Below are 57671 nucleotides of genomic sequence, written 5' to 3'. Positions count from 1 at the left end.
CCTGATCGATGCCGATGGCGACGGCCGCGTGCGTCCGCCCGAAGTGGTCGCGGCGTGCGAATGGGTGTGCGCGCGGCTGCGCAACCCCGACGTGCTGCTGCAGGGCAGCGACGTGCTGGCGCTGGACGACCTCGATGCCGGCAATGCCGATGGCGCGCGCCTGATCGATGAGGCACGCCGCCTGCTGCAGATCCAGGGCAAGCCCGATGCGGCCACGCTCACGCTGGCGGACATCGCCGATCGCGGCGAGTTGCTGTCCGCGATGCGCTTCAACGGCGACGGCGTGATCACACCCGAAACGGCGCACGACGATGCCCTGCGCGCGACGGTCTCCGAGATCATGCGCACCCACGGCAGCGTGCCCGACCGGCACAAGGAAACACCGGGCGTCGACCGGGCCCGCATCGAAGCCTTCTTCGCCGAAGTGCAAGCCGCGCGCGACTGGCATGCCAAGGCGGACGCGAACGACACAACGCTGATGCCGCTCGGCGAGCCCACGCTGGCCGCCGCCGATGCCACGCGCAAGGTGCAGGCCAAGCTCGACGACTACTTCGCGCGCTGCCGCGTCGCCGCCTTCGACGCGCAGGCCATGACGGCACTGAACCCCTCGCCCGAAGCCTATGACGCGCTGGGTGCGAACAGGCTCGACCTGAGCGCCGACCCGATTGCCGACCTGCCGCTCGCGCCCGTCACGCCGCGCTGTGTGCTGCCGCTGCACGGCAACCGCATCAACCCCGCGTGGACCGAAGACATCGCCGCGTTCGCCGACCGCGCCGTCACGCCGCTGCTGGGCGCGCGCGACGAGCTCGCGGAAACGGAATGGCAGGCCATCAAGCAACAACTCGCGCCGCTGCAATCGCTGATGGCCGAGCGGCCCGACAACGCCGCGGCCGCGCTTCCGCTCGCGCAACTCGACGCCTTCCTGCAGACCCGGCACGCCCTGCTCGCGCTCCTTCACGACGACGAAGCCGCCGAGACGCACAACAACCTGCTCGTCGACCTGGAAAAGCTGATCCGGCTGCAGCGCGACCTGGTGGTGCTGCTCAACAACTTCGTGTCGTTCAAGGCCTTCTACCGGCGCGAAGGCGCGATCTTCCAGGCCGGCACGCTCTACCTGGACGGCCGCAGCTGCGAGCTCACGGTGCAGGTGCAGGACACGGCCAGGCACGCCGTGCTGGCGGGCCTCGCGAAGACCTGCCTCGCGTACTGCGACTGCACGCGCCAGGGCCAGAAGATGAGCATCGTCGCGGCGTTCACCGCGGGCGACATCGACTTCCTGTTCGTCGGCCGCAACGGCGTCTTCTACGACCGCCAGGGCCGCGACTGGGACGCCACCATCACCAAGCTGATCGAGAACCCGACCAGCGTGGCGCAGGCCTTCTTCGCGCCCTACAAGAAGTTCGTGCGGGTGATCGAGGAGCAGGTCGCCAAGCGCGCGGCCGCCAGCGAGGCGGCGGGCCAGGGCACGCTGACGGGCCTTGCCACCAAGCTCACGACCGCCGACCAGGCTGCGGGCGATGCCAAGACGCCCGCCGCAGCGCCGCGCACCGCTGGTCGCGTGGACGTCGGCACCGTGGCCGCCATCGGCGTCGCGCTCGGGAGCATCAGCGCGGTGCTGGTCGCGATCTTCGGCAAGTTCGTCGACCTCGGGCAGTGGATACCGGTGGCGCTGATCGGCATCGTGGCGGCGATCTCGGGGCCGAGCATGCTGATCGCCTGGCTCAAACTGCGGCAGCGCAGCCTGGGTCCGATCCTCGATGCCAGTGGCTGGGCCATCAACGGACGCATGAAGGTCAATGTGCGGCTGGGCGGCATGCTCTCGCAGACCGCGCATGTGCCTCCGGGCGCGCGGCGGGTGGCGCGCGACCCGTACCGCGAGCGGCACGGAACAACCGGGGTCGCCGCAGCGGTGGTGCTGGCACTGGCGCTCGTTGTGCTGGCCTGGCGCATGGACTGGCTGGACCACCGGCTGCCCGCCGCGCTGCAGCATTCGCCGACCGCTGCTGCTGCGGCGGCGCCTGCGCCCTCCTCGTAGCGCGCGGGTAGCTTGAAAACGCCCAGGGGCGCCGCCATTTCATTCGGACCTGCCGGACTGAAAGAGGCGCCTCATGGGCTCACGCGACGAATTCCTTCTCGACTCCTACTCGGCCACCGTCACCCAGGTGGCCCACACCGCCAGCGCGGCCGTCGCGCACATCAAGGTCCGAAAACCGCCGCAGCGCGGCAATGCCGGCGGCCAGGGCAGCGGCTCCGGCTTTCTCTTCACGCCCGATGGTTTCGCGATCACGAATGCGCATGTGGTCGAGGGCGCGAGCGAATTACGCGCGGCCTTCGTCGACGGCACCGAGAGCGCCGCCCGGCTCGTCGGCATGGACGCATCGACCGACATCGCGGTGCTGCGCTTCGAGTCGCACCCGAGCGCCTTCCTGCCGCTCGGGAGTTCGGCGGGCCTGCAGCCCGGCCAGCTGGCGGTGGCGGTCGGCAACCCGCTGGGCTTCGACTTCACCGTGACCGCCGGCATCGTGAGCGCGCTGGGCCGCAGCCTCCCCTCGCGCGGCGGCCGGATGATCGAGGACGTGATCCAGACCGACGTGGCGCTGAACCCCGGCAACTCGGGCGGCCCGCTGCTGGACAGCAGCTCGCAGGTCATCGGCGTGAACACGGCGGTCATTCCGTCGGCGCAGGGCCTGAGCTTCGCGGTGGCGATCGACACGGCGCGCTGGGTGGCCGGCGAACTGATGCGACACGGCGCGGTGCGGCGCGGCAAGCTGGGCGTGCAGTGCGCGGCTGTCGCGCTGCCGCGGCGCTGGGTGCGCGAGAACGAGTGGCCGGTCGCGACCGGCGTGCGGGTCGTCGAGGTGGTCGCTGGATCGGCCGCGGCGCGCGACGGCCTGCGTAGCGGCGACATCCTGGTCGGCTGCGACGGCACGCCGCTCGCACAGCTGTCAGACCTGCTCAAGCGGCTGGCGGGCGAAGGCTACGGGCGGCCGCTGCTGCTGAAGCTCTTGCGGCCGGTGGCGGGGACGCTCACGCCGCTCTACCTGACGGTGTCGCCTGGCGGCTGATACCGCCGCTCAGAACCGGTCCACGTCGATCACCGCCTGCGCGAAAGCTTCAGGCGCCTCCTGCGGCAGGTTGTGGCCGATGCCGCCCTGCAGCGTGCGGTGCGCGTACTTGCCGGTGAACTTGTTGCGGTACTTCGAGGGATCGAGAAACGGCGCGCCGTTGGCATCGCCTTCGAGCGTGATCGTGGGCACACCGATGGACGGAGCCGTTGCGAGCCGCTGCTCCAGTTCGTCGTATCGCGCCTCGCCTGGGGCAAGGCTCAGGCGCCAGCGGTAGTTGTGCATCACGATGGCGACGTGGTCGGGGTTGTCGAACGACGCGGCGCTGCGCTCGAAGGTGGCGGCATCGAACTTCCACTTCGGCGATGCCGTCTCCCAGATGAGCCTGGCGAACTCGCGCCGGTATTGGGCGTAGCCCGCCTGGCCGCGTTCGGTCGTGAAGTAGTACTGGTACCACCAGTCGAACTCGGCCTTCGGCGGCAGCGGCTTCTTGCCGGCCTCCAGGTTGGTCATGAGGTAGCCGCTCACCGAGACCAGCGACTTGCAGCGCTCCGGCCACAGCACCGCCAGGATGCAGGCGGTGCGCGCGCCCCAGTCGAAGCCGGCGATGCTGGCCTTCTGGATCTTGAGCGCGTCCATCAGGGCGATGATGTCGAGCGCCACGGCCGACTGCTGGGCATTGCGGACGGTGCCATCCGAGAGAAAGCGCGTGGAGCCATGACCGCGCAGGTGCGGAACGATCACGCGATACCCGGCCGCAGCCAGGATCGGTGCGACATCGACGAAGCTGTGGATGTCATAGGGCCAGCCGTGCAGAAGAATGGCGACCGGGCCATCGGCGGGGCCGGCTTCGGCATAGCCGATGTTCAGGAGCCCCGCATCGATCTGCTTGATGGCGGCGAACGAGGTGTTGCCTCCGGTCCTGCCCAGCAGCGGCGCCGGCTTCGAGGCGACGGTTTGCGCGCTGGCGCTTCCCACGACACCAAACTGCGCGGCGGTGATCGTTGCGGCCGCCGCGCCGAAAAAGATGCGGCGGTGGCGGTTGATTTCTTCGGACATCGGTTTCTCCATTGCGTTTGCGATGGAGTCAGTGGACCCGCGCGGTGTATCCGCGATGTGTCCTTGAACCGGGGGATTTGAATGCCCGTGTACGGCGCGGGCGGGTAGATACAGTGGGCTACAAAACTTCCGGGCCGCGTTGCACAGTCCCGGGGATTCGGCGTCAGGCGCTGGGCCTCAACTCCTGCTCGCGGACGAAGTGGCCGATCCGGAGCCTGACGCGCTCCATGGCGGCGTCCAGGGTGAGTTGCGGTGTGATCACCAGCGCCCACCGGGGAATGCCACCGAGGCTCAGGCTGGCCATGCCGACATAGCTGCCGGAGGATGTCTGTGCGAGCCTGAGGGAGCCGGTCCAGTGCTCCGGCAGGTCGATGGCGAAGGGCGTTGAATCCATGAGGGGGTCGAGCGTAGTGGCTCGCCCCTTGCAGCCCCAAGGAACTATTACCAGAGCGGCAATAAATTCCGTCTGGCCTGTTCTTATTTATCCACGGTGATGTTCGCGGTCTTGATGATGCGGGCCCACTTCTCGCGCTCGGCATGCATGAAGTCGCCGAAGCGCTGCGGGCTGCCGCCACCGTCTTCCGCGCCGAACTGGTCGAGCCGTGCGATCACGTCCGGCATCGCGAGCACGGTGTTCACGTCCTGGTTCATGCGTGCGACAAGTGCCGGGTTCATCCGCGCCGGCCCGACCAGCCCGAACCAGATGCTCGCCTCGTAGCCCTCGAAGCCCGACTCGGCGAGCGTGGGCACGGCGGGAAAGCTCTTCGACCGCTTGGTGCGCGTCTGTGCAATGGCCGTCATCTTTCCGCCGGCCAGGTACTGCGTGGCCGTGGTCATGCCCTCGAAGCTGTATTGCACGTGGCCGCCCAGCATGTCGGTGACCAGCGGCGCGGAGCCCTTGTACGGCACGTGCAGCACGTCGATGTTGGCGCGCGCCTTGAAGAGCTCCAGCGCCAGGTGCTGCGCCGATCCGTTGCCCGCCGAGCCGAAGATGATTTCTCCCGGCCGGCTGCGGCACAGCTCGACCAGTCCCTGGAGCGTTTTCACTGGCTGGTTGCTCGCGCAGATCAGCATCTGCGGCGTGGCACCGACCAGTGCGATCGGAGTGAAATCGCGTTCCACTGAATAGCTCAAACCCGGCTGCAGCCCGGGCGCGATGCCGTGGCTGTTGATGTGCGCCATCAGCAAGGTGCTGCCATCGGGCTGCGACTTGGCCACATCGCCGGCCGCGATGATCCCGGCCGCGCCCGCCTTGTTCTCGACGACCACGGGTATGCCCCACATCACGCCGAGCTTTTGCGCGAGCAGTCTCGCGAGCACATCGGTGCCGCCACCGGGCGGGAAGCCGACGACGATGCGCGTCACGCCCTTGGGCAGGGTCTGGGCGAACGCGCCGGTGGCGCTCAGCGCGGCTGCAACGACACCGCCGGTGAAGAGTCTTCGTTTCATTTGTCTTGTCTCCTGTTTTCTTTTTCTCGATGTCAGGCGGCGAGCGCCGACGCATCCGGCATGCGGAAGCCGCAGGCATCCAGATCGGCCGCAAGCATCGTGCGTTGCGCGGCCTCGATCTCCACCAGCGGCGGGCGCACCGTCGCCCAGCCGGCGTCGCCGGTCTGCCGCGCGATGGTCGCTTTCATCGCAGCGATCATCGGCAGCTTCTGGAAGGCGGCGCGCGTTGCGTTGAGGGCTTGCTGCTTGTCGTCCGCGTCGGCTTCGGTCCAGTGCGCGTACAAGTCGACGATGGCCGCGGGGTTCACATTGCCCGTCGCCGTGATACAGCCCGCGCCGCCGCCGCGCAGCGTGGGCAACAGCACCGTCTCGGTGCCGGCGAACACATCGAAGCCCTGCGGCTGGAACTCGCGCAACAAGGCCGCGGTGTTGTTCCAGTCGCCCGAACTGTCCTTGATGCCGGCCACGACGCGGGGATACGCCTTCAACAATCGTTCGATCAACGCAAGGCTGATGCCGACCTGCGACACCGGCGGGATGTGATACAGGTAGATGCGCAGCCGCTCGTCGGCCACCGCATCGATCACACGGGCGAAGCTGCGAAAGAGGCCTTCGTCGGACACGCCCTTGTAGAAGAACGGCGGCAGCATGAGCACTCCCGCGCAACCGGCCGCCACGGCGTGCCGCGTGAGCTCGATGGTGTCGCCCGGCGCACAGGTGCCGGTGCCGGGCATCAGGCGATCGGGCGAGACGCCGTCGTCCAGCAACGCATCGAGCAGGCCGCGCTTCTCCTGAACCGTCAGCGAGTTGGCCTCGGAGTTCGTGCCGAACACCGAGAGGCCCACGCCCTGGTCGAGCAGCCAGCGGCAGTGCCTGACGAAGCGCGGCACCGATGGCGAGAGGTCCGCGTCGAACGGTGTGAGCACCGGCGACAGCACGCCGCGCAGTCGGGGGGCACTCATTGCACCGAGCCCCACTTGCCGTATTTCTGCACCGCCTTCTCGTCGAAGCCGAAGCCCAGCCCCGGCGTCTGATGCAGCACGACACGGCCGTTCTTGTGGTCGAGCTGGCGGTCGATGAGGCGCCGGAAGTTCAGCACCTGGTCGTCCCAGAAGAACTCCACGTAGCGCGCGTTGGGTGTGGCCGCGACGAGCGGCGCGTGCACGTCGTGGAACCAGTGCGGGCACATCACTACGCCGTGGCTCGATGCCGTTGCGGCAATGCGCCGCCACTCGGTGATGCCGCCGCACACGAGCGCATCGGTCTGCAGGATCGAGGCGGCGCCCTTGTCCAGCAGCTCCTTGTGATACCAGCGGCCATAGCCGATTTCGGCGGTCGCCACCGGAATGCGGGTGAGCCGTGCGAGCCTGGCGTGGCTGTCGATGTCGTCGGGGCCGAAGGGCTCCTCGATGAAGTACGGATCGTAGGCCTCGAAGCGGCGGATGTACTGCATCGCTTGCGTGGTGTCGACCCAGCCGTTGTTGCAGTCCATCATCAATTCGACGTCGGGGCCGACGGCATCGCGCGCGGCTTTCAGGCGTTCTTCTTCCTCCTTGGGCGAGAGGCGACCTGTCTTCATCTTCACGGCCTTGAAGCCCTTGTCAACGTAGCTCGCCATCTCCTGGCCCAGCATCGCGGGCGTCTTGCCTTCGAGGTAGTAGCCGCCGCTCGCATAGGCCGGCACCGAGTCGAGTTCGACCGCGCCCAGGTACTTGTGCAGCGGCAGGCCATGCGTTCTCGCGTTGAGGTCCCACAGCGCCGTGTCGAGCGCGCTGAGGGCGCGCATCACCGTGCCCGAACGGCCTTGCAGCAACGACTCCTGGTACATGGCGGACCACAGGCCTTCGACGGCATACGAATCCTTGCCGATCAGCACCGGCGCGAGCAGCTCTTCGACCGCGGCGGCAAAGAGCGCGCCGCCCGCGCTGCCCACATAGCAGAAGCCGATGCCTTCCACGCCTTCGTCGGAGCGGACCTTGACGAGCCCGTAGTGGCGAACGCTCACGGTGCGGTTGGAGAACGACGTCACGCGGTCGAGCGGAACGGCGGCGGCGCAGAAGTGGATCGATTGAATCTTTGGCAAGGAGGTCTCCAGGATGGTTGTGCGATCGGGCCTCGGGGCACGAATCGGAGCGAATTCTGGAATTCTTCAAAGCAAAGAAAAATGGTTGTTCCATATCTTCTGAAGAAGTAAATTATTTCTTCCACTCCGCGCCGCCGCACCATGGATTCACGTTTTCTGCAGAGCTTTGTCTCGGTCGTCGAACTCGGCTCGATCGCCGAGGCCGCGCGCCATCTCGACATGACGCCCGCCACGATCGCGCAGCGCGTGCGCGCGCTGGAGGCGGACATCGGCAGCCAGCTCATCGTGCGCTCGGGGCGCACCGTGCGGCCGACGGTCTCCGGCGCACGCATCCTGGCGCGGGCGCGCAATGTGCTGCGGGAGCTGCGCGACCTGCAGTCCGAAGCCTCGGACACCGAGCTTCCCGCCGGGCCGCTGCGGCTCGGCGCGATTCCCACGGGGCTCATGGGCATCGTGCCGCTGCTGCTGAAAGACTGGGTGCGGCGGCATCCGCACATCCGCATCTACATCGAGCTCGGCACGACCACGGCGCTGTACAGCCGCGTGATGGCGGGCGAGCTCGATGCGGCCATCCTCGTGCACCCCGTGTTCGAGCTGCCCAAGACGAACAACTGGCACACCCTGCGCGAGGAGCCGCTGGTGCTGCTGACGCCGGCACGCATGAAGGTCGTGGATACGCTGGCCACCATCGCCAGGGAGCCGTTCATCCGCTACGACCGCCAGGTGGTCGGCGGCAAGATGGCCGACGACTACCTGCGCCAGCGCGGCATTCGCCCCAACGTGCGCGTCGAGCTCGATGGCATCGAGTACATCGCGAAGCTGGTCGCCGAAGGGCTGGGCGTTTCGGTGCTGCCCGACTGGGCCGTGGTCGGCGCGCTCAACCGGGAGGTGAAGAAATGGCCACTTCCATCGCCCTGCCCCACCCGGACCGTGGGCGTGCTCTGGCAACGCTCGACCGTGCGAGCACCGCTGGTCGATGCGCTGCTGGACATCGCGCGCGCACACTACCCGCGGTAGGAGCCCTCCCGCATGACAAAGCGCCATTGGCCCCGCCGCGTTCGTCACGGACGGCCCACACAATGGCACGCCTCACTGCACGAGCCCTCGCCCGCATGACCCCCAACGACCTGTCGCCTCGCCTCGAACGAAGTTTCTGCACGCTGGGCATCGTCGGCGCACTGCTCACGCTCTCGGCCTGCACGGGCACCACCGAGGCCAAGCGCCAGGCGGACAACAGCACGCCCCCGCCCACCGACTGCACCGCCTGGGTCGGCACCGACCGCAACGCGATGCTGCCCGGCTACCTGCTGCACCAGGGCCCCAAGGGCACGGGCAACACGGTGTGCGTGCCGCTGCTGCTCACGGCCAACCCCACGCCGGCCAGCTACGCGGGCGGCGACTATCACATCAGCGAATTCACCGACGACAAGCTCAAGGCCCGCTGGCGCGCCTGCAAGGAAGATGCGGCCTGCTTCAAACGCATCGACGCGCAAATGCAGCGCTGGCTGCCGCCGAACAAAGAGCGCGCCACGCGTTCCACGGGCGTGGTCGATCCGTCCGGAAAGATCGATCCCGAGGGGCAGGTCGACCTGAAGCAGATCCGCCGGCCCGCCTTCTTCGCGAAGGCGCCCTATCGCGAGGGCATCGCCGAAGCAGAGGGCCGCACGTACACAGTCGAATTCACCGTGCCGCCCGATGCCTTCGAACGCATCGACCTGAAGAAGACTGCCGACATCAAGCTGCGCGGCTGGTACATCGAAGGCGCCGGCGTGGACGACGGCAAGGGCAACAAGGTGCGCGCGCTCGCGATCATGGCGCCGGGCGGCGGCGGGCAGCTCACGGCGATCCAGCATCCGGATGAAGTGTCTTACCGCACCGACGAGAAGACGGGCAAGACCACGCCGGTGCAGTTCCCCAACGCCACCACCGAGACCATGGGCCAACGCTGGTGGCGCGAGAACCTGCATGCGCTGAACCAGGCCGGTTTCGACGTGCTGGCCTACGACCGGCGCGGCGAAGGGCTCTCGGGCGGCTTCAGCGACACCAACACGCTGGAGCAAGGCGAAGACGTGTTCCGCACGCTCGGCCAGCTGGAAGACGGCCGGGGCTTGCGCATGCTCACGCCTTCTGGCGAAGGGCTCGAAGGCACCGCCGCGCGCGGCCGGCTGCTGGCAGGCATGAAGGCCAACGAGATTCCGCTGGTGCTGGGCGGCTACTCGCGCGGCTCGATGTCGACCGCCTGGGCCATGACCACCAACTACGTCGCCTCCTGCAGTTTCGACCTGCCGGAGGTGACCTGCGCCAAGCCCCGGGGGCTGAAGAACATCCGCGGCGCGATCTTGCTGTCGTCGTTCGCGAGCGGCGCGGGCTATGTGGGCGATGCGCCCGATCTCGCGGACCGCAACCTGTTTCTGGGCGGCATGGCGGCGGACCACCACATCAGCTTCTATCCGAACTCGGCCCCGCTCGCGGGCATGGACCGCTGGCCCGCGGCCTTCTTCGGCAAGGGGCTGTGGGACCGCGCGGAAACGCTGGAGGGCACCGTCGCGGCCTACAACCGCATCCGCGGCGTGAAGGAGATCGTGCTGGCGCGTGGGCCGCATTCGATCGAGACCTGGCCTGAGTCCGATCGGCGCTACCTGCGCGAGCGCATGGTGGCGTATGCAAAGGTGGTGGTGATCGGCGGGCGCACCGTGCCGGGTGCGCGGTCGTGGAAGGACTTCAAGGGGCTGGTCGCGACCACGCCCGATTCGTGGGAGCCGTCGTCGAGGCCGAAGACGGCGACACCTACACTGGGCCGATGACCAAGTACCTGCTGCCCCCCTTCTGCGCACTCGTTCTCACGGCCTGCGCGCAATCCCAACCCCAGCCTGAGCCACCCCGGGTCGGCATGGCGAACCCGGCGTCGGTCTACTGCCAGAAGCTCGGCGGCAAGACGCTCATGAAGTCGAACGACAAGGGTCAGTACGGCATCTGCCAGTTGCCCGATGGCAAAGAGATCGAGGAGTGGGAGCTGTACCGGCGGGATCACCCCGCGAAGTAAAACGGCGCCTCTTTAGTTCAACCCCACCACCGGGTAGCGCCGCCACCCGGACTCCGCGTGGCGCTGGCCGTGCGCAAAGATGAAGCCGAGGACTTCCCGCGGATCGGAGAGCTTGTCGGGGTTGTTCTTCTTCCATGCCTCGAAGCCGGCCTTCAGCGCCGGCTCTTCTTCCAGCATCCGGTGCGCCGTGTCTTCGAACACGTAGGCCGAGAAGGCTTCCTTCTTTTCGAGCACGCTGTTGAAGAAACCCCAGCGGAAGAAACTGTCGTGGGCCTCGGGTTCGAGCGTCTCGACGATGTAGCGGGCCTTCGGCTGGTCGAGCGAAATCCACACGTCGCCAGCGCGTGCATGCACGGGCTCGACGTGCGGAACGAGCTGCACCTCGTCGTGGAACATGTGCCCTTCGTAGGGCCCGGGGCGCGAGGCCACGTGCTGGACGCGGTACACGCGGGCACTCTCGAAGACCTGGTCTTCCTCCAGCCGTCGCATCGCCACGCCGTTCCATTCCAGCCGCTCGATCACTTCACGCCAGGCCTGCGGGACGAGATAAGCCTTGGGCGCAGCGACGGCCACCTCTTCCACGAAGCGGTCGAAGTATGGAATGTCTTTTTCCCAAGGCTGGCTGCGGTCATAAGCAAGCCGCTGGTAGTTGCCCAGGCTGCTCGGCGAGTAGACCGCCTCGTACCCCTTGAAGCGAAAGCTGTTCGGCCGGCTCTGGTCCGAACGCCACGAGAGCGGCCAACTCTGCTGCTGCGCGGCGCCGGCTTTGGCCTCGCGACGCAGCGCCTGGATCTCCGCTGCATGCGCGATGGTGAAATCCAGCACCACCTCGACCAGCGTCCGCATTGCCGCGACACGGTCGGCGTAGGGCTTGAGCATGTGCGTCTCGGGCATGAAGCCGATGGTGTGGTGCAGGGCCGCGTAGCCGGTCGAGAAGCGCGGCGAATCGAGGAAGTCGGCGATGCCGTCGTCGGGCGTCTCGGCCACGCAGTTCACGTAGGGGCAGGTGGGCCATCCGCGCGCGTCCATGTCGCCGTAGATCGCCGGCAGCATGCGGCTGCGCAGGAACTGGCCGAGGCCGCCGCCGAGCTTGTCGGGCTGGGTCGGGATCAGCGTCATCGTGTAGGCGTAGTCGGCGCCGTTGGAGGTGTGGGTGTCGACCATCACGTCCGGGTCCCACGCGGTGAAGAAGCGGTTGAACACCTGCGCGGCGAGGCTGTCGCACTTGATGAAGTCGCGGTTCAGGTCCAGGTGCCGCGCGTTGCCGCGGAAGCCGAATGACTCCGGGCCCAGCTGGTTCACGCGAGAGGTGCTTTGTCGGTTGAGGCAACCGTCGACGTTGTAGACCGGGATGAACAGAAAGACCGTGTCGCCCAGCGCAGCAAGCCGCGCGGGCTCGGTGCAGAAATCGCGCACCAGTGCCATGCAGACGTCGATGCCCTCGGGCTCGCCCGGGTGGATGCCGTTGTTGTTGAAGAAGACCGGGCGGCGTTGCCGCTGCAGGGTCTCGCGGTCGAACTGCGCATCGGCGGTGACGATGCCCGCGTGCATCGGAATGCCGTTGTCCGAGATGCCGATCTGCTGCCATCGCAGCACCGAGGGGAAATCTTTCGCCAGCCGTTCGTAGAAGGCGATGCATTCGAGCCAGGTGGTGGTCTGGTTGTGGTTGCCGGTTTCGTACGGCGTGCGGTACTGAGAGTTCTGTTCAGCAGGCATCGGGGAAGGCTCCGTTGATCGAAACCGATTCTGCATCGACGATCGGGCACTCTCGCAAGGAACACCTATGGCTACCTTCACCGTCTTGCGCGCTGCGCTCCTAGCCTGCAGCGCCGTCTTCGCCGCCGCCACGTACGCGGCCGACTACACCGGCCCGATCTTCGATGCCCACCTCCACTACAACGAGGAGGCATGGAACGGCAGCAGCGGTCCGTTTCCGCCGGCCGATGCGCTCGCGCGCATGCAGCGCAACGGCGTGCGCGCCATCGTCGGCAACTCACGGCCCAACGAAGGCACACGCACGCTCGCGGCCCTGCGCGAGACGCGCGAAGCCGGCGTCACGGTCGTGCCCTTCGTGCGCCTCTACCGCAACCGCGCCGACTACACCAACTGGTTCCGCGACGAGACCATCCACGAGATGGTGCAGGTCGAACTCGCGCGCGGCACCGCGAGCGGCCCCTATCGCGGCATCGGCGAATTCCACCTGTACGAGAGCGCCAACGCCAACGGCCCGGTCGCGAAGAAGCTGATGGTGCTGGCCGAAGAGCGCCAGCTCGCCGTGCTCGCGCACGTGGACGACGAGGCGGTCGACCTGCTGATGGCGCACTCGCCCACGCAGGGCCGCGAGCTGCGGCTGATCTGGGCGCACACCGGCATCGGCGGCGCGCCCGTCGCGCGGGTGCGGCAGATGCTGGAGCGCTATCCGCGGCTGATGGGCGAGCTGTCGTACCGCCCCGGGCTCACCTGCGAGGGCGGCAAGCTGTGCGCGCCGTGGCGCGAGCTGATCCTCGCGTTTCCCGACCGGTTCGTCGTCGGCTCGGACACCTGGATCAACCAGCGCTGGAGTTCCTACGACGAGATCATGCAGGGCTACCGCGGCTGGCTCGGCGACCTGCCACCGGCCGTGGCGCAGCGTGTGGCGTGGGGGAATGCGGCGGGGTTGTTCGGGGTGCGATAGCCCGTAGGGTGAATAGGCCCTACACCAAGGGTTTACCCGAACTCGCGGTTACACTGCGCGACACCTTCTTACATGAGCAGTGAGGGTCCTGTCAGGTTCTGCAGAGGCTTTCGAATGCTCGACACCTGTCCAATGCCCTCCCTGAAAACCTCCCTTCACCGCAGAGACGCGATCAAGTACGTTGCCGCCGCAGGCGCCGCGCTCGCGCTTCCCGCCCTCGCCCAACCCGCGCGCATCGTGCTCGGACAATCCGCCGCGTTCAGCGGCCCCGCAGAGCAGTTGGGCCTGCAGATGAACCAGGGCGCCCGCATCTACTTCGATGCGCTCAATGCCACGGGCGGCGTCAACGGCCGCACCATCGAGCTGCGCACGCTCGACGACGGCTACGAACCCGAACGCTGCAAGGCCAACACCGACAAGCTCATCAAGGACGACGTCTTCGCCCTCTTCGGCTACGTCGGCACGCCCACCTGCATGGCGGCGATGCCGCTGGTCGACGCCGCGAAGATTCCGTTCTTCGGCCCGTTCACCGGCGCGGAAGCCCTGCGCGATCCGTTCCGCAAGAACGTGTTCCATGTCCGCGCCTCGTACGACGACGAGACCGCGCTGATCGTCAAGCAGCTCACCTCGCTCGGCATCCAGAAGATCGCGGTGTTCCACCAGAACGACGCGTACGGACAGGCCGGACTCTCGGGCGTCCTCGGTGCGCTGAAGCCCATCGGCCTGGCGCCCGTCGCCATCGGCACCGTCGAGCGCAACTCGGTCAACGTGAGCAAGGCGGTGAAGGACATCATGGCCGCCCAGCCCGCCGCCGTGATCCAGGTCGGCGCCTACAAGGCGTGCGCCGCGTTCATCCGCGAAGCGCGCAAGGCCGGCTACGGCGGCACCTTCTTCAACGTGTCGTTCGTCGGCACGCAGGCACTGGCCGACGAGCTCGGCAAGGAAGCCCGCGGCGTCGTGATCAGCCAGGTCATGCCCTCCCCGTTCTCGACCAGCACGGCGATCTCACGCGAGTACGTCGAGGCCGTGCGCAAGGCCGGCGGCGACGCCAAGCCGAACTACTCGAGCATGGAAGGCTACGTGGCGGCCAAGGTGTTCACCGAAGGCCTGAAGCGCGCCGGCAAGCCGGCCACGCGCGACTCGCTCATCACCGGGCTCGAGTCGATGCAGAACACCGACTTCGGCGGCTTCCATGTCGACTTCAGCGCGCGCGACCACAAGGCGTCGAACTACGTCGAGCTGTCGATGCTCACGGAAGACGGCAAGGTCCGCCGCTGACATCGACGAAGGCCCGCTAGCGCATCGCGCCGGCGGGCTCCCGCGTGTCCACCGCGCGGGTGATTTTCTGGCCCAGGGCCAGCAGCGGCGCGCTCAGTTCCGCGGCCACGTCGCTTGAAGACTCCGTGGAGGAGACGCTCACGTTCAGCACGTAGCCCCACGCAGATTCCAGCTTCAGCGGCGCGGCCAGCGCCACCACTTCCGGCTGCCACGACGCGACGCACCAACCCCGCTGCTCGACGCTCTCGATGGACTTGCCAATGTCCTTGCGCAGCCGGGGCCAGTCGGTTCTTCGCACGGCGAAATCCGCGAACAGCGCCTCGCGCACATCGGCCGGCGCAACGGCCAGCCAGGCGCGTCCCAGCGATGTCAGCTCGATCGGCACACGCTGCCCGCTCACCACATTACGCAGCGACGCCCGGCGGTTGTAGCGGATCGATTCCAGATAGACCATCTCCGACCGGTCGGCCACCGCCAGTCCGACGTTGATGCGCAGCTTTTCGGCCAACGTCCGCATCAGCGGCGCGGCGACCTGCAGCACGACCGAGCCGGTGCGCATGGCATGCGCCAGGCTCAGCACCGGTGCGGCCAATCGGTACGCGCGCGCGCTCCGGTCGTGCGCCAGCATGCCGGCCACTACCAGCGTCTGCGTGAGGCGGCTCACGGTCGCGGGCGAAAGACCGGTGCGCTCGGCGATCTCGCTGTTGCCCAGCAAAGCGGGGCCGGGCCGGAAGGCGCGAAGGATTTCCATGCCCCGTTCGAGCGAACGATTGAGCGTGCTTGCCATGGTGTCTCCTTGAATTCTCATTGGCGCTGACCTTCTTCGATTTCCACTGCGTGGAATTGAGCCGGTGCGCGGCGGGAGTATGCGACCTAAGCTGAAGGCTCGCTTCAAACCCCTACAAAGAGAGACACAGGCATGCCGACATTCACACCGTTTCGTGCGCTCGCGTTATCGCTGATTGCATTTGCGCCACTCGCCACCTGGGCCGCCTTTCCCGACAAGCCGCTGCGCATCGTGGTGCCCTTCGCACCCGGCGGCGGCACCGACGCGATCACGCGCATGCTCGGCATCGGCATGTCGGAGGCGCTGGGCCAGCCCGTCATCGTCGACAACAAACCGGGCGCCGGCACGATCATCGGCAGCGAGTTCGTCGCCAAGAGCGCGCCCGACGGCTACACGCTCGTGATGGCGACGTTCGCCCATGCGGTGAATCCGGGGCTGCAGCCCAAGCTGCCCTACGACACCGACAAGGCCTTCGCGCCTGTGGCGCTGATCGGCGTCTCGCCCAACGTGCTGGTGGTGCGCGCCGACAGCCCGTACAAGACGGTCGCGGACCTCATCGCCGCGGCCAAGGCGAAGCCGGGCAAACTGACCTTCGCGTCGCAGGGCAACGGCACCTCGGCGCACTTGGCGGGCGAACTCTTCAAGAACCTCGCCAAGGTCGAATTAACCCACATTCCCTACCGCGGCGCAGGCCCCGCCATGACCGATCTCCTGGGCGGCCAGGTCGACATGATGTTCGCCACCGCGTCGGCGGTGCGCCCCTTCGTCGACAGCGGCAAGATGCGCGCGCTCGGCGTGACCACCGCGCGCCGCTCTCCCGCCTACGCCAGCGTGCCGACGCTCGCGGAAGCCGGCGTGCCCGGCTATGCGGCCGAGAGCTGGTACGGCCTCTACGTGGCGGCAAAGACGCCCAAGGACGTGATCGACCAACTCAACGCCGCAGTCAAGAAGGCCGTCAAGACGCCCGCCTTCATCAAGCAGACCGAGTCGGAAGGCCTCGCCGTCGACGTCGGCACGCCCGGGCAACTCGACACCTACGTGCGCGCCGAGGAAGTGCGCTGGCGCAAGGTCGTCAAGGACAACCACATCACCACAGACTGAGGAACATTCCCCATGAGCACCACACCAGATACGGCATCGTCGCTGATCGAACTGAAGATCCGCGCCGGCATCGCGACCCTGACGCTGAACCGCCCCGAAAAGCGCAACGCCATCACCGACGGCATGCGCAGCGACTTCATCACCGCGCTCGAAAAGATCGGCGCCGACAACGCCGTGCGCGCGCTGGTGCTGACCGGCGCCGGCAAGGGCTTCTGCGCCGGCGGCGACGTGGCCGGCATGCAGCGGCGCATGGACGCGCCCGCGGGCGAGGTCGGCTTCAACGGCTGGAGCCGGCAGCAGCGCGTGCACCACTCGGTGTCGCTGCTGCACACGATGCCCAAGCCGGTCGTCGCGGCCGTCAACGGCGGCGCCAACGGGCTGGGCGCCGACATGGCGATGGCCTGCGATTTCGTGCTGGCCTCCGACGCGGCCAGCTTCGCGTGGAGCTACATCAAGCGCGGGCTGATTCCGGACGGCGGCGGCATGTACTTCCTGCCGCGGCGCGTGGGCCTCTCGCGCGCCAAGGAACTGATCTTCACCGGCCGCAAGGTCGAGCCCGACGAAGCGTTGCGACTCGGCATCGCCGACCGCGTGACCAGCGCGCAGAACCTGCTCGCCGACGCGCATGCGTGGGCGACCGAGCTGTCGCAAGGCTCGGCGGCCGCGATCGCGCTGAGCAAGTCGATCCTCAACCAGAGCTTCGAATCGCCGGCCGAACAGGTGTTCGCCAAGGGCAGCCAGGCGCAGGGCATCTGCTACACGACGCAGCAGCATCGCGATGCGGTGCTGGCGTTCCTGAATGCGGGCAAGGAGAAGGCGGCATGAGCGCTCCCCTGCCCGACAACGCGATCGCACGGTTGATGAAGCCGCGCAGCGTGGCGGTGATCGGCGCCTCGGCCGACCCGACGAAGACCGCGGGCCGGCCGGTCGCCTACCTCACGAAACACGGCTTCGCCGGCGCGATCTATCCGGTGAACCCGCGCGCCGACGTGATCGGCGGACTCAAGAGCTACCCCGACGTGCAATCGCTGCCCGAGGCGCCCGATGTCGGCATCGTGCTGCTGGGCGCCGAGCGCGCGCACGAGGCGGTGCGCGATCTCGCCGCGCGCGGCACGGCGGCGGCCATCGTGCTGGCCAGCGGCTACACCGAGGTGGGCGCGGAAGGCGCGCGGCGCCAGCAGCAGTTGCTGGAAGCCGCGGGCAGCATGCGCATCCTGGGGCCCAACACCATCGGGCTGGTCAATCTCACGGACCGCATCACGCTGTCGGCCACGGGCGCGCTGGAGATGCAGGACTTCGAGGCCGGCAGCATCGGCGTCGTGTCGCAGAGCGGCGGCATCCTCGGCGCATTGCTGTCGCGCGCGGCGGCGCGCGGCATCGGGTTGTCGAAGCTGATCTCCACGAGCAACGAGGCCGACCTGGACATGGCCGACTTCATCGACCACCTGGCGGACGACGAGGCGACCTCGGTGATCGCGCTCTACATGGAAGGCGTGCGCAACCCGGCGAAGTTCAAGGCCGCGGCGCTCAAGGCCGCGCGCAAGGGCAAGCCGGTCGTGGTGTTCAAGGTCGGGCGCTCCGAATCGGGCGCGGCGGCCGCCGTGTCGCACACCGGCGCGCTCGCGGGTGCGGACCGCATGTACGACGCGCTGTTCCGCGAAGTCGGCGTCGTCCGCGCGCAGACGTTTTCCGACCTGCTCGACCTGCCCGCCGCGCTGGTCACCGGCCGGCGTCTTGCGGGCCGCCGGGTCGCGGTGCTCACATCGACCGGCGGCGCAGGCACGCTGGTGGCCGACAGCCTCGGCACCGCGGGCTTCGAGACACCTGCGCCCGACGAAGCAACGGCCGCTGCGCTGCGGGCGCTGCAGTCCGGCGACCACGCGGTGCTGGACCGCAACCCCATCGACGTCACGCTGGCGGGCCTGCAGCCTGCCCTGCTGCGGGGTGCGATCACCTCGCTGCTGGCGAGCCCCAGTTACGACGCAGTGGTGGTGATCGTCGGCTCCTCAGGATTGGCCATGCCCGACCTGATGGCCAGCGCCATCCACGACAGCCTGCCGGGCAGCGACAAGCCGCTGGTCGTTTTCGTGAGCCCGCATGCGCCCGGCATCGCGAGCCTGTTGAACCAACGCGGTGTGCCCGCCTTCATGGCGCCCGAAAGCTGCACGAGCGCGCTCGCGGCGATGCTGGAAACGGCGCAGTGGAAAGAGCCTGCGGCGCAAGGCGTCGATGCGACCGTCACCGCCCGCATCGACGACCTGCCCGATGGACCGTTGAACGAATCAGAAGCGAAGAACCTGTTCGCGCGCTTCGGCGTGCCTTGCGTGCGTGAGCGCATCGTCGGCAACGCCGAAGAGGCGACAGCAGCGGCTCGCGAACTGGGCGCAGGCAAGGTCGTGCTCAAGATCCTGTCGTCCGAGATCACGCACAAGAGCGACGTCGGCGGCGTGGCGGTCGGCATCGCCGCGGACCGCGTCGGCGAACGGCTCGAGCGCATGGCCACCGAGGTGAGCGAACGCGCCGGCGTGCGGCCTCGGCAGTTCCTGGTGCAGGAGATGGTCGAAGGCGGTGTGGAACTGATCCTCGGCTGCCATCGCGATCCGCTCGGCTCCGCGGTGCTGCTCGGCATGGGCGGCGTCACGGCCGAACTGCTCAAGGACACGGCGTTGCGCATGGTGCCGTCCGGTGGATTGAGCCGCGACGAGGCGCTGTCGCTGGTGCGCGAGCTGCGCACCTGGCCGCTGCTCGACGGCTTCCGGGGGTGCAAGCTGGCCGATGTCGATGCGCTGGTGTCGGCGATCGTCGCGTTCTCGCGAATGATCGACGCGCTCGGCGAGCGGCTCGTCGAGGCGGAGATCAATCCGGTGTTCGTGCTGCCGAAGGGAGAAGGCGTGCGGGCGGCGGATGGGGTGGCGGTGCTCGCACGCGGGTGACCTGAGCGCGCCGCCGGCTCAGGCCCTGCGGCGCGCGGCCTCCAGCGCCTCGGGGTTCACGACATCAGCAAGCCGCCCTTCGGCGAACGCGTTGATGTTGTCGAAGGCGATGCCGAAATAGCGTTCGTAGTTGTCCTTCTCGACATAGCCGATGTGCGGCGTGCACAGCACGTTGGGCAGCGCGAGCAGCGGATGGTCCTGCGCCATGACGGGCTCCTGCTCGTACACGTCGACCGCTGCGAACCCGGGACGGCCCGCACGCAGCGCCTGCTCGAGTGCGCCCTCGGCGACCAGCTCGGCGCGGCTGGTGTTGACCAGCAGTGCGGTGCGCTTCATGCGCGCGAGGTCGTCGGCCGTGACCAGCCCGTGCGTGTCCGCCGTGAGCCGCACATGAAGGCTGACCACATCGCTCTCGGCGAAGAAGGCTTCGCGCGACGGCGCCACCTCGAACCCGTCGGCACGCGCCGCGGCGGTCGATGCCTCGCGGCCCCAGACCCAGACCTTCATGCCGAAGATGCGGCCATAGGCGGCCACCTGCCGGCCGATGCGGCCGTAGCTCCAGACGCCGAGGCGCTGTCCGCCCAGTTGCTGGCCGAGGTGTCCTTGCCAGAGCCCCTGGCGCATGCGGTTGGCCTCGTCGACCAGGTGCCGGCGGCTCGCGAGCGCGAGCGCCCAGCTCAGCTCCGCGGTGGCGGACCCCGCCCCGCTGCCTTCGGCCACGAGCACGCCGCGCGCCGTGCAGGCCGCCAGGTCGACATGGCCCGCGAGCTTGCCTGTCTGGCTGATCAGCCGGAGCCTGGGCAGGCGGTCGAGCAGCGCCGCATCGATGCGCGTGCGCTCGCGCGTCAGCACGATGGCGTCGGCATCGGCGAAGCGCTCGGCCAGTGCGTCGGTGCCCTTGGCCGTGTCGTTGAAGATGCGCGTCTCGTGGGCATCGAGCTTCGAGAAGCAGTCGAGGCCGCGAACGCAGTCCTGGTAGTCGTCGGGGATGGCGATGCGCATGCGCAGGGGCTCCTTTGCTTTCATTGCAGCGTGATGTGAAGTTCTTCGACCGTGCGCTTCCACATCGCCAGGTCGCTGCGCACGAGCGCCGTGAACTGCTCGGGCGGCATGTCGCCGGGGGCGATGCCCTGGGCCTTGAAAAGATCGCGCACTTCCTTCGTGTCGAGGGCGCGCTTGACTTCGGCGTAGAGGCGCTGCGTCACAGCCGCCGGCGTGCCGGCCTTGAGCAGCAAGCCGTACCAGCCATGCACCTCGAAGCCGGGGTAGCCCTGCTCGGCGACGGTACGCACGGCGGGCAGCCCCTCGAAGCGCGTGGCCGTTGCAACGGCCAGTGCGCGCAGCTTGCCGGCCTGGATGAACGGCAGGGCGCTGCTCATGTCGAGGAACATGAACTGGATCTGCCCGCCCAGCAGGTCCTGCACCGCGGGACCGGCACCCCGGTAAGGCACGTGCGTCGCGCGCATGCCGGCGCGCTGCGCGAACAGCGCCGCCCCCAGGTGCGCCGAGGTGCCGTTGCCGGACGATCCGTACGACAGGCCCTCCGGCCTGGCCTTCGCGCTCGCGACGAGCGCCTGCAGATCAGGCGCGGGGAAATCGGTGCGCACCACCACGGCATGGGGCACGAAACCCACCACGGTCAGCGGTGAAAAGTCGCGCAGGGTATCGAACGGATAACCGGGCATCAGCGCCGGATTGGTGACCGCCAGGATCGACGGGAAGACCAGCGTGTAGCCGTCGGCCGGCTGGTGCTTCACCTCGCTCATGCCGATGACGCCGCCACCGCCGGGCTTGTTGTCGATGATCACAGGCTGACCCAGGTGGGTCGACATGATCTTGCCGATCGCGCGCGCCATGAGGTCGGTGGGACCGCCGGGCGAGAACGGCACGACGATGCGGATCTGCTTCGACGGGAAGGTGGTGTCGGCCCAGGCGCGCGGGGCCAATGCCATGAGCGCGAGTGCGCCTCCCATGGCGTTGAAATGGCGCCGGGAAGGGGCGAAGGTTGGGGGCATGCGGGTCTCCTGGAGGATGTATCGCTGCGTGCGACCATCTTTTGGCTCAGTGCGCCAGCTTAGGCCGGAGGTGGTCCGGCCGCATCCCGCCTATTCCACTGCCTGGAATTGAAGGCCGCTTTTCAATCCCGCCCGAACACGGTGCACCACAGTTTTAATTAGTACGTTAGACTTCACTTCGGTAGCCCTCGTCTTCTCCCTCTTCCCCTTCTCGGGGCTACCCTTGCCCGCCTCGTGCGGGCTTTTTCTTGCCCGATCGGTGCTGTCTCTCGCGCGGCGACTGGCCTGTCCTACAGTTCGTAACACCAAGGCCTTACAGAAAAATTCGCGGGTCACCCCGACCATGGCGCTTCCATTTCCACGGGCCAGGTATGAGCTTCAAAGACATCAGGGATCGGTTCGGCGCCTCGTTCCAACGAGGCGACCGCGTCATTTGCGAAGGTCGGTTCGGCACCGTTGCCAGCGCAAACTACTCGCACATACGGGTGAGGTTCGACGGCAGGTCGATCTCCGCGCCCTGCGACCCGCGGGATCTGCATCTTGTGGGCTCCAGCAGTCCGCCCCAATCGCCCGTGCCCCAGTTTTCTTCGGCGCAAGAGACCGTGCCACTTCAGCTTCAGTAGGCCGGGGGCATGCCTGAGCCTGGACAACGGCGGGAAGCTACCCCGCCATGGTCCGCGCTTCATTCACCTCGTGGATGAGATCGATGAAGGCGCGCAATCCGGCAGGGATGTGGCGGCGCCCGGAATAGTAGAGAGACAGCCCGGCAAAGGGCGCCATCCAGTCGTCGAGAACACGCACCAGATGCCCGCTCGCGACATCCTCCCGGAGGTACCACTCGGCAATCTGTGCCAGGCCCAGCCCTTGCCGCGCCGCGTCCAGCATCAGGATCGGCGCATCGAGGATCAAATTGCCCGGCACCTCGACGGCCTGGACCTGGCCTTCTGCCAGGAACTCCCACGGCGAGGGCGCGCCGCTGGGCAGGCGGGCGCGAACGCATTGGTGCGCGGCCAGATCGCCGAGTGAGCGCGGTGGCGGGCGCTTGGCGAAGTAGTCGGGCGATCCGACCACTGCCATGCGCAGATGCGAGCCGATCGGCACACGGACCATGTCGCGCGGCACGAGTTCGCCGGGACGGATGCCCACGTCGAAACCCTCTCCGACGATATCGACCATGCGACCTTCGGTGACGATATCGACCGTCATCGTCGGATAGCGGCGGAGGAACTCAAGCACGATCGGCTGGAAGATCATGCGGGCCGCGCCCAGCGAGCTGTTGATCCGGATGGTGCCGCTGGGCGTGGCGCGGTGATCGGTGATGGCGCTCATCGCGCCCTGAATCCGCGCAATCGCCGGTTCGACCTGGGCCAGGAACTCGTGCCCGGCCTCGGTCAGCGACACGCTGCGGGTCGTCCGGTGGAACAGGCGAACACCCAGCCGCGCTTCCAGTCCGGCCACCGCGCTGCTGAGCGCGGAGGTGGACATGCCCAGCTCCACGGCCGCGGCCCGGAAGCTATGGCGCCGCGCGACGGCCAGCACCGACTCGAATTCGATCAGTCCGGTTTTGTACATTGTCCTGAATTTCGGGATGACTCATTCTTGATTTTCCACCTTATCAAGATGATCGAGCGGCCATAGATTGCTCATGACCCGGGAATTTCCGGGTGAAAACGGAGCAGTCTCCATGCGCCACCTCTCTCAGGCCTACATCGACGGCGCCTTCGTGCCCGTGCAGGGCAGCGAAGTCGTCGACATCATCAATCCGGCCACCGAAGGCCTCATCGGCACCGTCACGCTGGGCAACCGCGACGACGTGCGGCGGGCCATCGATGCGGCCGAGCGCGCCCAACCCGCCTTTGCGCGCACCACGAAGCAGGAGCGCATCGACATGCTCCGGCATCTGCAGGCGGCCGTCCTGGCACGCACGGACGAGATCCGCGAAGCGACCATCGAGGAGTACGGCGGACCGTTGTCGCGCTCCCAATGGGTCAGCGAGTACGCCTCGCAGTGTTTTGCCAATGCGGTGAAGACGCTCGAAGCCTACGACTTCACCCGCCAGGTGGGCGAAGCCACCGTGGTCATGGAACCGGTGGGTGTTGCCGCGCTGATGACGCCCTGGAACAGCACGGCAGGTTCGATCTGCAGCAAGCTCGCGAGCGCCATCGCCGCCGGCTGCGCCTGCGTGGTCAAGCCCAGCGAGCTGAGTCCGATCCAGACGCAGGTGATCGCGCAAGCCATCCATGACGCCGGCTTGCCGCCGGGTGTGGTCAACATCGTCATCGGCCGTGGTGCCGATGTCGGCAACGAGATCAGCATCCATCCCGCGATCGCCAAGATCTCCTTCACCGGTTCCACGCCCACAGGCAAGGCAATCCTGCGTGCGGGTGCCGAAACGATGAAGCGCGTGAGCCTGGCGCTCACGGGGAAGTCCGCCACGATCGTTCTGGAAGATGCGGACCTTGCCAAAGCCATACCGCTCGCGTTGAGCGCGGGCTTTCTCAACAACGGCCAGGCCTGCATCGCCGGCACGCGCATTCTTGTGCCGCGCGCGCGGCTCGCCGAGGTCGTCGAACTCGTCAAGACCACGGTGGGGGGCCTGAAGGTGGGAGACCCTCGCGATCCGGCGACGGTCATCGGGCCCCTGGTCAACCAGGCCCAGTACGACCGCATCCAGCATTTCATCCGCGCCGGTCTGAAAGAAGGCGCCACCCTCGTCGTCGGCAGCGAGGGGCGACCGGAGAAATTGGTGCGGGGATATTTCGTCAAGCCGACCGTCTTCATCAACGTGCGGAATGACATGCAGATCGCCCGCGAAGAAATCTTCGGGCCGGTGCTGTGCCTGATGGCCTACGAGGACGAAGAAGAGGCGGTGCGTATCGCCAACGACTCGGCCTACGGATTGCAGGCCTATGTTTTTTCTTCCGACCTGAAACGAGCGCAGCGCGTGGCGGCAAGGCTGGAAGCGGGCGGCGTCCTGATCAACGCGATCAGGCCCGCACTCACGGCACCGTTCGGCGGATTCAAGCAGTCCGGCCTGGGCCGGGAATACGGCGTCTTTGGCCTGGAAGCTTTTCTCGAAGCAAAAACCATCGTATCGGCGTCAGCTGTTGCCGCCTGAACCTCACTGAAAGGAAACACACATGGAAAATCTGGCGAACAAAGTCGCTGTCGTCACCGGCGCATCGAAAGGCATCGGCGCGGCCATCGCGAAGGGGCTGGCCTCGAACGGCGCGGCCGTCGTGGTCAATTACGGAGGCGATCGCGCGGGCGCCGATCGGGTCGTTGCCGAGATTGCCGCCAGCGGCGGCAAGGCACGCGCGGTCCAGGCCGATGTGTCGAAGAAAGAAGAAGTCCAGCGGCTGTTCAAGGAAGCCAGCGAGGCCTTCGGCGTCGTCAACGTCCTGGTGAACAACGCCGGCGTCTTTGCACCCGGCCCGTTGGAAGCGATGACAGAAGCCGACTTTCATCGGCACTTCGACATCAATGTCCTGGGGACGCTGCTGGCCACGCAGGCCTTTGCCGAACAGAGCGACGGCAATGGCGCAAGCGTCATCAACATCACCTCGTCGAGCGTCGAGAACCCCGGACCGAACAGCGTGCTCCCCGTCGCATCCAAGACCGCGGTCGCGGCGATCACGCGGGTGCTTGCAGCCGAACTGGGGCCACGAAAGATCCGCGTCAACTCCGTCGCCCCGGGTCCCACGGACACCGACGGGCTGCGAAAGCTGGGCGTGGGGTCGGCCATCGTCGACTACGTTGTCTCGACCACGCCCATGGGGCGCATGGGCCAGACCGAGGACGTTGCGCCCGTGGTCGTTTTTCTCGCCTCCGATGAAGGCGGGTGGGTGACGGGCAACCACATCCTTGCGTCGGGCGGGGCGCGCTGATCAGATCAAGGTTGGCCATCGCGAAGTCGAGCAGGCCGACGTTCGAGGCGGAGCGCGCCGCCTGGCCACTTGGGCCCCGTCAGACCGCGAAGCGCTCCACCGCCTCTTCGTTCCACTCGATCCCCACGCCGGGCACGTCAGGTACCAAAGCCGCGCCGTTCTCGTACACCAGCGGCCGGGCAAGGATCGGATCGGCCAGCCCCATCTTCTCGAGCCAGTGCGCGGTCGGCGTCACCGCGAGCAGGTGCGCGCTGATCTCGTCGAAGATGTGGCTGGACATCGGGATCTGATAGGTCGCCGCCAGCGCACTCGCGCGCAGCCAGCCGCTCACTCCGCCGATCTTCATGGCGTCGGGCATCACGAAATCGGCCGCTCCGACCACGATGGCCTTGTGCATCTCGTCCACGCTGAACCAGTTCTCGCCCATCTGCACCGGCGTCTTCAGCGTATCGCGTATCAGCGCGTGGCCGCTGTAGTCTTCCTGCAGCGTGGGCTCCTCGATCCACGCGAGGCCGAAGGGCTCCAGCGCGCGGCCGCGTCGAATGGCCTCGGGCACCGACAGGCCCTGGTTCACGTCGACCATCAGGTGCACGTCGTCGCCGATGGTTTCGCGAATGAGCGCGACGCTCTGCACATCTTCCTTCAGCGTCTTGTGGCCGATCTTGATCTTGATCGCCTTCAGGCCCTGCGCCACCGCGCGCCTGGCGCGCTCAGGGCCGATCTGCGGGCCGTCCATGCTGTGGCTGTCGTAGGCCGGAATGCTCTTCACGCGGCCGCCCAGCAGTTCCGCCAGCGGCAGGCCGCGGTGCTGCGCGAGCGCGTCCCACGCGGCCATGTCGACGGCCGCCGAAGCGATCTTCACGATGCCGGTGTTGCCCAGCAGCCTGAAGCGGGCCTGCAGCAGCTTCTCGATTTCGTGCGGCGCCACGAGCTGGCCTTCGAGCAGGCGCTCCAGCGAATCGAGCAGCGCCCGCACCGGCGCCAGGCCGAGCGGCGTGTAGGTGAAAACATACGAGCGACCCGTGATGCCCTGGTTCGTCTCGATATCGAGCAGCACCAGCGGCGAGGTGTCGACCACGCCGACGGAGGTGCGAACCGGGAACTCCAGCGGCACGTTGACGGCCCTGGCGCGCAGGGATCGGATGAAGAGGTCTTGCATGATTGTTCACCTTGACTTCGAGGGTTGCGTCAGACGCCCAGATAGGCGCCGGCCACGCGCTCGTCGCGCAGCAGTTCGCCGGCCGGGCCCCACAGGGCGATGCTTCCGGTCTCCAGCACATAGCCCAGGTCGGCCACGGACAGCGCGGCGCGCGCGTTCTGCTCCACCAGCAGGATCGGAATGCCCTGGGCCTTCAGCCGCGCGATGACCGCGAAGATCTCGCGCACGAGCAAGGGGGCCAGGCCCATCGAGGGCTCGTCGAGCAGCAGCACCTTGGGCTCGCTCATGAGCGCGCGCGCGATCGCCAGCATCTGCTGCTGTCCGCCCGAAAGCGTGCCGGCCGCGAGGTGGCGTTTTTCCTCGAGCACCGGGAACAATGCATACATCTTCCCGAGCCGCTCCTCGCGCCCGTCGGGCCGCGTGTAGCCGCCGAGCAGCAGGTTGTCCTGCACCGACAACGGGCCGAACACCTGGCGCCCTTCGAGCACCTGCGACAGCCCGGCGCGCACGCGCCTGTCGGGGCTGTCCCGGCTGATGTCGCGGCCGAACAGCGACACGCTGCCCGCGCGCGATTCGATGAGCCCCGAGATGGCGCGCAGCAGCGTGGTCTTGCCCGCACCGTTGGCGCCGACCAGCGCAACAAGCTGCCCGGCGCCCAACCGCAGGTCGATGCCGTGCAGCGCTTCGATGCGGCCGTAGCCCGCGAACAGGCCGCGTACCTCGAGGGCGGCAGCCGCGTTCTCTGTGCCCATCGCCGTATTGCTCGCGCTCATGCTGCGCCCTCCTCTTCGACTTCCGCCCCCAGGTAGGCGGCAATCACCTGCGGGTTCGCGCGCACCTCGTCGGCCGTGCCCTCCGCGAGCTTGCGCCCGTAGTCGAGCACGAGGATGTGGTCGGAGATGTTCATCACCATCTTCATGTCGTGCTCCACCAGCAGCACGGTGACGCCCGATGCCGCGATCTGGCGGATCAGCTCGGTGATCTCGTGCGTCTCGGTGTCGTTGAGGCCGGCCGCCGGCTCGTCGAGCAGAAGCAGGCGCGGCTTGCCGGCCAGCGCACGCGCGATCTCCAGCCGCTTGAGCATGCCGAAGGACAGCTGCGATGCATGCGCCCCCGCATGCGCGCCCACGCCCACGTAGTCGATCAGGCGCAGCGCCTCGTCGCGCAGTGCCGCATCGGCGCGGCGGGTGGTGCCCAGCATGCCGCCGACGAGCGAACTGCGCGTGCGCAGGTGCGCGCCGAGCATCACGTTCTCGCAGGCCGTCATGTTCATGCACACCTGCAGGTTCTGGAAGGTGCGGCTCATGCCGCGCCGCGCCAGCGTGTCGGGCGAGTGCCCGGCAACGTTCTGGCCGTCCAGCAGGATCTCGCCGCCGCTGGGCACGTAGATGCCGCTCAGCAGGTTGAAGAGCGTGGTCTTGCCCGCGCCGTTGGGGCCGATCACCGAATGCACCGCACCGCCGCGCACGCTGAAGCTCACGTCCTGGATGGCATGCACGCCGCCGAAGGACTTCGAGAGATGGTTGACCTGCAGCATCTCAGCGCCTCCTTGCCAGCTTGAGCGCGATCGACGGCACCAGCCCCTTGGGCAGGAAGATCATCGTCAGCATCAGCACGAGCCCGAAGAACACCATCTCGTAGCCGTGCAGCCCGCCCAGCAGCTGCGGCAATGCGGTAAGGAGGGCAGCGCCGAGCACGGCACCGAAGGTCGACGCCATGCCGCCGAGCACCACCATGGTCGCGAGCTCCACCGAATGCGCGAAGGCCGCCAGCGACGGGCTGATGAAGCCGAGGTAATGTGCCGACAGGCTGCCCGACACCGCCGCGAACACGGCCGACACCACGAACACGCGCACCTTGAAGCGCGCGACGTCCACGCCCATCATCCGCGCCGCGACCTCCGAGCCGTGCAGCCCGCGCAGTGCGCGGCCCGCGGGCGAGGCGTACAGGTTGAGCGAGAGCACGATCGCACCGAACAGCACCACGCAGGCCAGCGCATACCAGTGCAGCACCTTGGCGAAGACGAAGCTGCCGACCTGCAGCGGCGGCACCGGCATGCCGTCGGGGCCGCCGGTCCATGCCACTTCGTTCACCAGCACGATGTTGACGATGATGCCCAGGCCCAGCGTCGCCATGGTGAGCGAATGCCCCTGCAGCCGCAGGATCGGCTTGGCGATGAGCCACCCGATGAGCGCCGCGCCCACCGCGGCCGCCGCGATGGCCACCACCGGCGGCCAGCCGAAGCGCGCGGTGACGATGCCGCTGCCGTAGGCGCCGATGGCCACGAACGCGGCGTGGCCGATGCTGATCTGGCCGGCGAAGCCCATCAGCAGGTTGAGGCCGATGGCCGCCACCGCCGCGAGCGCGATGCGCACCGCCACGTCGACGATGTAGTTGTTCGGCATGGCCAGCGGCAGCAGCGCAAGAACGAGCGCCGTGACGATCAGCGAAGGACGTATCGGAAATTTCATACGCGGTCCGATGTCTTGGCGCCGAAGAGGCCGTTTGGCATGACCAGCAGGATCACGACGATCATCACGAAGGGCACCGCGTCCTTGTAGGCCGACGAGATGTAGCCGGCCACCAGTGCTTCGAGCAGGCCGACGATGAGCCCGCCCACGACCGCGCCGAGCCCGTGGCCCAGGCCGCCGAGCGTGGCGGCCACGAAGCCCTTCATGCCCAGCAGCAGGCCGATGTCGTACACCGTGGTGGTGATAGGGGCGGCCACCACGCCGGCCAGTGCGCCGAGCAACGCACTGAGCCCGAACGAGAGCTGCAGCACGCGCGAACTCGGAATGCCCACCGCCTGTGCAGCCAGCCTGTTGGCGGCCACCGCGAGCATGGCCTTGCCGACCATCGTCCAGCGGAAGAACACGAAGATCGCGCCCACCAGCACCGCTGCCGTGCCCAGCACCCACAGGCTTTGCGGCAGCACGTAGGCGCCCAGGATCTGCAGCGAGGTGTCGCCGCTGAAGGACGGCAGCGTCTGCTGGTTCTTGCCGAGCACGATCTGCACCACGCCCTGGATGAAGATCGAGGCGCCGATGGTGATGATGATCAGCGACACCACGCTCGCTTCCCCCGCGGGCTTGATCGCCAGCCGGTACAGCAAGAGCCCGACGATCACCGTGGCGACAACGCCGCCGACCATGGCAAGGCCATAGGGCACGCTGGCGCCGACCAGCGCCGCCGCCACCATGGCGCCCAGCATCAGGAAGTCGCCCTGCGCGAAGTTGATGACGCCGCTGGCGTTGTAGATCAGCGAGAAGCCCAGGGCCGCGAGCGCATAGATGGCGCCGGTGGTGAGCCCCGAGAACACGAATTGCATGAAGTCAGCCATGGCTGTCTCCTGGTTGGAGGGATGCAGTGAGGTGATGCGGCGCGATGTCGGCCACGGTGTCGGCGCCGATCAGCGCCATGGTTCGCTGCGTTTCGTCGCAGAGCGTCTGCAGCACGGCACGTGCGCCGGCTTCGCCGCCCGCGGCCATGCCCCAGACGGCGGCGCGCCCGACGAAGGCGGCGGTGGCGCCGGCCGCCAGGGCCTTCACCACGTCGCTGCCGCGCCTGAAGCCGCTGTCGACGAACACGGGCAAGGCGCCCTTCACCGCATCGACGATGCGCGGCAGCACCGAGATGGTCGAGGGTGCGGCGTCCAGTTGCCGCCCGCCGTGGTTGGAGACGACGATGCCGTCCACGCCATGGCGCACGGCGCGCCGTGCATCGTCGGGGTGCAGCAGCCCCTTGAGGATGAGCGGGCCGTCCCAGAGGCGCCGGAGCCAGTCCAGCTGGTCCCAGACCAGCGTGCGGTCCATCGCGCGCGCCAGCAAGGCCGCCTGCAGCTGGGCGGAGGCGCCGGCCTCCTCGTGCTCCGCAAGATTGACGAACGCGGGCGATCGGCCCCGGCGCGCCATGTCCAGCGACCAGGCCGGATGCAGGGCCAGATCCAGCAGCATCGAGGGCGTGAAGCGGAACGGAAGCCGGAACCCGTTGCGCACGTCGCGCTCGCGCAGGCCGCTCACCGCGACATCGACCGTGAGCACCAGCGCGCCGTAGCCCGCATGGCGGGCGCGGCGCACGAGCTGCTCGGCGATGGACCTGTCGGTCATCACGTAGAGCTGCATCCACTGCACGGCCGCGGGGTTGCGTTCGAGGCCGGCGTCGCGCACCGCCTCGAGCCGCGCGTTGGAGGCGGTCGACAGCACGAAGGGCACGCCCGCAGCGGCGGCGGCGCGCGCCAGCAGCAGATCGCCCTCTGGCCGCACGAGGCCCGAGAAGCCGATGGGCGCCACGCCCGCCGGCATGGCCCAGTGCTGGCCGAACACCTCGATGCCGGGGTCGGCATGGCTCGTATCGCGCAGGCAGGTCGGCAGCAGGCGCACCGCGTTCAGGTCATCGACGTTGCGGCGCAGGCACGCTTCGTCTTCCGCACCGCCATCGACGTAGTCGAAGACGAAACGCGGCAGCCGCCGGCGCGCATGCCGCCGGTGGTCGTGGACATTGAGCTTCATGCCGCCCGGCCCTGGCGGCCCCGATGGCCCTGTTCGGCGCGCATCAGCGCACTTCCTTGAACGCGCCGCCCTGCACCTCGATCATGCGGAAGGCCGACGTGTCCAGTCCCATGTGATCGGTGGCCGACATGTTGTAGACGCCGCTCACGCCCACGAAATTGCGCGTGGCCTCGATGGCGTCGCGCACCTTGGCCTTGTCGGTGCCGCCGGCGCGCTTGATGGCATCCACCAGCATCAGCAACGCATCGTGCGCATAGCCGCCGAAGGTGGACACGTCGATCTTTGCCTGCGCCTCGTAGTCCCTGGCGTAGCTCACGCTCACGTTCTTCTGCGGATCGCTGGCGGGCAGCGCCTGCGCGATCAGCAACGCCGGAGACGGCATGCGGATGCCTTCGGAGGCCTTGCCCGCGATGCGGATGAACTCGACCGACGCCTGCCCGTGGCTGGTGTAGAGCGGCTGCTTCATCGCCAGCTGCTGGTAGTTGCGCGCGATGATGGCGGGCGCCTGGCCGGTGCCGAACACCAGGATGGCCTGGGCCGGCGACGACTTGATCTTGGTGAGCTGCGGCGTGACGTCGGTGTCCTTCTCGCCGTAGATCTGGTCTTCCGCCACCTTGAGGCCCATCGACTCGGCGACCTTGATGCTTTCGACGCGGCCCGACTTGCCGAAGCCACCGGTGTCGGACAGCAGCGCCACCTGCGTGAAGCCACGCTGCTTCATTTCGCCCAGCACCTTCTGCGCGGCCATGCGGTCGGAATGCGGCACCTTGAACACATAGGGCCGCACGGGCTCGACGATGACCGACGCGGCGGCCAGCGAGATCATCGGCATCTTCGCGGCTTCGGCCTGCGGCAGCATGGCCATGGTGGAGCCGGTGCTCGAGGCACCGAGGATGGCGTCGACCTCGTCCTGCATGATGAGCCGACGCGTGAAGGCGTTGGCCTTGTTGGCATCGCTGGCGTCGTCGTAGAGCACCAGTTCGAGCTTGCGGCCGAGCACGCCGCCGGCGGCATTGATCTTCTTGACGTACATCTCCAGCGTCTTCTGCTGGGGATCGCCGAGGAACGACGCGGCGCCTGTGGCCGAAACCACGGCGCCGATCTTGATGGGCGGCTCAGCGGCCTGCGCGGCGGTGGCGGCCGTGCCCACCGCCAGTGCGGCGAGCAGGCCGCCGAAGATGCGGCGCGTGAGATGCTGGTGCGGGTTGAAGTGGCTCATGTCTTTGTCTCCTTCTTTGTTTACGAACGTCTTGCCGGGAACCTTCAGCTTCAGCGCGCGGGCGTTCGCCGCACGATGCGAATGGGGTGGACCTTGGGCTCGGGCGGCTTGAGCCCGAGAACCCCGGCGAGGGCTCTGCCCTCGGGGTCGGCCAATGCGGCCTCGCGGGCCTTGCGCACGCGCGCGATGGCCGATTCGTTCGAGCCCGCGCCCATGTCGTCGAGCACGGCCGAGAGGTTGCGGTGGCCGCGCTCGCTGGTTTCGCCGTAGCCCTTGACGAGGTTGCCGCACAGCGCCAGTTCGTAAGCCAGTTGCGGGCTGGAAGCGAGCGCGCCCCGCACGGCCTCCAGCCACCGTTCGATCAGCGCTTGCTCGATGGCATAGCGCGAGGTGCGCGGGCGCCACGCGCGCAGCGAGCGCAGCACGCACAGCATCGCGAAGCCGCCGACGGTGTCGGTGCGCATGTGCAGGCCCACGTTGAGGCTGTGGGCCTTGTGCGCAAGTTTGCGGCGCAGCCAGTGGGCTGGCCGTGGGGGCAGCATCGAGCAGATTTCGTCGAGGCCCGGCTTGAGGTACTCGGTGAGGCGCAGCGGCTCGCCCTCGCGCGCGCCCACCTCCTGGCGCACGCGCTGGATGCGGTCGCGCCGCGTCTTGAGATCGGCGATGCGGATGACGTCTTCGTAGCTCATCCACAGCGCGAGGTAGCGCGCGGTTTCGCGCGTGACGGGGAACTCGCCGGCCCACGGGCGCTCTGCCGCCAGCACCGATTCGACGCGGTCGAGATAGAGGTCGGCGTAGCGCGCGCCCTGGTAGTCGGTGACCTGCTCGACACCGGCCTGCACGATGGCATGGAGCGGCGCGGGCATCGCGCGCACGCGCCCGATGGCGGGTTCGGGCGGCAGCACATCGGAGACAGCAGCAGCCTTCGCCGCGCCGCCGGTCACATGCTCGTAGCCCGCGGCGAATCCCTTCAGGCTCGCGGCCACCGCCTTGCCCGACTGGCGAATGGCTTCTTCGCACGCGGCACGGGAAAACGGCAAGGTGCCGCTGCCCGCCATCGCGCCGAACATCACCGTGTTGATGACGGTGCCGTGCTGCCACGCCAGTGCGCGCATGTCGAAGAGAAAGGTGCGCTGCGCGAGCTTGTGCGCGGCATCGACGACCCGCTCGCCCTCGTAGCGGCCGTCGCCCATGGCCGACTTCTCGGACACGGCGTACTCGCGGTGCAGCGAGGCCACCAGCGTGGTGCGCTGCGGATGCACGAAGCCGCCCTGCAGCACGCGGCCGGCTTCGACCAGCTCGGACGCGGCGACGATGTCGACGTCGCCCGCGTTCGGCGTGAGCGACAGCACCGGCTGCGCGCCGTTCAGGAGGCTGCGCGCCACCGGATAAATCTCGATGTAGTAGTTGGTGGCGCCAGTGCGCTGCGCCACGCCGGGCACCGACGTGCTCTGCACCGGGAAGTCGTGCGCGGATGCGGCGGCGATCAGCCAGTCGGCCAGCACGCCGCCGCCCTCGCCGCCCATGGCGGCCACAAGCACGGTCACGACGCGGGGTTCCTTGCCGGACAAGGCGGGCTTTGCTTCAGACACGTTCATGCCAGCGCAACCTTCTCGGCGGCGGGGCTGCGCGCCCTGCCTGCCATGAGCCCGATGACGCCGCTGCGCACGCGGAACATGAAGCGCTCCCAGGCGCCTGCGTTCTGCACGATCTCGGCCTTGTAGAACGAGGGGCACAGCACGGCCGCGTGCGCGTTCTCGCCGCACAGGCCGCAGCCGACGCAACCCTGGTTCACGGTGGCCACCGGGTCGGTGCGCAGCGCGCTGGGGTTGGGCTTGACGGTGAGCGAGGGGCAGCCCGACAGGCGGATGCACGAGTGGTCGCCGGTGCACACGTCGTCGTCGATGCCGAAGCGCGTGCGCACCACGCGCTCGCCGCGCTGCAGCTTCGCGGCATTCACCGGCTTGATGCGGCGCTGCCGCTCGAGCTGGCATTCGCCGTCGGCAATGATCACCTTCAGCCCGCCCTCTTCGGTGGTCATGGCCTCCTGCAGGGTGTCGCGCATCTCGGCGACGTTGTAGCTGGTGACCTTGCGCACCCAGGCTACGCCGACGCCCTTGAGCGCGGCCTCGATGTCGAGCGTGAGCGGGCGCGCCGCGGACTGCGTGGGCGAAGAAGGAATCGCCTGCGTGCCGGTGGCCGAGGTGTAGCCGTTCTTCAGGATCACCAGCACCGAGTCCTGGTTGTTGTAGACCGCGTTCACCACGCCGCTGGTGAAGCCGTTGTGCCAGAAGCCGCCGTCGCCCATGATGCTGAGCAGCCGGTTGCGCATGAGCGGCGCCAGGCCCGACGAACTCGCCAGGCCCAGGCCATAGCCCAGCACGGTGCTGCCGACATTGAACGGCGGCAGCGTGCCGAAGGTGTGGCAGCCGATGTCCGCGCTCACGTGGACCGGGCCGAGTTCTTTCTGCATCAGCTTGATGGCGGCGAACACTGGGCGCTCGGGACAGCCGATGCAAAAGCCCGGCGGCCGCGTGGGCACCGGCGCACCGAGCGCCTCGACGGCCTGCGGCTTCAGCACGGCGAGCGGCGCGGCGGCGGCGGCCACGTCGGCCGCGCCGGCCGACGCCAGGCCGGCCGGCGCAGTCAGGCGAACGAACTCGGCCAGCGCGCGCACCATCACTTCGCCGGTGTATTCGCCGGCCATCGGGAAGATGTCCTTGCCGTAGAGCGATGTCGCGCTGCCCGCGCGCCGCAGGATGGCGTGCAGCGCGTCTTCCATGTAGTTGGGCTGGCCCTCCTCCACCATCAGCACCGCGCGCTTGCCGTCGCAGAACGCGACCAGCTCGTCGGGCACCATCGGGTAGACCACGTTGAGCACCAGCATCGGGATGCGGCAGCCCCCGAAGGCGTCGGCCAGGCCGAGTTGCTGCAGCGCCCGGATCACGCCGTTGTAGAGGCCGCCCGGCACGATGAGGCCCACGTCGCCGCAGTCGCCTTCGAAGTGCTCGTTCAATTGCTCGCGCCGGATGAAGTCGAGCGCGGCCGGCCAGCGCGAGCTGATCTTCAGCCGCTCGTGCTCGTAGATCGAGGGCGGCAGGTTGATGTGGCTGAAGTCGAACTTCGGCTGCTGGATCAGCGCGCGCGTCGACACGGCCGGCGCCCGGTTGTCCTTGCAGGTGAAGCTGCCGTGCACATGGCAGGCGCGAATGCGCAACTGCAGCATCACCGGCGTCTGGCTCGCCTCCGACAGCTCGAAGCTGCGCTCGACCGCATCGACGATGGAACCGAGATTGGGGCGCGGGTCCATCAGCCACATCTGCGACTTCATCGCGAAGGCGTGGGTGCGCTCCTGGATGATGCTGGAGCCTTCGCCGTAGTCCTCGCCCAGGATCACGAGCGCGCCGCCCTTCACGCCGGCCGAGGCCAGGTTGGAGAGCGCGTCCGAGGCGACGTTGGTGCCGACCGTGGATTTCCAGGTGACCGCGCCGCGCACCGGGTAGTTGATGGAGGCGCCGAGCATGGCGGCCGCGCCGGCTTCGGAGGCGCTGTTCTCGAAGTAGATGCCCAGTTCGTCGAGCAACTCGCGCGAATCGCCGAGCACGTCGATCAGGTGGGAGATCGGCGCGCCCTGGTAGCCGCCGATGTAGCTCACGCCGGACTGCAGCAGCGCCTTGGTCACCGCGAGGATGCCCTCGCCATGGAACACCTCGCCATTGCCCAGCGACAGGCGTTTGACCTCTTCGGCGAATGAACGCTCCATGTTGTCTGTCTCCTGCGCGGCCCCTGGAGGGCTGCGCTTTTTCTCGTGGGTTTCGGCCCCGGGGAAACGCGTTCGCCCGAGGATCGATGCGAACTTTATGGGTCGCGCTCTTGTTATCCAATCGATAGAATTCGCGTTACACATCGATCCCATCTATACAGATGACGCGCACTCCTTCCAACGTCGACATCTCGCGGATCGATCTCAATCTGCTGCGCCTTTGCACCACGCTGCTGGAGACGCGCAACGTCACGCTCGCAGCGGAAAGGCTGGGCGTGACGCAGCCCACGCTGAGCTACGGCCTCGCCAAGCTGCGCAAGCGCTTCAACGACCGGCTGTTCCTGCGCGGACCCCAAGGCATGCTGCCCACGCCGCTCGGCGAGCAGCTGGCCCGCGAATTCGCGCAGGCGCTGGGGCAGATCGATCGCGCGGTCGAATCGGCCGAACACTTCGAGCCTTCGGACACGCACCGGCGCTTCAGGGTCGCCATGTCGGACATCGGCGGGCTGTACTTCGTGCCGCCCCTCTTGATGCAGCTGCAGCAGACCGCGCCGTTCGCCGAACTGGAAGTCAAGCAGGTCACGCTCGACCAGGTGGTGGATGGGCTGGCCAGCGGCGCCATCGATGCCGCGGTGGGCAACCTGCCGATCGCGGCGGGCCATACGCGCAGCGCGCTGCTGTTCCGCGAACGCTATGTCTGCCTCGTCGGCACCAAGCACCATCCCCGCCGCGGCCCGATGACGCTCAAGCGCTTCCTGGCCTCGCGCCATGTGCTGGTGGCATCGCCTTTCTCAGGGCACCAACTGGTGGAAGAAGCATTGCGCGCACACGGCGTCTCGCGGCGCATCGCGGTGACGATTCCTCATTTCACGGTGCTGCCGGGCCTGGTGGCACAGAGCGATCTGCTGGTCACCCTGCCGTCGCGCGTGGCGCGCGTGTTCGAAGGCTTCGGCGGACTGACGAGCGTGGAGCTCCCGGTGACGCTGCCCGACTTCGAGGTCAAGGTGCATTGGCACACGCGGCATGAAAACAGCCCGCCGGTGCGGTGGTTCCGCGACCAGATCGTGACGGCGCTTGCGCCGCTGTAGCTGCGGACTTTCTTGTCAGAACGAATGCCGGATGCCCACGCCGAAGCTCGTGGCGCTGGCCTCGACCCGCCGCGGCGGCGCAGGAAGCGTCCGGGTCGCGGTCCGGTCGTTCATCACCATGACGTAGACGTCGGTGCGTTTCGACAGGAAGTGGTCGTAGCCGACGCTGGCCACGCGGCGGCTGATGTTGCCGCCCGGGGAACTGGCAGGAACCGGTGCGACGAGATCGTTGGTTCGCCGTGATGCGAATCCGATCAGCACCTGGCCCACGCCCACGGGGATCGCGCTGCTCAGGCTCCATAGCCTGTGGTCCTGGTCTGCGGGCGCCGCCGGGGTTCCGCCGTCGTGGATGGCGCCCAGATTGGCGAAGAGCTTGGCCCATTTGAAATCGTAGGCGCCGGACAGGAGCCACGACCGGGTCTGCGCGCGGGATGTGCCATCTGCAAAAGTGAGCGGCGTCTTCTTCACGTCCTGCCAGGCGAAGCCAAGGCTGAGGTCGTCCCGCCTGTACGACAGCTGCGCACCCACGTTGCGCTTGCCCTGCCCTTCCGCCGCGGCGGCGGCCACGCTGAACGAGAAGCCGCCGAGCACGGGGCTGTCGTACACGACCTGGTTGGTCCACGTCGTTCCACCCGACAGCGGCCCTCCGACGAAGGTGACCAGGTTGATCGGCGAGAAGGTGGTCGACGCGCCGAACGCATTGGTCGTCAGCGCGTTGATGCGCATGAAGGTGGTCAGGTTGCCAAGCCTGAGCGAGCCGTAGCGTGCATGGCCCACGCCCACCCACGAAGAACGGCTGAAGTACGGGTCGGCCGTCACGTTGACCGGCGGGCCTATTGCATCGCTGCGGCCCAGTGCCCCCGTATCCGTGCGAACGAATGACGAAAGCTCGAACGCCGCATAGAGCCCGTCGCCCAGGTCTTCGCGTCCGCGAAAACCGAAGTTGCTGGTGGTCATGCCGCCACCGGTCAAGCCCGATGTCGGCTTCTCCAGTGCATTGGCGCCCGCGAGATTGGCGACGCGGCCCACAAACGTGTCGACCTGGCCGAACACTGCCACGCTGGACTGCGCATGAGCACCGCCCTCGATCGCCATCAATGCGGCGCCGATCAGGCTCGCTTTCGTTTTCATCGTTGTCTCCATCGGCTGATTGATTTTTTGGGTCGGGCGACGGATTCAGCATTCCGTCGCCTCTGGCATTGCCCGCGGCAATTCTTCAATGCGGTCCCGGTCGCCGCAATCTCTTGCACGGCATGCAGTCCATGAAACGGATTCATTGGCGGCATGCCGTGCAAGCGATTGCGTGGAACCGGTGCACGCCGAAAAATTTGCCTCACATCGAACGAGAGTTCAGGAGCCGCCAGCATGCGCATGCACAGCCACCGCAACCGCCCCTATCACCTGAGCGCCTATGCGCTGGAGCACCTGCCTCGCCTGCGTGAAGAAGACAGGCCGGTTCTCGGCGACACCGGAAAGATGCCTTGCGATGCCACCGGGCCCGAGGTGGACGGCGTTGCCCACGCCACCCGCGAATACACCGCCCTGTTTCGCGAACACCTGCGCGGCCGTGTCGCACCCGCGCTCGCGCCCATTCCCGACGACAAGGAGGCGCGCGCACAGAACCTGAAGGCTTCGTCCTATTTCCTCGATGCCTGCATGGCCGGCATCTGCGCGCTCGATGCGGATGACTGGTGCGGCGACCCCGTGCCCGACCACACCCACGCGCTGGTGTTCCTGGTGGAGTTCGGCCGCGAGCCGCGGCTAGGCGATCCGGGCGAATCATGGATTCGTGGCTGCAACGCGAGCCGCACCGACATGCGCGCCACCGAAGTCGCCGTGGTGCTCGCCGGCTATGTGCGAGGGCTTGGGTTCGATGCCATGGGCCATGCGCCCGAGGCTTCGGCCGTGCACCTGGAGCGGCTGGCCATCAAGGCCGGCCTCGCGCTCGTGCGCGACGGCGCGCTCGAAGTGCCGTATCTGAAGCGCGGCTTTCGCATCGGCGTTGTCACCACCAGCTATGCAATGGCGACCGATCTAGCGCTGGATCCAACATACCCTCGCACAGTGGGCAATGCCGCGGTCCGGATGGGACTGGATGGCACGCTGCCCGAGTGGTGGAGCGACGAGCAGGACAAGCGTCCTCTTCATCTGGGTCGCTATCCAATGGAAAAAATAAAACGCGTCGCAGAGCCCACGACCCTGGTGCTGCGCGAACGCATCCAGCGCGTGCCCAAGCGCGGTGATTTTTTCAAGCGGGCGGAAGCCGGCGACATGGGCGCCAAGGCCCAGGAGGAGAAGGATCGCTTCGCGATGAAGCATCCCTACGCCCTCGGCATGGCCCCGCTGATTCGCCACATGGTTCCCCTGCAGGGCACGCGCGAGCCGCTCGCGCCCACCGGCATCGGCGGCGACCTTTCGAACCTGCAGCGCGCGGCGGACGCGATCAAGGCTCTGGGCTATTTCCTGGGCGCCGACTTCGTTGGCATCTGCGAGGCGGAGCCCTGGATGTACTACTCGCACGACGAGGTCGAAGGCAAGCCCATCGAGGCCTATCACCGCTATGCCGTGTGCATGCTCCTGGACCAGGGCTACGAGACGATGGAAGGTGCATCGGGCGACGACTGGATCTCGGCCTCGCAGTCGATGCGTGCCTACATGCGCGGCGCCGAGATCGCCGGCGTGATGGCGGCGCACTGCCGCCGCCTGGGCTATTCGGCGCGCAGCCATTCGAATGCTCATTCGGAAGTGATCCACAACCCCGTCATCCTGATGTCGGGGCTGGGCGAGGTCAGCCGGATCGGCGAGACCATCCTCAACCCCTTCATCGGCCCGCGCTCGAAGTCGGTCGTCTTCACGACCGACCTTCCCATGGCCATCGACCTGCCCATCGATTTCGGGCTGCAGAACTTCTGTGCGGGGTGCAGGAAGTGCGCACGCGAATGCCCGTGCAACGCGATTCCCTACGGCCCCAAGGTGCTGTTCAACGGCTACGAGATATGGAAGGCCGATGTCGAGAAATGCACGAAGTACAGGGTCACGCAGCAGAAGGGCTCGGCGTGCGGGCGCTGCATGAAGATGTGTCCATGGAACCGCGAAGACACCGTCGAGGCCGAGCGCATGACGTGGCTGTCGATCGAGCACCCCGAACTCGCGACGAGCATCGCCGAACTCGACGACCATGTGGGCAACGGCGCACGCAACCCGATCAAGAAATGGTGGTTCGACCTCGAGGTCGTGGGCGGCATCGCCATCCATCCGGTCAGCGGAACGAACCAGCGCGACCTGAGCCTGGACCGCGGCGAGAAACTGGCGAAGGCGCAGAAGCTCGCGATGTTCCCGCCAGAGTTGCAGCCTGCAGGCGGCACGACCCTCGCGCAGGTGGTGCCGGTGGACCGCGAAGCCGGGTTGGCGCGCTACCTGCGCGCGGGCGAAGAGCTGGAAGAGGCGCTCACGCCTCTCGTGCGGCCCTGAGGTGACCGGCGCCTTCGACCATGGCCTGCGCGTTGCGCTTGAGCGGGAGCACGGTGCGCTCTGTGCGCGCGGTCGATCGCGTCATGGCGCTGCCTGCGTCCGCGAAGAGATCGAACACCATCTGGCGTATCCACGCATTGGCGGCGTCGTGATGCACCCGCTCGTGCCAGTGTTGCCGGACCTCCAGCGGCGGCAGCGCAAGCGGACAAGGCAGCATGCGCAGGCCCTGGTTGGCCTGCGCAAGACGCCGCGCACTCACCGTGGGCAGCGTGAGCACCATGTCGCTGCCTTCGAGGATGAACGGCGAGGCCAGCAGTGTCGGCACCTGGGCCGCGACGCGCTCGGTGCCGCAGGCATCGCCGATGCAGCGGCCCACGATGTTGTAGTGATGGCCGGAGCCCGGCATCGTCGCGATCAGATGACTTTCAGCGAGAAACTGCGCCAGCGACAGCGCATGCCCGATGCGCGGATGCCCCGCACTGAAAAGACACGCATGGCTGTCCGTGAAGAGCCGCTGCTGATAGATGCCCGCGCCCAGGTCGGGGTATGCGCCCAGCACCAGGTCGATCTCTCCGCTCGCCAGGCCGAGCGCCATGTCCTGCTGTACCGGTTGCACGAATCGCAACCGCACCCCGGGTGCATGGACGCGCACGTGTGCCAGCAGCCTGGGCAAGAAGTGCAGCGCGCCGAGGTCGGAGCAGCACAGCGTGAAACTCCGGCTGGCGCCCTCGGGCAGGAAGCGGGTGCCGGTGCGCAGATCGACGTCCACAATGTGCAGCGCCGCGCGCACCAGTTCCGCCATGGCATGTGCCTTGGGCGTCGGCGCCATGCCCTTGGGCGTGCGCACGAAAAGCGGGTCTTGATACTCGTCGCGCAGCAGGGCCAGCGACTTCGACAGCGCGGGCTGGGTGAGCTCCAGTTCGAGCGCCGCGCGTGTCAGGTTGCGCAGCCTGAAGATGGCCTCGAAGCAACGCAGCTGCTGGATGTTGACCGATGCGCGCGCCTCGTTTCTCATGGCGGCGCGACGTGGCAAGGATGAGACTTTCAAGGTTCTTCTCCAAAGGGGCTACGGTCAATCCATCTCGATCTTCGTCTTGCCGATCAGCTCTGCATAGCGCGCCGTCTCGGCCGCCATGTAGGCGCGCAGCGCTGCCGGCGTGAGCGTGAACGGCTCGTACCCCGCCGAAGCGAAGATCGCCGTCACGTCCGGATGCGCCAGCGCCTCCTGCACGTCTCGCCGGATCTGCGCCGCCACCGCCGGCGACACGCCCTTGGGCGCAGCCAGCAGCAACCAGCCCGAGGCTTCATACCCGGCGGGCCCGCCGGCTTCGGCCACGGTGGGCACGCTGGGCGCATCCGCATGGCGTTGAGATGCGGCCACCGCGAGCGGCACCAGCCGGCCCGAGAAGGCCCGCACCGCCGCCAGCGTGCCGAGCGCGAAGTCGACCTGGCCCGTGCTGACGTCGGTATAGAGCACGTTGGCGTCCTTGTAGACCACATGCTGCATGTCGGTGTTCGTCAGCGTGGTGAGCACGGCCGTGCCCAGGTGCACAGGGTTGCCCACGCCCCAGGAGCCATAGTTCAGCTGGCCCGGCTTTGCCCTGGCGGCGGCCAGGATGTCGCCCAGCGACTTGTACTTGCCATTGCTCGAGGTGAGCACGAAGAAGCTGGTGCGCATGAGGGGTGCGAGCGGTTCGAAGTCCTTCGCCGGGTCGTAGGGCAGCTTCCTGAACATGTGCTGGTAGCCCGTCAGGTGCAGGCTGTCGAGCTGGATCAGGTCGTGGCCGTCCGGCGCGCCGCGCTTGAAGGCGCTGATGGCGATGAAGCCGTGGCCACCGGGGCGGTTGTCGATGATGACCGGCTGGCCCCACTTGCGCTGCAGCCGGTCGGCCACGGCGCGCAGCATCACTTCGGGCACGGCACCGGCCGAGAAGGGCGTGGTGATGTGCACCGGCCTGGTCGGAAATGTCGGCGCCGGTGTCTGGGCCTGCGCGGCGGATGCGGTACACAGCACGGTGCAGGCGATGACGCCCCACAGCGCTTGCGTGACGATATTTCTCATGAATGTCTCCTGTCGTTGTCGGGGTCCGACTCGCTCGGCCCGGCCAGCGTAGACCCGCCTCCACATCCACCGGATCGATAGAATGCCTGTTACACATGGGCTGCATCGATGACCGCACCTCGCCTGGATCTCAACCTCGTCCGTGTCTTCGTCACCATCTATGAAGCGCGCAGCGTCACGCGCGCGGCGGAACGCCTGGCCCTCACCCAGCCGACCCTGAGCCACGCACTGGCCCGGCTTCGCGAGGTCTACGGCGACCCCCTCTTCCGCCGCAAGGCCACAGGCCTCGTGCCCACCGGCATGGGCGAGCAGCTGTACCAGCGCTTCAGCCAGGCGCTGGCCGGCATCGACAGCACGCTGGAGTCGCGCCAGCGCTTCAATCCCGCACAGTCGGCGCGGCGCTTTCGCATCGCCATGTCGGACGTCGGCACGCTGTTCTTCACCGCGGCGCTGCTGCGGCAGATCCAGTCGCACGCGCCAAAGGTCGAGATCGACATCGAGAAGATCGGCGAGCAGGTCGTCGAAGACCTCGCGCTGGGCCGCATCGACGCCGTCATCGGCAACCAGCCCGGGCTGCTGGCCACCACCTCCAGCCTGCCGCTGTTCCATGAGCGCTATGTGTGCGTGATGTCGGTCGACCACCCCACGATCGGGGAGAAGCTCACGCTCGAGAAGTTCGTGGCCGCGCGCCACATCATGGTGATGACGCCCACGCGTGGCAACCAGCTGATCGACGAGGCGCTGGCCCAGCGCAAGCTGGCGCGCAAGGTGGTGGCCCGGGTGCCGCACTTCATGAATCTGCCGGACCTGCTGGACCACACCGACCTGCTGGTGCAGATGCCCGACCGGGTGGCGCAGACCTACGTGCGCGAGGGCCGCGTCAAGGCATTGCCGCTGCCCGTTGCGGTGCCCGAATTCGAAGTCCGCGTGTACTGGCACGTGCGCAACGAATCGAGCCGGGCCCACAAGTGGCTGGTGGAACAGGTGACCACCGCGCTGGGCACGGATTCACCTCATCGATAAGTAACAAGCCGGCCATCGATGGAGCCCATGCGGACCGCGTCCTAAGCTGGCCGCATGCCTGACACCGCCACCACCACCCTCATCGAATCCGACGCCGCCGCGGCGGGAACCTTCACCCTGCGCGACCTGCGGCTACAGCAAGGCGGCTTCCTGCCCGAGGTGCGCACCGCCTACCTCACGCGCGGCACTCTCGCGGCCGACGGACGCAACGCCATCCTGGTGGCGCACGGCTATACCGGCGGGCACGACATGATCACCGACCACTGCCATGTGGTGGACGGATCGTGGGCGGACCTGATCGGCCCTGGCCGCGCCATCGACACCGACCGCTGGTTCGTGGTCTGCGCCAACGCACCGGGCTCGTCGTACGGCTCGACCAATGCCGCGAGCACGAACCCGGCGACCGGCCGGCCCTGGGGTTCGGCCTTTCCGGAGATCCGCATCGCCGACATCGTGGCGGTGCAGAAGGCCTTGCTCGACCACCTGGGCGTCAAGCATCTGGCGGCCGTGGTCGGCCATTCCTTCGGCGGCGCGCAGGTCTATCAATGGGGCGTGGACCATCCGCATTTCATGGATGCGCTGGTGCCCGTGATCGCCACGCCCGCCATGCCCGGTGCGGACGTCGCTGCGCTGCAGGCCGAGCTGGCCGCCCTGCCTGAATGGCACGGCGGCAACTACTACGGCCGCGCCGATCTCTACGACTACCTGGTGCGCAAGCGCACAGGCGGGTTGATGGCCTTCGGCGCCGACGCCGTGCTGGCCGACCAGTGGCCGGCCCCGGAGCAACGCGCGCGCGAACTGCGGCGCCTTGCGAGCGAGTGGGCTCGCGGCTTCGACGCCAATTCCCTGCTGATCCTGTACAAGGCCATGGCCGCCTTCGACGTGCGCGAGCGGCTGCACGAGATTCGCGCGCCGCTGCTGCTGGTGCTGTCACGCAGCGACCGACTGGTGCCGGCTTCGCGCGCTCCGGAGCTTCTGGCGCAGCTCGCGGCGGCCGGCGTCGATGCGCGCTATGCCGAAATCGACAGCGACCACGGGCACTGCGCATCGGGCAGCGACGCGGCGAAATGGTCCGGCGTGCTGGCTGAGTTTCTGACCGCGCACACGCGACGATGAACCTCACTGAACCTCACTGAACCTCACTGAAGGTCGCTGAGCGTCGATCAACGACGACGAATAACAAGGAGACAAAGATGAACGCGATGAATGAAAAGACAGCTCTTCCGGATGAAGTCCCGGTGCTCATCGCCGGTGCCGGCCCGGTGGGCATGGTGCTGGCGATCCTGCTGGCGCGCCAAGGCGTGCGCAGCCTCGTGCTGGAAAAGCGCGAGCGCATCAACGTGCTGCCGCGGGCCCGCGGCATCAATGTGCGCAGCGTGGAAATCATGACCCAGCTCGACCTGGGCGAGGAGCTGCGGGCCGACGCGCTGCCGGCGCTGTGGTCGCGCTCCTTCGTCTACACCGAGCGCATGGCCGGCGAGCTGGTCGGCATCATGCCGGGCAACATGGCGCCGGGCTCGTCTGCTGCGTTTTCGCCCTGCGAATACCGCATCGCGGCGCAGGACAAGCTGGACCCGATGCTGTACCGCAAAGCCCTCGCGCAGGGCTGCGACATTCGCCTCCGCCACGAAGTCACGGCGTTCCGCGACGAGGGCAGCGATGTTGTCGCGACCGTGGCGACGGAAGGCGGCGGCACGCGCGAGGTGCGGGCGCAATGGCTGGTCGCGGCCGACGGCGGCGCGAGCCGCCTGCGCGAAGCGGCCGACATCGGCCATGCGCACCATGCCACCTATCGCTCGTTCGTTGCCACGCATTTCCACGCGGACCTGTCCCGCTTCACGAAGGGCCGCGAGGGCGCGCTGATCTGGACGCTGGCGCCCGGCGTCGTTGGCCTGTTCCATCCGCTGGACGGCAAGACGGCCTGGGCGGGACAGATCCAGTACGACCCCACGCGGGAACAGCCCCACACCTGGAGCGACGCGGACGTGGTGCGCCGCCTGCAGGCCATGATCGGTGCGCCAGAAGGCGAAGCGCCCGAGATCGATCTGCACAAGCACTACACCTTCACGCTGACCGCATCGGTGGCCGAGCGCTTTCGCCAGGGCCGCCTGCTGCTGGCCGGAGACGCCGCGCACTGCACGTTGCCGCACGGTGGTTGGGGCCTGAACACCGGCATCCAGTCCGCGCACAACCTGGCCTGGAAGCTGGCCGCCGTGCTGGGCGGCAAGGCACCGGTTGCACTGCTGGACACCTACGATGCCGAGCGGCGCGAGGCGGCGCGGCGCAACTGCGAATTCGCCGAGGTGAACGCCGGCCACACAGAAAAGCTGATGCGTGCGCTGCGCGAATCCAGCGGACCCGAGGAGCGCCGTCGCATCGTCGAAGGCTCGCGGCAATACGGCAACTGGAGCGGCCTGGACCTGGGCATCCACTACGACGGCAGCGCCGGCCGCGGCGCCTTCGTGTCCGACAACATCGCAGCGCCCGCAGTGGAGAACCCGGTGATCGACTACGTGCCGCATGCCAAGCCCGGATGGCGCGCGCCGCATTTCTGGGGGCGCACCGCGCAGGAGCGCATCCGCGTCTCCAGCGTGATGCTGTTCGATGGCGGCTTCACGCTGCTGGCTGGCCCGCAAGGCCAGGCGTGGGTCGAGGCTGTCGGCGCACTGGACGCTGCGGGCGCGTTGCCGGCGATCAAGCCCTGGCGCGTTGCACCCGATGGCGACCTGGTGCCCGAAGCGGTGGACTTCTGCGCGCTCTACGGCATCGGCGCCGACGGTGCCGTGCTCGTACGGCCCGATGGCCATGTGGCCTGGCGCGTCGCGGGTGGTGTGCCCGACGCGAAGCTGGTGCTGCACGAGATGCTCGCGCGAACGCTCTGCCACGACCAGGCCTGAAGCGCGCGATGGGCCGGAACCCCGACTGGATGGGAATGGATCCTCCAGGGATCTAACCGTGTTTGACGCGGGTCGTGGCGGCTGCGCTCGAAGATATCTTCGGCCGCCCCACGGCAAGAATGATCACGAAAGAGACCACGCCCAACAGCGAAACAAGGATCAACCCCGCCGTGAAGCTGCCCGAAGTCTCCTTGAAGTAGCCCATGGCGAACGGGCCCGCGAAGCCGGCAAGATTGCCCACCGCGTTGATGAAGGCGATGGACGCCGCCGCAGCACTCGCCGGGAACTGCTCCGAGACCAGCGCCCAGAACGGCGCCAGCACCGCGAAGATGCCGAAGGCGGCAAGACTCAGCAGCAGCATCTTGCCGACCGGATCGGTGAAGAGGGTCGATCCGGCGAGCCCGGCAGCGGCGATCAAGGGAGGGATCGCCGAATGCCATCGGCGCTCGCGCTTCGCATCCGAGCGGCGCGCGTTCCAGACCATGGCGACGGCGCCGACCGCGAACGGGATCGCCACCAGCAGCCCGGTGGCCAAGGTGCCGAAACCCAGTTCCCTCACGATCTGCGGCAGCCAGAAGGCAACACCGTAGTTGCAGGCGACCAGGCCGAAGAAGGCCACGCTGAAGAGCAGCAGGTCGGGGTTGGTGAGTGCGGCCAGCGTGCCCATCCGCGGCTTTTCGTTCAGGCCGCGCTCGGCCTTCAGGCTGCTTTCGAGCCAGCGCTTCTCCTCGGGCTCCAGCCACTCCGCATCCGCCGGCTTGTCGCGCAGGACCTTCAGGAAAACCAGGGCCAGGATCACCGACGGCAAGCCTTCGAGGATGAAGAGCAGTTGCCAGTTGTGCAGCCCGGCCACGCTGCCGATGGACAGCAGCCAGCCGGAGATCGGCGCGCCGATCAGGCCGGCCAGTGGAATCGTGACCATGAAATAGGAACTCAGCCGCGCCCGATGGGCAGCCGGGACCCACCACGTCATGTACAGCACAAGCCCGGGGAAGAAGCCGGCCTCGGCCGCTCCCAGCAGGAAGCGCAGCACGTAGAAGCTCTCCTTGCTCCAGACAAAGGCCATCGCGCAGGACACCAGGCCCCAAGTGAACATGATGCGAGCCAGCCATACCCTGCCGCCGAAGCGTTCAAGGGCCAGGTTGCTCGGCACCTCGAAGATGAAGAAGCCGATGAAGAAGATGCCCGCGCCCCAGCCGTAGACGGTGGGCGAGAAACCGAGGTGCTCGTTCATGCTGATTGCCGCGAAGGACAGGTTGACCCGGTCCAGATAGGCAAGGAAGCCCCCGACGATCAGCCACGGGATGATGCGCCGGTTGATCTTGCGCACGACAGACGATTCGATGTCCATTGGTTTGTCTCCAATTCTTGGCGTCGTGACGATCGGCGCCCCCGCTTGCGATGCGAGTTCGCCCATCTGTCCGGCCTGGCTGATTTGCCACCGTTGCGACCCTCGCAGCGTGCCGGGTGTCGCGTTGGCAAGTGTGGACCGTCGCGCCTTGAAGGTTGATGATTTCGGGACATCCTCTTATCCTTTTGGGTCATGCACCAAGCTGTCGTCCGAAGCGCCGTTCTGGTCCGCTACGCGAACTTCGCGCGTCGCGTGGGCCTCGATCCGCTGGCCATGCTGCAGGCCGTCGAGATCGATCCGGCGACCCTGGCCTCGCCCGATCTCACCGTCGCCGCCTTCAAGGTCTATCGCCTGCTCGAGCTGTCGGCCAACCTGACCGGCCTGCAGGACTTCGGCCTGCGCCTGGGCCGGGAAGGCGGCAGCCTCTCCTACCTCGGTGCGCTGGGTGCCCTGGCGCGCGACGAGCCGACGCTGCGCGACGCCCTCCTGCGCTTCGCCCACGACACGCACCTGCACAACACCTGCATGGCGCTCGAGATCGCCGAGGCGCGCGGCGTGGCAGTCATCCACGTGACCGTGCTTGCCGAAGGGGAGCCGACGGTGCGCCAGTCCACCGAGTACTCGCTGAGCGTCCTGCACCTGACGATGCGCCAGCTCATCGGCGCCGCCTGGTCGCCGACCTCGATCCAGTTCATGCACCGCTGCGCCGGCAGCGACCAGCCACATCGCCTGGTGTTCGGCTGCCCGGTGCATTTCTCCGCCGAAGGCAATGCCTTCGTGCTGCCGGCCACCGACCTCGACCTGCCGCTGCCGGCGGCCGACAGTGGCCTGCGGGTCTATGCGACCGTCGACATGGGCTCGCTCGCGTTGCCGGACCGGGGCTTCGTGAGTTCGGACCGGGTCAAGCAGACCATGCTGCGGCTGCTCCCGCTCGGACGCTGCCGGGCCGACGTGGTTGCGCAGACGCTGGCGATGGACCGGCGCACGCTGCACCGCCATCTGGCACGCAGCGGCAAGAGCTATACCGAGCTGCTGCACGAGACGCGGCTGGAACTCGCCAAGCAGTACCTGAGCGCCGGCGCCCTGAGCGTGACCGACATCGGCGGCCTGCTCGGCTTCGGCTCGGTGAACAACTTCTCGCGCTGGTTCGTGACGCAGCAGGGCGTGGCGCCTTCACGCTGGCGCGCTCGCGTGCAGGATGGTCCGGCCTAGAGCAACTCGTCGTCCCACGTGAACAGGCGCTCGATGCCGTTGTCCCGCACGTGGACGATGTCCTCGATGAAGACCCGCTCGTCCGAGGCGCCGGGACAGTAGATATGGGTCGTCAGCATCGAGTCGCGTTCCAGCGGCCAGTCGCCGCGCGGATGTGCGGAGAGGTCCATGTCCACGTGGTCCAGGCCGAGCCCGTGGAAGTAGATCAGCACCCCGTCGTCGTTGAGGCCGTGCTTGCGGAAGATGCGGTGGCCGATCTCGGCGAGCTCGCCGGTGCGCGCACCAGGCCGCGCCGCGCGGTTGATTTCCGCCAGGCTGGCGACCGTCGCCGCCCAGTTGCGGCGCGCCGTGGGTGAGGGATCGGCGTCGATCACCCAGGTCTTGCCGCCGTCCCAGCAGTAGCCGTTGTAGTTGCCGTGGCAGTCGAAGATCACATGCTGGCCGCGCACCAGTTCGTGGTCGGTCAGCTCCGGGTCGCTGTAGGTCGCCCAGTCCGCACCGGGCGTGTTGGACAACGCCATCGTGTCGGGCAGGTTCGGATTGCCGCCCAGCGCCAGCGCCTCGACCTGGAAGGCGAACACCAGCTCGCGAAAGGTCATGCCCGGCGCCCACTGGCGGATCGCGCGCAACTGCGCCGTCTGATTGATGCGGGTGGCTTGCCGCAGCAGGTCGAGCTCGGCGCCGGTCTTCTGCTGCCGGACGTAGCGCAAGTGGTTCTCGGCCGGCAGCGGCTGCAGCGAGGGCAGTGCGCTCACGAGGCCCATGCCCACGCCCAGGTTGTCGAAGCCCACCTTGCCGCCCGACAGCCCGAGGTCCCGCAGAGCGCCGGTCAGCGCCTCTGCCATTCCCCCGGCATAGCGCCCCGCGACGGCGCCCTTGAGCTCGTTGCCCTCGAGCAGGTGATGCGGAACGAAGCGCCGGAGCTCGCGTGCGCGCGGCGCCACGTCGAGCGGCAGCACCGTGGCGTAGGGCCGGACGTCCTGGATCCACGTGGGCTGCAGCGAGAGCCGCATCACGTCGATGTCCGGCATCAAGAGGATCGGATGCTCCGGCGCATGGCGTGCGATCACCACCGGGAACATGCCGATTTCCTCGGGAATCGTGTGGTGGCGGCCGTAGCTGCTCAGGTAGTACTGGTTGGTCGCGTACATCGCGACGATGCCGTCGAGTCCGGCCTGCTTCATGCGCGCGATCAGTCGGTCGAGGTTGCACAGGCGCGCCGGCGCGGGCATGCGCGGCGCGAGCCGCAGTCCGGCCGAAGAAGAGCGTTCCAGAGACCGCGCCGGCGCCCGCGTGTCGCGCGCCTCCATCGGCGCGAGCGTCTCGGCCGCCTCGGGCGCGCGCTGCGGTGCGGCTGTCTCGATGGCAATGCCGAGCATCGCCTTGTGCTCGAGGAAGGCGTCGAGGCCGAATTCGCCGAACTCACGGCCGTTGCCCGAGCGCTTGTAGCCACCGAAAGGCGCGGCGAGGTCGGGCCCGGCATCGTTGATGTGGACATTGCCGACGCGCAGCCGCACACCGATGCGCTGCGCATGCGCAACGTCGTCGCTCCACACATAGCCGGCCAACCCGGTGTCGGTGGCATTGGCGATGCGCACCGCATCCTCCTCGCAGCCGTAGGCAATGATGCTCAGGACCGGCCCGAAGATCTCCTCGCGTGCAATCCTCATGGCTTCCGTGACGTCGGCGAACACGGTCGGCCGGACGAAATAACCCGTGGACCGTTCTGCCGGCCTTCCGACGCCGCCGCAGACCAGCTTCGCGCCTTCGTCGATGCCGGACTGGATCAGGCCCTGCACACGCTGGAACTGGCGGGCATTCACCAGCGGCCCGATCTCCGTGGCCGGATCGGCCGGGTGGCCGACGACCATGCCGCTGGCGATGCGTCCTGCAATGGCGGCCGCGCGCTCGGCAACCGCCGCCGGCACCAGCAGCCGCGTGGGCGCGTTGCACGACTGGCCTGAGTTGACGTAGCAGGCACGCACGCAGTTTTCGACGGCGCGTTCCAGGTTCGAATCCGGCAACACGATGAAGGCGGACTTCCCGCCCAACTCCTGGTGCACCCGCTTCACGGTGGCGGCCGCACGTCGCGCGACGTCGATGCCGGCAGGCGTCGACCCCGTGAAGGACACCATGTCGACGGCGGGATGTTCGGCCAGCAACTGCCCGACCTGGGCCGCGCCGTGGACGAGGTTGAAAACACCGGGTGGCGTGCCGGCCGCGTGCAGCACTTCGGCCAGCAGATTCGCGGACATCGGCGAATACTCGCTCGGCTTCAGGACCACGGTGCAGCCGGCCGCGAGGGCCGGGAGAACCTTGCAGATCACCTGGTGGATCGGCCAGTTCCAAGGCGTGATCAAGCCGCACACACCCACGGGCTCGCGCAATACGCGGGTGCTTCCAACCGTTTTCTCGAATGGAAAGGTCTCGAGCACCGACAGCATCTGCGCCAGGTGACCCAATGCGACGGGTGCCTGCGCGGCTTCGCACAGGCCGATGGGCGCACCCATCTCGCGCGAGATCGTGGCGGCGAATTCGGCCAGCCTGGGCTGGTAGGCCGCAATCACCCGCTGCAGCCAGGCCGCGCGCTCGGCGGCCGGGGGGGTCTTCGCCCCGTCGAAGGCCCGGCGCGCGGCATCGACGGCGCGCTCGACGGTCTGTGCATCGGCCATGCCGACGCGCCCCAGTGCGTCCTCGGTCGCGGGATCGATGATGGCCACTGCGGTCGCCGCGTCGGCCTCCACCCAGGCGCCGTTGATGTAGTGGGGCAGAAGCTCGGTGCGGACGCCGGGCGGCAGCTTGATTTCCATGGCTTGTCTCCTTCGAACGGGTCATCCGACTCTAGGGATCAAGGGGAAAGTCGATTGTCATTCCGGGACGCCCTGCTATCGGTTTGGGACACGTCGCGCAAGACAGCGGTGCCGCTTCAGTCGCTCAAATCAATCGGCGCCCTGCACTTCGGCAAGCAACCCTCGCAGCCAGACCACGCCGGCATCGGCATGGCGGCTCGGGTGCCAGGCGGCGTACAGCGAAGAGCCGGCCATCTCGAATGGCAGTTCGAAGCTGTCCAACGCCGGAGCGAAACGGGCCGCGACGCGGCTGGGCAAGGTGCAGACGTGATCGCTGGATTCCAGCAACGCGGGAACGAGAAGGAATTGCTCGACCGAGGTCACCACGTCGCGGCGCCGACCCAGTTGCTGCAGATGCTCATCCACCAAGCCCTGAAAACTGCCGCCGCTCGAAGAGACGAGCACGTGCCGCAGCGCGCAGTAGGCATCGAGGTCGAGCGGTCCGTGGCCGCGGGGATGACCCCGGCGCTGAACCATCACGAAGCGCTCGTCAAAAAGCTTGCGCGCTTTTGCAATCGACGGAACCATGCGTTCCGAGCCGATGACGAGATCGATCGTTCCTTGTTCGAGCTGGTCTGCGATCAGCCCTGCATCGGGCCGCACGAAAGCCACCTGCAGGTTCGGATTCGTCCAGGTGGCCACGCGCTGCATCAGCGGCAACCCGACCACGACCACGGCGTTGTCGTTCGCGGCAATGCGAAAGACGCGTTGCGCCGTGCCCGGATCGAAGAGCGTTCGGCTTTCGACCAGCGTGCGCAACGTGTGGAGCGCATCGTGCAGAGGTGCGGTCAACGCGATCGCCCGCGCGGTGGCCACCATGCCGCGCCCGGAATCGGCGGGCACGAGCAGCGGGTCATCGAACATCTCGCGCAACTTCTTGAGCTGTGCCGACAGCGCGGGTTGGCTCAGGTTCAGCCGGGCGGCCGCATGGCTCACGTTGGCCTCGCGGATCAGCGCCTCCAGCGACACCAGCAGGTTCAAGTCGATCCGTTTGGGATTCATTGTTTGGATACGTCGTATGTCGAGACTGAATTTCTCGAATGATGCAGGGCTGGCCAAACTCCGGGCATCAACTTTCGATCAACCCACTGGAGAAATGATTATGGCCATGAGACGCGTAGTGACGGCACACAACAAGGACGGCCGCGCGGTCGTCGTCAGCGACGTAGAGCTGCAGGCCCAGCCGGTGCCGGGCAGGGCCGACTGGTCCATCCATGACGTGTGGGCGGCAGAAAACCCGCACTTCCCCGATGCCGGCGAGCGCCCGGATGTCGACTGGTTCTTTCCCCCGATCGGCGGCTTGCGCTATTTGCATACGCTGATGGAACCCCAGACCCGGGCCGAACATGCCGCACCGGGAAAAGGCGAACTGCACCGCACCGCCACGATCGACACGGTCTACGTCGTCAAGGGAAGCTGCGTGTGCGAGCTCGACGACGGCGCGAGCGTGCGGCTGAACGCGGGTGACACGCTGATCCAGTGCGGCGCGATCCACGCCTGGAGCAATCCATTCGACGAGCAATGCCAGGTCCTGGCGGTGATGATCGGCGCCCGACACGACCTGGTGGAGCCGCCCACCGTGGCCTGAGCGGATCACTTCGCCTTCTTGCCTTCGGCCGCATAGCCGCCGAGGAAAGTCCACAGGGCGCGACCGTCTCCTTGCGGTCCTCTGCCGGTTCCTCACCAAGGCGCAGGTCGACCTCACGACCGAGCTTTCGGGCGCAACGCTGGCCGGTTGGAAAAAGACGGCACAGCCAATGGCAGGGCAGCGCCAGGCGCTGGTCGATGCCATTCGCGCGCGAGACCCGAAGGCTGCGCGCGCGGCCGCGGAGGCCTATCACCTGAAGTCGATCGAAGTCATTGGCGCGCTCCCCACGCGAAGGCCAAGCCCCTGTCGGACCACTATCGGCGCGATCTATGTGTAACGCGCACGCCATCGATAGGTCGATGGCGCCGGTCTACTTAAGCTGCGGTGCGCATCGGCACCGCGCCACGCGCTGCCCGCAGAGGCACCTCAAGAAAGACAGCGAGACATGGCCCACGACACCCAACGATTCACGCGCCGCACGCTCATGGTCACGGCCGGTGCGCTCGGCACGGCCGCAGCCCCCTCCCTTGCGCAGGGAACCGACAGGATCGTCTGGCGGCTCGCCACCGTCACGCCGCTCGGCTTTCCATTGGTCGGCGATGCCGTGCAGGACTTTGCGCGCACCGTCGGTGCCATGTCGAACGGCCGGCTCGGCTTCGAGATCGACGACCCCTCGAAGAACGGCGGCCCCGCGGGCCTCATGAAGCTGGTACGCGAGGGCCGCTACGACGCGGCGCACGCCACGGCGCACTACTACGCGGGCGACATTCCCGCCATCGACTACTTCACCGCCGTGCCCTTCGGCCTCACCGCCGTCGAGAACCATGGCTGGATGAACGAAGGCGGCGGCGCCGCACTGTTCGAGGCCATCCTCGAGCCGCTGGGGGTGGTTCCCATGATCTGCGGCAACACCAACGTGCAGATGGGCGGCTGGTATGCGCACGAGATCAAGTCGGTGAACGACTTTCGCAACCTCCGCATCCGCATGGCGGGTCTGCCCGCGCGCGTGCTGGGGCGGTTCGGCGCGAAGTCGCTGGAGGTGGGCTTCGGGCAGATCACCGCCGCGTTCCAGAACGGCACCATCAATGCCGCAGACATCATCGGCCCCTGGGTCGATCAGCCGCTGGGCGTGGGCAAGTACGCGCCCTTCTACTACGGACCCTGGCACGAACCCGATGTGTCGATGCACCTGTTCGTGAACAAGCAGCGCTTCGAGGCCCTGCCGCCCGACCTGCAGCAGATCGTGCGACAGGCGTCGGCGGCGGTATCGATGCGATCCATTGCCAAGGCCCAGTACCGCAACGCAATGGCGCTGGCGGAGTTGGAACGCGCCGGCACGGTGGTGCGCACCTTTCCGCCTGCGGTGACCAAGGCGCTGCAGCGCGTGACCGCGGAACTGCTCGAGGAAGACGCGCGTCGCGACGAAATGAGTGCCCGCGTGATCGCGAGTTTCAAGGCCTATCTGGCGGCCGTGAAGCGCTATGCGCGCGTCACGGATGCGGTGGCAGTGCTGCAGCGGTAGTGCCAAAAACCCGCATTGGCTAGAGCTGGATGACCACGCTGAACAGCGCCTGCAGAAGGAACTGGATGGCTTGGCCGAGACCATGCCGCCTCCGCACGCCGCGGGCGACACCACTGAATGGCCATTTTTGCAAGGAACGTCCCGCCGTTCCACTCAGATCTGCCGGAAGGGTATCCGAGAGATACAGGTCAACACTTCGAGTTTGAGCAGCTCACTTGGCCTTCTTGCCTTCGGCCGCATAGCCGCCGAGAAAAGTCTGCAGCGCACGGCGCATCGCCTCGCGCAATTCCTTTCGGGGCAACAGCCCTTCGACGCCCAGCAGGCACGGCGCGACCGTCTCTGACTCCACCAATGCCATGAGGTGGCGCGCCGCCACCATCGGATCGGCCTTGCGCAGCCGGCCCTTGTGCATCTGCCGCTCCAGGAATGCCGCCAGTTCGGTCAGGCCCTTCCTGGGCCCGCCCTCGAAGAACAGCCGTCCGATGTCGCTGCGGCCGGATTCCGCGATCACGGCCCTGCGCGCCTGGATGGCCTCCTGCGTGCACACCACCGCCAGGATCTTTTCGCCGAAACGTTGCAGCACCTGTTCGATGTCGTCATCGCTCTCCTGCCCCAGCGCCGCGAAGATCGGCGCGAAGTGCACCTTGGCCGTGCCGTGCGTCACGGCAATGAACAACTCTTCCTTCGACGCGAAGTAGCTGTAGAGCGTGGCCTTCGATCCGCCCACACGCGCGGCGATCTCCGACATGGAGGCCCCTTCGAACCCCAGTTCCCTGAAGACTTCCGCCGCCGCCTGGACGATGGCATCGCGCTTGGCCTCGGTTTTTACTCGCATCTAAGTGTCTCCTTATTTCTGTACCAGAGTGTTCATTATTGATTGACAAACCTCCGGAAGTCAAAATACATTACCGTACCGTACGGTTTATTTAATCAAGACAAACTGCACACCCACTCGTCGTTCCTCAGGAGATTCGCCATGCGTCCACCTCTCACCTATGGCCTGACCTTTACGGCAGCCCTTGCGTCCACCTTCATGCTCGTCGCCTGCGGCAAGCCGCCGGGCGGTCCGCCCGCCGCGCAGGGCATGCCCGAAGTGGGCGTGGTGTCGGTGCAGCCGCAACGCGTGGCCATCACGACCGAGCTGCCCGGGCGCACAACACCCTTCCTCATCGCCGATGTGCGGCCCCAGGTCGGCGGCATCGTGAAGGCCCGCCAGTTCCGCGAAGGCAGCGACGTGAAGGCCGGCGAAACGCTCTACCAGATCGATCCCGCCACCTACAAGGCAACCTACGACAGCAACGTCGCCGCGCTCGCCAAGGCGCAGGCCAGCCTCACGACCACGCGGCTGAAGGCCGAGCGCTACAAGGAACTGGTCGCCATCAAGGCCGTGAGTCAGCAGGACTACGACGACGCCGCCGCCTCGCTCGGACAAGGCGAAGCCGACGTCGCATCGGCGCGGGCCAACGTGGAGACAAGCCGCATCAACCTCGCCTATGCGCGCATCGATGCGCCGATCTCGGGGCGCATCGGCAAGTCGACGGTCACGCCCGGTGCGCTGGTCACGGCCAGCCAGACAACCGCGCTGGCCACCATCCAGCAGCTCGATCCGATCTATGTCGACGTGACGCAATCCAGCGCGGCGATGCTTCAGCTGAAGCAGGCCATGGCGCGCGGCGATCTGCAAAAGAGCGGCGCCAACGCCGCGAAGGTGCGGCTGCTGCTGGAAGACGGGAGCGCCTATCCGCTCGAAGGCAAGCTCGAGTTCTCGGACGTCACCGTCGACCAGAACACCGGCGCCATCACGCTGCGCGCGGTGTTCCCCAACCCCAATGCGTACCTGCTGCCCGGCATGTACGTGCGCGCCGTGCTGCAGGAAGGCGTGAAAGAGCAGGCACTCATGGTGCCGCAGCAGGCGGTGTCGCGCGACAGCACCGGCAAGCCCACGGCCTACATCGTGGACGCCCAGCACAAGCTGCAGCGGCGCGTGCTCGAAACGGAACGCACCGTCGGCGACCAATGGCTGGTGCGCAGCGGCCTGCAGGCCGGCGACCAGTTGGTGGTGGATGGCATGCAGCGCGCGGCGCCAGGCGTCGAGGTGAAAACGGTGCAGTGGAACCCCAAGCCCAAGGCCGGCACCGAAACGCCGGCCAAGGCCGCCCTCCCCTCGCCCGGCACCACGGCGGACTGATCCAGGAAGACCACCATGGCACGCTTCTTCATCGACCGCCCCATCTTCGCGTGGGTCCTCGCCATCATCGTGATGCTGGGCGGCGTCATGTCCATCGCCACGCTGCCGATCGCGCAGTACCCGAGCATCGCGCCGCCCGCCGTCGCCATCACCGCCAACTACCCCGGCGCTTCCGCCAAGACGCTCGAAGACACCGTCACCCAGGTCATCGAGCAGAAGATGAAGGGGCTGGACCGGCTGAGCTACATGGCCTCGACCAGCGAGTCGTCGGGCTCGGTCACCATCACGCTCACCTTCGAGAACGGCACCGACCCCGACACCGCGCAGGTGCAGGTGCAGAACAAGCTCTCGCTCGCCACGCCGCTGCTGCCGCAAGAGGTGCAGCAGCAGGGTGTCA

At 67.5% G+C, this 57671-nt stretch carries 48 protein-coding genes (2 of these 48 cut by a window edge); 22 read left to right on the top strand and 26 right to left on the bottom strand.

Going from position 1 to position 57671, the window contains the following annotated elements:
* Positions 1-2035: the 3' portion of a hypothetical protein gene (locus NU688_RS13625; RefSeq protein ID WP_257861168.1), read on the top strand. 194 nt of this gene lie to the left of the window's left edge; 2035 of the gene's 2229 nt are visible here — the last part of the coding sequence; the start codon falls outside the window, past its left edge; it ends in the stop codon at positions 2033-2035.
* Positions 2036-2108: 73 nt separating this feature from the next.
* Positions 2109-3065, top strand: a complete 957-nt coding sequence (locus NU688_RS13620) for a S1C family serine protease (RefSeq protein WP_257861167.1) — start codon at positions 2109-2111, stop codon at positions 3063-3065.
* A 9-nt stretch (positions 3066-3074) separates the two neighbouring features.
* Here the strand turns inward: NU688_RS13620 and NU688_RS13615 are convergent, their stop codons facing one another.
* The 5 genes from NU688_RS13615 to NU688_RS13595 all read right to left on the bottom strand — a co-directional run bounded on the left by NU688_RS13615 (position 3075) and on the right by NU688_RS13595 (position 7656).
* Positions 3075-4124: an alpha/beta fold hydrolase gene (locus NU688_RS13615; RefSeq protein WP_257861166.1), complete on the bottom strand. Its 1050-nt coding sequence runs from the start codon at positions 4122-4124 to the stop codon at positions 3075-3077.
* Positions 4125-4287: 163 nt separating this feature from the next.
* The gene (locus tag NU688_RS13610) at positions 4288-4518 is read right to left on the bottom strand and encodes a hypothetical protein (RefSeq protein WP_257861165.1); all 231 of its coding nucleotides are present in this window, start codon (positions 4516-4518) and stop codon (positions 4288-4290) included.
* A gap of 83 nt (positions 4519-4601) precedes the next feature.
* Positions 4602-5573, bottom strand: a complete 972-nt coding sequence (locus tag NU688_RS13605) for a tripartite tricarboxylate transporter substrate binding protein (protein WP_257861164.1) — start codon at positions 5571-5573, stop codon at positions 4602-4604.
* 32 nt (positions 5574-5605) lie between these two features.
* Positions 5606-6535, bottom strand: a complete 930-nt coding sequence (locus NU688_RS13600; protein WP_257861163.1) for a dihydrodipicolinate synthase family protein — start codon at positions 6533-6535, stop codon at positions 5606-5608.
* The gene (locus NU688_RS13595) at positions 6532-7656 is read right to left on the bottom strand and encodes a mandelate racemase/muconate lactonizing enzyme family protein (protein ID WP_257861161.1); all 1125 of its coding nucleotides are present in this window, start codon (positions 7654-7656) and stop codon (positions 6532-6534) included. Before NU688_RS13595 ends, NU688_RS13600 begins: the two co-directional genes overlap by 4 nt.
* A gap of 141 nt (positions 7657-7797) precedes the next feature.
* Here NU688_RS13595 and NU688_RS13590 point away from each other — a divergent pair, with 141 nt between their 5' ends.
* The 3 genes from NU688_RS13590 (at position 7798) to NU688_RS13580 (ending at position 10699) form a co-directional block, all read left to right on the top strand.
* Positions 7798-8673: a LysR family transcriptional regulator gene (locus NU688_RS13590; protein ID WP_257861159.1), complete on the top strand. Its 876-nt coding sequence runs from the start codon at positions 7798-7800 to the stop codon at positions 8671-8673.
* A gap of 95 nt (positions 8674-8768) precedes the next feature.
* Positions 8769-10460, top strand: a complete 1692-nt coding sequence (locus NU688_RS13585) for an alpha/beta fold hydrolase (RefSeq protein WP_257861158.1) — start codon at positions 8769-8771, stop codon at positions 10458-10460.
* Positions 10457-10699 carry a DUF333 domain-containing protein gene (locus tag NU688_RS13580; RefSeq protein WP_257861156.1) on the top strand — a complete coding sequence of 81 codons (243 nt, stop codon included), beginning with the start codon at positions 10457-10459 and terminating at the stop codon, positions 10697-10699. Before NU688_RS13585 ends, NU688_RS13580 begins: the two co-directional genes overlap by 4 nt.
* 12 nt (positions 10700-10711) lie before the next feature.
* Here the strand turns inward: NU688_RS13580 and NU688_RS13575 are convergent, their stop codons facing one another.
* Entirely contained in the window at positions 10712-12415 is a 1704-nt protein-coding gene (locus tag NU688_RS13575) for a M14 family zinc carboxypeptidase (RefSeq protein WP_257861155.1), read from the bottom strand.
* 67 nt (positions 12416-12482) lie between these two features.
* Here NU688_RS13575 and NU688_RS13570 point away from each other — a divergent pair, with 67 nt between their 5' ends.
* Positions 12483-13373, top strand: a complete 891-nt coding sequence (locus tag NU688_RS13570) for an amidohydrolase (protein ID WP_257861154.1) — start codon at positions 12483-12485, stop codon at positions 13371-13373.
* 132 nt (positions 13374-13505) lie between these two features.
* Positions 13506-14651, top strand: coding sequence for an ABC transporter substrate-binding protein (locus NU688_RS13565; protein WP_257861152.1), 1146 nt, complete (start codon positions 13506-13508; stop codon positions 14649-14651).
* Between the two features lie 16 nt (positions 14652-14667).
* Here the strand turns inward: NU688_RS13565 and NU688_RS13560 are convergent, their stop codons facing one another.
* Complete coding sequence (locus NU688_RS13560) at positions 14668-15438, bottom strand: IclR family transcriptional regulator (RefSeq protein ID WP_257861151.1); 771 nt, start codon at positions 15436-15438, stop codon at positions 14668-14670.
* A gap of 132 nt (positions 15439-15570) precedes the next feature.
* Here NU688_RS13560 and NU688_RS13555 point away from each other — a divergent pair, with 132 nt between their 5' ends.
* From NU688_RS13555 to NU688_RS13545, 3 genes are read left to right on the top strand one after another with little or no spacing between them, the layout of a single operon-like run.
* Positions 15571-16539, top strand: coding sequence for a tripartite tricarboxylate transporter substrate binding protein (locus NU688_RS13555; RefSeq protein ID WP_257861150.1), 969 nt, complete (start codon positions 15571-15573; stop codon positions 16537-16539).
* A 12-nt stretch (positions 16540-16551) separates the two neighbouring features.
* Positions 16552-17364, top strand: coding sequence for an enoyl-CoA hydratase/isomerase family protein (locus NU688_RS13550; protein ID WP_257861149.1), 813 nt, complete (start codon positions 16552-16554; stop codon positions 17362-17364).
* The gene (locus NU688_RS13545; RefSeq protein WP_257861148.1) at positions 17361-19472 is read left to right on the top strand and encodes an acetate--CoA ligase family protein; all 2112 of its coding nucleotides are present in this window, start codon (positions 17361-17363) and stop codon (positions 19470-19472) included. Before NU688_RS13550 ends, NU688_RS13545 begins: the two co-directional genes overlap by 4 nt.
* 18 nt (positions 19473-19490) lie before the next feature.
* On the opposite strand, the gene NU688_RS13540 is transcribed toward NU688_RS13545, so the two are convergent.
* The 3 genes from NU688_RS13540 to NU688_RS13530 form a co-directional block, all read right to left on the bottom strand.
* Positions 19491-20474 carry a D-2-hydroxyacid dehydrogenase family protein gene (locus NU688_RS13540; protein WP_257861147.1) on the bottom strand — a complete coding sequence of 328 codons (984 nt, stop codon included), beginning with the start codon at positions 20472-20474 and terminating at the stop codon, positions 19491-19493.
* Between the two features lie 20 nt (positions 20475-20494).
* Positions 20495-21487 carry a tripartite tricarboxylate transporter substrate binding protein gene (locus NU688_RS13535; RefSeq protein ID WP_257861146.1) on the bottom strand — a complete coding sequence of 331 codons (993 nt, stop codon included), beginning with the start codon at positions 21485-21487 and terminating at the stop codon, positions 20495-20497.
* Positions 21488-22147: 660 nt separating this feature from the next.
* Positions 22148-23059 (bottom strand): LysR family transcriptional regulator, encoded by a 912-nt coding sequence (locus NU688_RS13530; protein WP_257861145.1) that lies wholly within the window; start codon positions 23057-23059, stop codon positions 22148-22150.
* Between the two features lie 112 nt (positions 23060-23171).
* Here NU688_RS13530 and NU688_RS13525 point away from each other — a divergent pair, with 112 nt between their 5' ends.
* The gene (locus NU688_RS13525) at positions 23172-24605 is read left to right on the top strand and encodes an aldehyde dehydrogenase family protein (RefSeq protein ID WP_257861143.1); all 1434 of its coding nucleotides are present in this window, start codon (positions 23172-23174) and stop codon (positions 24603-24605) included.
* Positions 24606-24627: 22 nt separating this feature from the next.
* Positions 24628-25374 (top strand): SDR family NAD(P)-dependent oxidoreductase, encoded by a 747-nt coding sequence (locus tag NU688_RS13520; RefSeq protein ID WP_257861142.1) that lies wholly within the window; start codon positions 24628-24630, stop codon positions 25372-25374.
* 79 nt (positions 25375-25453) lie between these two features.
* Here NU688_RS13520 and NU688_RS13515 read toward each other — a convergent pair whose 3' ends face one another.
* From NU688_RS13515 to NU688_RS13475, 9 genes are read right to left on the bottom strand one after another with little or no spacing between them, the layout of a single operon-like run.
* Positions 25454-26533, bottom strand: coding sequence for an enolase C-terminal domain-like protein (locus tag NU688_RS13515; RefSeq protein ID WP_257861141.1), 1080 nt, complete (start codon positions 26531-26533; stop codon positions 25454-25456).
* Between the two features lie 29 nt (positions 26534-26562).
* Entirely contained in the window at positions 26563-27306 is a 744-nt protein-coding gene (locus NU688_RS13510) for an ABC transporter ATP-binding protein (RefSeq protein WP_257861139.1), read from the bottom strand.
* Positions 27303-28070, bottom strand: a complete 768-nt coding sequence (locus NU688_RS13505; protein WP_257861138.1) for an ABC transporter ATP-binding protein — start codon at positions 28068-28070, stop codon at positions 27303-27305. Before NU688_RS13505 ends, NU688_RS13510 begins: the two co-directional genes overlap by 4 nt.
* Before the next feature lies 1 nt (position 28071).
* Positions 28072-29004 carry a branched-chain amino acid ABC transporter permease gene (locus NU688_RS13500; RefSeq protein WP_257861137.1) on the bottom strand — a complete coding sequence of 311 codons (933 nt, stop codon included), beginning with the start codon at positions 29002-29004 and terminating at the stop codon, positions 28072-28074.
* Positions 29001-29873, bottom strand: a complete 873-nt coding sequence (locus NU688_RS13495) for a branched-chain amino acid ABC transporter permease (protein ID WP_257861136.1) — start codon at positions 29871-29873, stop codon at positions 29001-29003. Before NU688_RS13495 ends, NU688_RS13500 begins: the two co-directional genes overlap by 4 nt.
* Positions 29866-31041 carry an alpha-hydroxy acid oxidase gene (locus NU688_RS13490; protein WP_257861135.1) on the bottom strand — a complete coding sequence of 392 codons (1176 nt, stop codon included), beginning with the start codon at positions 31039-31041 and terminating at the stop codon, positions 29866-29868. Before NU688_RS13490 ends, NU688_RS13495 begins: the two co-directional genes overlap by 8 nt.
* Before the next feature lie 43 nt (positions 31042-31084).
* Positions 31085-32260, bottom strand: coding sequence for an ABC transporter substrate-binding protein (locus NU688_RS13485; RefSeq protein WP_257861134.1), 1176 nt, complete (start codon positions 32258-32260; stop codon positions 31085-31087).
* A gap of 50 nt (positions 32261-32310) precedes the next feature.
* Positions 32311-33858, bottom strand: coding sequence for an indolepyruvate oxidoreductase subunit beta family protein (locus NU688_RS13480; RefSeq protein WP_257861133.1), 1548 nt, complete (start codon positions 33856-33858; stop codon positions 32311-32313).
* A complete protein-coding gene (locus NU688_RS13475; RefSeq protein WP_257861131.1) occupies positions 33855-36023 on the bottom strand; it encodes an indolepyruvate ferredoxin oxidoreductase subunit alpha in 2169 nt (722 codons plus the stop codon). The genes NU688_RS13480 and NU688_RS13475 overlap by 4 nt, the downstream gene beginning before the upstream one ends.
* 161 nt (positions 36024-36184) lie before the next feature.
* Here NU688_RS13475 and NU688_RS13470 point away from each other — a divergent pair, with 161 nt between their 5' ends.
* Entirely contained in the window at positions 36185-37111 is a 927-nt protein-coding gene (locus NU688_RS13470; protein WP_257861130.1) for a LysR family transcriptional regulator, read from the top strand.
* A gap of 15 nt (positions 37112-37126) precedes the next feature.
* Here NU688_RS13470 and NU688_RS13465 read toward each other — a convergent pair whose 3' ends face one another.
* The gene (locus NU688_RS13465) at positions 37127-38242 is read right to left on the bottom strand and encodes a porin (RefSeq protein WP_257861129.1); all 1116 of its coding nucleotides are present in this window, start codon (positions 38240-38242) and stop codon (positions 37127-37129) included.
* A gap of 234 nt (positions 38243-38476) precedes the next feature.
* Between NU688_RS13465 and NU688_RS13460 the strand changes: the two genes are divergently transcribed.
* The gene (locus NU688_RS13460) at positions 38477-40582 is read left to right on the top strand and encodes a 4Fe-4S dicluster domain-containing protein (RefSeq protein WP_257861127.1); all 2106 of its coding nucleotides are present in this window, start codon (positions 38477-38479) and stop codon (positions 40580-40582) included.
* On the opposite strand, the gene NU688_RS13455 is transcribed toward NU688_RS13460, so the two are convergent.
* Both NU688_RS13455 and NU688_RS13450 read right to left on the bottom strand, forming a co-directional pair.
* The gene (locus NU688_RS13455; protein WP_257861126.1) at positions 40560-41630 is read right to left on the bottom strand and encodes a LysR family transcriptional regulator; all 1071 of its coding nucleotides are present in this window, start codon (positions 41628-41630) and stop codon (positions 40560-40562) included. The genes NU688_RS13460 and NU688_RS13455 overlap by 23 nt on opposite strands.
* A 24-nt stretch (positions 41631-41654) precedes the next feature.
* The gene (locus NU688_RS13450; RefSeq protein ID WP_257861125.1) at positions 41655-42644 is read right to left on the bottom strand and encodes a tripartite tricarboxylate transporter substrate binding protein; all 990 of its coding nucleotides are present in this window, start codon (positions 42642-42644) and stop codon (positions 41655-41657) included.
* 108 nt (positions 42645-42752) lie between these two features.
* Here NU688_RS13450 and NU688_RS13445 point away from each other — a divergent pair, with 108 nt between their 5' ends.
* The 3 genes from NU688_RS13445 (at position 42753) to NU688_RS13435 (ending at position 46564) form a co-directional block, all read left to right on the top strand.
* Positions 42753-43667, top strand: a complete 915-nt coding sequence (locus tag NU688_RS13445; protein WP_257861124.1) for a LysR family transcriptional regulator — start codon at positions 42753-42755, stop codon at positions 43665-43667.
* A 54-nt stretch (positions 43668-43721) separates the two neighbouring features.
* Positions 43722-44783, top strand: coding sequence for an alpha/beta fold hydrolase (locus NU688_RS13440; RefSeq protein ID WP_257861123.1), 1062 nt, complete (start codon positions 43722-43724; stop codon positions 44781-44783).
* Between the two features lie 77 nt (positions 44784-44860).
* Positions 44861-46564, top strand: coding sequence for an FAD-dependent monooxygenase (locus tag NU688_RS13435; RefSeq protein WP_257861122.1), 1704 nt, complete (start codon positions 44861-44863; stop codon positions 46562-46564).
* A 52-nt stretch (positions 46565-46616) separates the two neighbouring features.
* On the opposite strand, the gene NU688_RS13430 is transcribed toward NU688_RS13435, so the two are convergent.
* Complete coding sequence (locus NU688_RS13430; RefSeq protein WP_257861121.1) at positions 46617-47915, bottom strand: MFS transporter; 1299 nt, start codon at positions 47913-47915, stop codon at positions 46617-46619.
* 192 nt (positions 47916-48107) lie between these two features.
* Here NU688_RS13430 and NU688_RS13425 point away from each other — a divergent pair, with 192 nt between their 5' ends.
* Positions 48108-49127, top strand: coding sequence for an AraC family transcriptional regulator (locus NU688_RS13425; protein ID WP_257861120.1), 1020 nt, complete (start codon positions 48108-48110; stop codon positions 49125-49127).
* Here NU688_RS13425 and NU688_RS33965 read toward each other — a convergent pair.
* The gene (locus tag NU688_RS33965) at positions 49124-51937 is read right to left on the bottom strand and encodes an aldehyde dehydrogenase family protein (RefSeq protein WP_308340304.1); all 2814 of its coding nucleotides are present in this window, start codon (positions 51935-51937) and stop codon (positions 49124-49126) included. The two genes, NU688_RS13425 and NU688_RS33965, sit on opposite strands and share 4 nt — an antisense overlap.
* 129 nt (positions 51938-52066) lie before the next feature.
* Positions 52067-52978, bottom strand: a complete 912-nt coding sequence (locus tag NU688_RS13410) for a LysR family transcriptional regulator (RefSeq protein WP_257861119.1) — start codon at positions 52976-52978, stop codon at positions 52067-52069.
* Between the two features lie 106 nt (positions 52979-53084).
* Between NU688_RS13410 and NU688_RS13405 the strand changes: the two genes are divergently transcribed.
* Both NU688_RS13405 and NU688_RS13400 read left to right on the top strand, forming a co-directional pair.
* A complete protein-coding gene (locus NU688_RS13405) occupies positions 53085-53564 on the top strand; it encodes a cupin domain-containing protein (RefSeq protein WP_257861118.1) in 480 nt (159 codons plus the stop codon).
* Positions 53565-54009: 445 nt separating this feature from the next.
* Positions 54010-55086, top strand: coding sequence for a TRAP transporter substrate-binding protein (locus NU688_RS13400; RefSeq protein WP_257861116.1), 1077 nt, complete (start codon positions 54010-54012; stop codon positions 55084-55086).
* A gap of 211 nt (positions 55087-55297) precedes the next feature.
* On the opposite strand, the gene NU688_RS13395 is transcribed toward NU688_RS13400, so the two are convergent.
* The gene (locus NU688_RS13395; protein WP_257861115.1) at positions 55298-55921 is read right to left on the bottom strand and encodes a TetR/AcrR family transcriptional regulator; all 624 of its coding nucleotides are present in this window, start codon (positions 55919-55921) and stop codon (positions 55298-55300) included.
* A 141-nt stretch (positions 55922-56062) separates the two neighbouring features.
* Between NU688_RS13395 and NU688_RS13390 the strand changes: the two genes are divergently transcribed.
* Together NU688_RS13390 and NU688_RS13385 are read left to right on the top strand one after the other, a co-directional pair.
* Positions 56063-57274, top strand: a complete 1212-nt coding sequence (locus tag NU688_RS13390; RefSeq protein WP_257861114.1) for an efflux RND transporter periplasmic adaptor subunit — start codon at positions 56063-56065, stop codon at positions 57272-57274.
* A 15-nt stretch (positions 57275-57289) separates the two neighbouring features.
* Positions 57290-57671, top strand: the beginning of a protein-coding gene (locus NU688_RS13385; RefSeq protein ID WP_257861113.1) for an efflux RND transporter permease subunit. It continues 2777 nt past the right edge of the window; 382 of the gene's 3159 nt are visible here — the first part of the coding sequence; it begins with the start codon at positions 57290-57292; its stop codon lies beyond the right edge, outside the window.

This window comes from Variovorax sp. ZS18.2.2, from assembly GCF_024701975.1.
Lineage (GTDB): Bacteria > Pseudomonadota > Gammaproteobacteria > Burkholderiales > Burkholderiaceae_C > Variovorax.
The sequence above is the reverse complement of the archived record's forward strand: the minus strand, read 5'-3'. Positions and strand labels throughout refer to the sequence as shown.

Coding starts and splice junctions, on each gene's coding strand:
- NU688_RS13620 (WP_257861167.1), top strand. CDS start 2,109: ATGGGCTCACGCGACGAATTCCTTCTCGACTCCTACTCGGCCACCGTC.
- NU688_RS13615 (WP_257861166.1), bottom strand. CDS start 4,124: ATGTCCGAAGAAATCAACCGCCACCGCCGCATCTTTTTCGGCGCGGCG.
- NU688_RS13610 (WP_257861165.1), bottom strand. CDS start 4,518: ATGGATTCAACGCCCTTCGCCATCGACCTGCCGGAGCACTGGACCGGC.
- NU688_RS13605 (WP_257861164.1), bottom strand. CDS start 5,573: ATGAAACGAAGACTCTTCACCGGCGGTGTCGTTGCAGCCGCGCTGAGC.
- NU688_RS13600 (WP_257861163.1), bottom strand. CDS start 6,535: ATGAGTGCCCCCCGACTGCGCGGCGTGCTGTCGCCGGTGCTCACACCG.
- NU688_RS13590 (WP_257861159.1), top strand. CDS start 7,798: ATGGATTCACGTTTTCTGCAGAGCTTTGTCTCGGTCGTCGAACTCGGC.
- NU688_RS13585 (WP_257861158.1), top strand. CDS start 8,769: ATGACCCCCAACGACCTGTCGCCTCGCCTCGAACGAAGTTTCTGCACG.
- NU688_RS13580 (WP_257861156.1), top strand. CDS start 10,457: ATGACCAAGTACCTGCTGCCCCCCTTCTGCGCACTCGTTCTCACGGCC.
- NU688_RS13575 (WP_257861155.1), bottom strand. CDS start 12,415: ATGCCTGCTGAACAGAACTCTCAGTACCGCACGCCGTACGAAACCGGC.
- NU688_RS13570 (WP_257861154.1), top strand. CDS start 12,483: ATGGCTACCTTCACCGTCTTGCGCGCTGCGCTCCTAGCCTGCAGCGCC.
- NU688_RS13565 (WP_257861152.1), top strand. CDS start 13,506: ATGCCCTCCCTGAAAACCTCCCTTCACCGCAGAGACGCGATCAAGTAC.
- NU688_RS13560 (WP_257861151.1), bottom strand. CDS start 15,438: ATGGCAAGCACGCTCAATCGTTCGCTCGAACGGGGCATGGAAATCCTT.
- NU688_RS13555 (WP_257861150.1), top strand. CDS start 15,571: ATGCCGACATTCACACCGTTTCGTGCGCTCGCGTTATCGCTGATTGCA.
- NU688_RS13550 (WP_257861149.1), top strand. CDS start 16,552: ATGAGCACCACACCAGATACGGCATCGTCGCTGATCGAACTGAAGATC.
- NU688_RS13545 (WP_257861148.1), top strand. CDS start 17,361: ATGAGCGCTCCCCTGCCCGACAACGCGATCGCACGGTTGATGAAGCCG.
- NU688_RS13540 (WP_257861147.1), bottom strand. CDS start 20,474: ATGCGCATCGCCATCCCCGACGACTACCAGGACTGCGTTCGCGGCCTC.
- NU688_RS13535 (WP_257861146.1), bottom strand. CDS start 21,487: ATGCCCCCAACCTTCGCCCCTTCCCGGCGCCATTTCAACGCCATGGGA.
- NU688_RS13530 (WP_257861145.1), bottom strand. CDS start 23,059: ATGTACAAAACCGGACTGATCGAATTCGAGTCGGTGCTGGCCGTCGCG.
- NU688_RS13525 (WP_257861143.1), top strand. CDS start 23,172: ATGCGCCACCTCTCTCAGGCCTACATCGACGGCGCCTTCGTGCCCGTG.
- NU688_RS13520 (WP_257861142.1), top strand. CDS start 24,628: ATGGAAAATCTGGCGAACAAAGTCGCTGTCGTCACCGGCGCATCGAAA.
- NU688_RS13515 (WP_257861141.1), bottom strand. CDS start 26,533: ATGCAAGACCTCTTCATCCGATCCCTGCGCGCCAGGGCCGTCAACGTG.
- NU688_RS13510 (WP_257861139.1), bottom strand. CDS start 27,306: ATGAGCGCGAGCAATACGGCGATGGGCACAGAGAACGCGGCTGCCGCC.
- NU688_RS13505 (WP_257861138.1), bottom strand. CDS start 28,070: ATGCTGCAGGTCAACCATCTCTCGAAGTCCTTCGGCGGCGTGCATGCC.
- NU688_RS13500 (WP_257861137.1), bottom strand. CDS start 29,004: ATGAAATTTCCGATACGTCCTTCGCTGATCGTCACGGCGCTCGTTCTT.
- NU688_RS13495 (WP_257861136.1), bottom strand. CDS start 29,873: ATGGCTGACTTCATGCAATTCGTGTTCTCGGGGCTCACCACCGGCGCC.
- NU688_RS13490 (WP_257861135.1), bottom strand. CDS start 31,041: ATGAAGCTCAATGTCCACGACCACCGGCGGCATGCGCGCCGGCGGCTG.
- NU688_RS13485 (WP_257861134.1), bottom strand. CDS start 32,260: ATGAGCCACTTCAACCCGCACCAGCATCTCACGCGCCGCATCTTCGGC.
- NU688_RS13480 (WP_257861133.1), bottom strand. CDS start 33,858: ATGAACGTGTCTGAAGCAAAGCCCGCCTTGTCCGGCAAGGAACCCCGC.
- NU688_RS13475 (WP_257861131.1), bottom strand. CDS start 36,023: ATGGAGCGTTCATTCGCCGAAGAGGTCAAACGCCTGTCGCTGGGCAAT.
- NU688_RS13470 (WP_257861130.1), top strand. CDS start 36,185: ATGACGCGCACTCCTTCCAACGTCGACATCTCGCGGATCGATCTCAAT.
- NU688_RS13465 (WP_257861129.1), bottom strand. CDS start 38,242: ATGAAAACGAAAGCGAGCCTGATCGGCGCCGCATTGATGGCGATCGAG.
- NU688_RS13460 (WP_257861127.1), top strand. CDS start 38,477: ATGCGCATGCACAGCCACCGCAACCGCCCCTATCACCTGAGCGCCTAT.
- NU688_RS13450 (WP_257861125.1), bottom strand. CDS start 42,644: ATGAGAAATATCGTCACGCAAGCGCTGTGGGGCGTCATCGCCTGCACC.
- NU688_RS13445 (WP_257861124.1), top strand. CDS start 42,753: ATGACCGCACCTCGCCTGGATCTCAACCTCGTCCGTGTCTTCGTCACC.
- NU688_RS13440 (WP_257861123.1), top strand. CDS start 43,722: ATGCCTGACACCGCCACCACCACCCTCATCGAATCCGACGCCGCCGCG.
- NU688_RS13435 (WP_257861122.1), top strand. CDS start 44,861: ATGAACGCGATGAATGAAAAGACAGCTCTTCCGGATGAAGTCCCGGTG.
- NU688_RS13430 (WP_257861121.1), bottom strand. CDS start 47,915: ATGGACATCGAATCGTCTGTCGTGCGCAAGATCAACCGGCGCATCATC.
- NU688_RS13425 (WP_257861120.1), top strand. CDS start 48,108: ATGCACCAAGCTGTCGTCCGAAGCGCCGTTCTGGTCCGCTACGCGAAC.
- NU688_RS33965 (WP_308340304.1), bottom strand. CDS start 51,937: ATGGAAATCAAGCTGCCGCCCGGCGTCCGCACCGAGCTTCTGCCCCAC.
- NU688_RS13410 (WP_257861119.1), bottom strand. CDS start 52,978: ATGAATCCCAAACGGATCGACTTGAACCTGCTGGTGTCGCTGGAGGCG.
- NU688_RS13405 (WP_257861118.1), top strand. CDS start 53,085: ATGAGACGCGTAGTGACGGCACACAACAAGGACGGCCGCGCGGTCGTC.
- NU688_RS13400 (WP_257861116.1), top strand. CDS start 54,010: ATGGCCCACGACACCCAACGATTCACGCGCCGCACGCTCATGGTCACG.
- NU688_RS13395 (WP_257861115.1), bottom strand. CDS start 55,921: ATGCGAGTAAAAACCGAGGCCAAGCGCGATGCCATCGTCCAGGCGGCG.
- NU688_RS13390 (WP_257861114.1), top strand. CDS start 56,063: ATGCGTCCACCTCTCACCTATGGCCTGACCTTTACGGCAGCCCTTGCG.